Origin of the sequence: Nannocystis bainbridge (genome assembly GCF_028368995.1) — a bacterium.
In the GTDB taxonomy this organism is placed as follows: domain Bacteria; phylum Myxococcota_A; class Polyangia; order Nannocystales; family Nannocystaceae; genus Nannocystis; species Nannocystis bainbridge.
On sequence record NZ_JAQNDL010000005.1, the window covers coordinates 418530 to 476200 of the forward strand.

Consider the following 57671-nt stretch of genomic DNA (forward strand, 5'->3'; position numbering starts at 1 on the left):
CGTCACCCGCGGCCCGTTGCTCACCCCCGTCTCCGATCCCGCCTGGGCCCCGGTCTTCACCGCCGCCGGCATCCCCACCGTCGTCGAGCCCGACATGCAGAGCTGGCTGCGCACCCACGCCGCCTTCGTCGTGCCCGGGATGATCGCCAGCATCCGCGCTTACGACCGCCGCGCCGGCCTGTCCTGGACCGAGGCGAAGCAGCTCGCTCGCGCCTCCGACGAGGGCTTCCGCCTGGTGCGCCGGCTCGGCGACGCCATCGTGCCCGCCGCGATGGTCACCTACGGCCGCCTGCCCACCGTCGCCACCACGGCCATCCTGTGGGCGATGAGCCGGGTCCCGTCGATCCGCCGCACCGGCGCCGCCGGCCCCGGCGAGTCGCGCACGCTGATCGACATGATGACCGCCGCGGCCCCGGGCGACACGCAGACCCTGCTCGCCGTGCGCCCGTGATCGACGGCCGCCGCGAGCGCGCGACGGCTTCAGCTCCACCCCGGGCGAGCACGCCGCCGGCCTCGTCTACCGCGACCTGCATGCCGGCAACGTCCTGATCGACTTCGACCAGGCGGCTCTGCTCGTGGTGGCGATCACCATCGCCGCGGCGGTGATGATCCGGCTCACGGTTGCGTCGCGACGAACGTTCGTTCGCCCCGACGATCGAAAGCAAAGAATTAAAGCCCATGGCCTCCCCATTGGGCGAAGCGACGTCGCCCCACGGTGCATCCACGCCTGCGCTTGACGTTGCCCCGGTCGTGGAGCATCCAACCGCCGCGAAATCCGAACGTCCCGTCCGACTCGCCGCCCGCGCGGTGTATCCGCGACGCACTCGCCAGCCACCACATCCATACCGAGACCCCCAGCCGCCTCGTCTTCTTTGGTGCTACGTAAGAGCCGGCCATGCTGATGCGCCTCACGCTCGCCCTGAAGATGCTCGCGCCGCCCTCACAGGAGGCCGCCGACGCGGCCTTCAACACCGGAGATTTCCGCGAGGCGCTCGACCTTTTCCTCGAGCGGGCCGCCGACTCGAGCGTCCACCGCCCGGACGCACTTCACGGTGCGCACGACAGCCTGATCGCCCTGCACGGAGCGACCGGCGAGGGCGAGCACCTCTGCCACGCTCTCGAGCTGACCCGCGCGCTGTTGGCGAGCGGGCCGTTCGCGGACGCCGAGGAGCGCGCGGCATGGGCAGAGATCGAGGCCCGGGACCTCGACAGGGTCAAGCGGGCAGGTGTCACCTGTGCCGCCGCGACGTCGGATACGGCGCGCGTCGGAACCTCTGTCGCAACGGCAGATTCCCCTGCCAGCGAGTCCCTCGTCGGGTCACTCGCCGCAACGATCCAGCCGCCAGGGCCGCGGGCGGGTGAACCGGACCTCGATGCGCTGCTGCCGGTGACGGGGCGCCCCCCTGCAACCCGGTCGACCACGCCGCGGCGGGGCCGCGAGCTGATGATCGCCGGAGGCGTGACGCTCGGCGTCGGTCTCGGTCTCGCCACCGCCGCCGGCGTCCTGGGCGGCCGTATGCTCGACACCTGGCGTGAAGCCGACGCCCTGTATGAAGCGTATGGCCCCGTTGGTCCCGGCGCGGTGGCCGACCAGAGCGCCGCTCTCGCCCGTGACTATCATCGGCTGCAGGCGCCGATGCTCGCGACCGCTGTCATCGGCGGGAGCGCCCTCGTCGTCGGTGCCGTGCTGACGGGCGTCGGTGCAAAGCGCCTCTCGCGTGCCACGTCCTACGCCGCTCTCCTGCCCGCGCCCGGGGGCCTCGTCCTCCACACTCGCTTCTGACGTGCTCTGCCGAGGCCCCGATGTCCACGCTCTCCCGCTTCCTGACGCTGCTCGCCCCGTTCTGCCTCGCTGGTTGCCCGATCCCGGAGGTCGCGCACTGCGCCGACTACGACCTGTGCCCTACTTCGTCCGGCGCGGCCGCCGCGAGCACCGGCGGCGATCCGATGCTGCCCACCGGCGAGGTCCTGACCGTCACCAGCGCCGGCGAGGTGACGACCACGAGCACGACCACGGCAGCGCCCGGCACGACGGGCCAGCCCGCGGTGCCGGCCGTGGTGTCGGTGATGTTCACGCCCGATCCGCTCGAGCAGGTCGGGATCATCGAAGTCGAGGTCGTCGCCGAGGACGCGGACCACGTCCGCATGGACCGCCCCGGCTTCGAGTCGCTCGAGCTGTCCAAGGGGCCAGACGAGCGCTTCCACGGCGCGATCGAGATCCTCAGCGGCCTGTCCAATGGGACACATGAGGCGAGCTTCGTGCCGCGGCAGGAAGGAGTCGAGGGCGCGACCGAGATCGGCTACTACACCGTGGCGCTCCCGGAGGCCGGCTCCGAGGTGCTGTGGGACGTGATCCCGGACGACGGCCTCGGCCAGGTCGACGCGCTCGCCGTCCTCGGTGACGAGGCCATCGTCGGCCTCGGCACGCTGTACGACGGCGACACCCCGCGCTGCTACGTGCACCGCCGCGACCTCGACGGCAGCTACAGCGGCGCCGACGTGCAGGTGTTGTTCCCGGAGTATCCCTGCACCGCGGTCGACCTCGAGACCGACGGGGAGACGATCGACCTGCTCGTCACGGTGACGGGCGGCGACGGGCCGCGCTGGCGCGTGGCGACGATGGCGTGGGGGCAGGCGCCAACCGTCCTCCGCACGGGCGAGAAAGACGAGGTCGCCCACGCGCTCGCCCGCGACGGAAACGGTAAGCGGGCCGTCTGCGGCACGGCCCCGTCGCCGGGGCTGATGGACACGATCGACGGGCGGGTCTGGACGCTCAACGGGCCGACGAGTGAGCTCGACTACCAGCCGAAGGTAGTCGAGCACCAGTTCGACGAGAACGTGATGGACTGCAAGTTCAGCGGCGACCAACTTGTCCTCGTCGGCGAGGTGTATGGGAAGCACGAGAACAGCGGGCTCGATCCGAAGCGCAAGCGGCCGTTCTTGCTCGAGCTTGACGACCAAGGCGAGGCGCACTGGACCGTGCCGGGGCTCGGACCCGGCAACACGACACAGGGAGGTGCGAGCACGCTGGCGATCGACGATCAGGGCCGCGCCGTCGTCGGGCTCTACACCTGCGAGGACATGTGTGACCGGGAGCCGGAGCTGTGGATCTACGAGCCCGGTGGCGACCTCGCGTTTCCGCCAGTGACGCTCCCCGCGGAGGTCTCGGTTCCGTTCGGCCTGACGTGGAGCCCGGCGGGGTACGCCGTCATCGCCGGGGCCCTCGGCACCGGCAACACGACGCAGTTTCTCATGCAGGGCTACGTGCCCGGCGCCTACGCGCCCGCGTGGACCTTCGCGAAGGGCAAGCAAGCCGGCCTGCACATCGCGTTCGCGGTCGTGGCCGCCCCGGGCGTCGTGGTCGGCGCCGGAACTGGCGCGGGCGGGTATCCGGCGTTCGCGTTCGTCAACCCCTGAGCGCGGCGACGATCGCCCGCAGTCGGGCTCCTACTGCGGGATGAACTTCGAGCAGGCGGCCTCGACGAGGTCGGTCGCCTCGTCGAACCCCGGCCCATAGTCCGGCTCATCCGCCCGAATGAAGTGTGTGTAGGGGAACAGGCTCACGAACTGACAGACCCGGTCATACGCGAGGCACTTCTCGCCGTCCTGCACGCCGCCGATGCTGAACATGACCACGGACTCCTCGTCGTCCTTGGCGTCCACGATCGCCTGCGCCCAGTCGGCGGGTGTGCCCTCCGAGTCGTAGTCGGCGGTCCACGAGACGAGCGTGGCGACGAGCAGCGCGTCATCACGAAGAAAGTCCTCGTTGCAGCCGCCGGGGTCGTTCAGCTCCGGGCTCACCGCGTGGACCAGCGCCTCGCCGAGCAGGTCGCCGCCGTCCGTGCCGACCTTGGCGATGCAGGCGAAACTTTCGGACGGGCCAGGCGTGTCCCGCGTCAGGTAGCGGCGGCCGTCCGCGATCTCGCAGGGCTTGTTGGGGGTGAACGAGCCAGCGTTGAACACCGCGCCCGCGCCCCAGGTCGTGTCGCACTCGGCGAGCTTCCCGATCATCTCACACGGATAGGCATCGCCGGCTGGGCACTTCGCGGTGAAGGGGCCGGGACACTCCTCGTCACACTTCGGGAGGCCCCACAGCGGATCGCCCTTGACGACCATGATGTGGTAGTCGAAGTCGGCGAACTTGCTCTGGATCGTCTCGAGGAACTTCGGGACCGCGTCGGCGAGCTGGGCCTGGACGGCGTCCATGTACTCGTGGCGCGAGATCATGAATAGGAAGTCGATCTTCCCCTTGCAGCCCTCGGGCTGGAGCGGACCGAGGTCGTCGCTGCTGCCAACATCGAGGATGAGCGTCGTCTCGCCGGTGCTCGCGCTACCACTGCCCGAGCCGGTCGACAGCTCGCCGCCCGTCGTCGAAGTCGAGCCGCCACTCGAGGAGCTGGTGCTCGGATCGGAGGTGGCCAGGTTCGGCGGCGCCGTGGTGAACGGCGTCGTGTCGGTCTGCGACGGCTGGCAGGCGAGCGCGAGACCGAGGGCGAGGACAGGCCGGGACCGTGGCCGCATGCCCCAAAAGGTAGCCCATGGCGCGCGGAGCGTCCACGAACCGGCAACGCAGTTCCAACCACCAACATAATGGTCACTCCGGCTCAACTTGCGATACCAGCGCCCACCGATCCCTTGTCCCTCCGCGAGCAGGCCGTCCCAACGCTACCGGCCACCAGGTCCGCGCCAGTCCGAGCCCCTCAGCGACGCCCTCGCCCGCCCACGACAGACTCACCCATGCCTCGCGGGCGGCCTCACCTGGCGCTGGTGTTCGTCGGCGCCGTGTCGCAGGAGCGGCCGGACCTCTCGCGCGCTCTCGATGAGCGCCCGCACCACCGGCAGGCACGCGTCCTTCGCCCACCAGGTGACGACGTCGGACAGCTTGAGATCGAGGTCGACGACCGAGCTCTCCGGCTATGTTCCCAGTCCGCGATTCACCGCCCGCAGCACCGCCCGCGCGCAGGCGTTCCCGCCGCGGACCGCCCCCTCTTGCGAGCCGAAGAACTCCTGCTGGGTCCAGTCGCCGGCCAGGAACAGGTTCTCGATCGGCGTGACCTGCGAGGGCCGTCGCGTCATCGCCCCCGGCAGCGGGCGGATCAGGTGGTGCTCGTGCTTCAGCACCACCCGCTTGACCACCTTCGCCGCCGCGATCTTCGGGTTCGCGGCGCCGAGGTCGGCGAGCACGTGCGCGACGATCGCCGCGTCGTCCCAGCCCATGAGCGGGTCCGCCGGGCTGACGATCACCGACAGCCGGCTGCCCAGCGCGTAGGGGTACGTGTAGCGCGACTGGTCCTGATACACCGGGCAGTTGCTGCCGGCCACCAGCGTGAAGCCGTCGCGCCGGGTCACCACGCGGTCGAACCACAGCTGCACCGAGATCGCCGGCGCTGTCGGCAGATCGAGGATGTCGGCGAAGAACGGGCGGCTGCGCAGCGGCTGCGGGATCTTCGGCGCGAACACCCACGCCGGCAGGGCGACCACATAGATGTCGGCCGCGAGCTGCTCGCCGCCGACGAGCTTGAAGCCGGTGATCGTATCGGTCTTCGCGTCGTATTCGATCTCGTCGAGCTTCACCTTGGTGCGGATCTCGACGCCGCGCTGCTTCAGGTGCGCCGCGAGCGGGGCGAAGATCTCCGAATCACGCGCGCCGCGGTAGCCGCCGAGCCGCGCCCGCAGCGGCCGGATGAGCGTCTGATGGGCCCAGCCGAGCAGGTTGTAGGCCGAGAACTGCTCGGCGTCGGTGAACTGGATCGCGCGACAGAACGGCCGCAGGGCCCGCTCCAGCGCCTGCTGTGAGCCGCTCGCGCGCCGCCACCAGTCGACCACCGTGAGCCGATCGAAGCGACGCAGCAGCGCCTCCGGCAGCGCGGCCGGGGCCAGCAGCGGGAGCAGCGACAGCTTGGCCAGCGGTCCCAGGTAATCGTTGTTGCCCAGCGCGCCGAGCAGCGTGCGCAGCGGCGCGTAAAGCGGGTTGGTGCCGAACAGCGCCGACGGGCCCGAGGGCGTCTCGAACCGCAGATCGTCGGTCCAGTACAGCACCTCGCGCGGCGGTCGGCCGATGTCGCGGAGCAGCGCCCGGAACTGCGAATAGGCCCCGGGGAACAGGTGGAGCCCCTGCTCGATCCACTCGCCGTCCTGGTCGAGGAAGGTCCCCGCGCGCCCGCCGAGATACGGCTGGCTCTCGAGCACCGTGACCGGCAGCCCGGCCTCGGCGAGCCGCTTGGCGCAGGCGAGACCGGCGAGGCCGCCGCCGGCGATGACGACGCGGGGATTGGAGCGCGGGCGCATGCCCTGTGGGTGTGCCCGAAGACGACGACGCGACAAGCCGCGGGCCGGTGAGCGGCGCGGACGCGGCGAGGTCGTCACAGTCGGCGCGCGGTCCTGCGGCGAGTCCCCGTTCGCGCCTCGCGGCCGCGCATCGCCACGCCGTCCGCGCCGCGCCTCGAAGACCACGCGCGCGCGGTCCGACGAATCCGCGATCGGCGATCCGCCCGCCCGCCGAATCAGGCGAGCAGCGCGGACATGTCGAAGCGCTCGGGGAACTCGATGTCCATCGCCTGGGCGATCGCCGAGTAGATGTGGCCCTCGGAGCACTCGAGCTTCGGGTCGGCGTCGCCCGTGCTGCCGTCGAAGCCGTAGGTCTCACAGGTCGTGGGCTCGATGCCGCCGAACACCCGGTTGCCCTTGAGCAGCGGCGAGACGATGAGCGTGCCGTTGTTGAGCGAGTGGCCGGTGCCCCACGACTCCGCGCCGGCCGGGCGCGTCTTGTCGCGGCCGAAATCGGTGGCGACGTAGATCATCGACCGGTCCCACATCTTGCCGAGCGCCGGATCGCCGAGGTAATCGAGCTGCTGCAGCAGGTCGACCAGCGCGTCGATGGTCCGGAGCACGTGGCCCCACATCAGGTACTGCGCGATCCGGTGATCCGAGTGCGAGAAGTCGAACGCGATCGGCGTGGTGATCAGCTTCTCGTTGCCGAACGTCGGCTCCTGGCGCAGGCCGATGGTGCTGACGCAGGACAGGCCGTAGTACGCCAGCAGCACGGACAGCGCCGCCTGCGACTCCCACGGGTCGACCAGCATGTTGGAGAACTTGCTGGCCAGCGTCGGCAGCAGCGGGCTCGACATGACGCCGTACTTGGGGTCGAGCAGCTCGGGCGGCAGCAGGGTCAGCCGGTCCATCAGGTTGGCGGACTCGAGGCGCGGCTGGACCTCGCGGCGGTTGGCGAGGAAGCGCTGGCGCCTGGGGCTGTCGGCGAACGTGCGGCCGAACGTCGAGGCGTCGTCGAGCTGCTCGCGGACGCCGCGAGCGCGCTCCACCAGCCCGCGGCCGGGGGCCCCGACCACCCCCTTCACGCCGTCCATCGCCGCCGCGAAGCCGAGCGGCGAGGCGATGATCTCGGCCCGCGCGAACGCGGGCATCGAGGGGTCGACGCCGGGCTGGATGTACCCGTCGTTGGCCATGTTGCAGTTGGGGATGATCAGGTCCTCGCCGTGGCGGACCGCCATCGCCTCCATGATCGTGCGGCCGCGGTTGATCCCGGCGCCGGTCACCGATCGGTGCTGCCCGACGCTGTGATTGACGCTGGAGCACTCCTGCGTCAGCACCGTCGTCCACGGGTGGTGCTTCTTGAGGAAGCCGTCGAGCGAGTAGGTCGTCTCGTAGAGCCCCGCGAGCAGGCCGACCGACTCGAAGTAGCCGGGGCAGCGCAGGTTGCTCCCGGTCGGGGTGATCACCTTGTCGTCCTCGTAGGCGTTCAAGGTGTCGGCGCGCGCGTCGTCGCCGACCTCGCTGCGGGTCACCGGCAGGAAGCTGTCGACGATGCTCGCCCCGCCCGTCGCGCACAGCACGAACAGCAGCTTGCGATCCTTGTCGGCGTTGCTGCCCGCGCGCTCTCCGGCGGCTCGCCCGAGGGCCGAGCCGAGCGCGGTCGTGCCCATCGCCCCGGCCATCGCCAGGAGCATGTTTCGTCGCCCGATTTTGCTGGTCATCGTCGCAGGCTCCCGTGGCTCAGAAGAACAAGAACTCGGTCGAGGTGCCGATCGCAAAGCAGGCGAGCAGCGCGAAGTCATGGGCCGACACCGGCTTGCCGTCGTCGTCGACGGTGAGCTCGCCGAGCGTCGTCAGCTCGTGCGGCTCCGGGTCGCGCGACAACAGGCGGCGATACAGCGCCGTGACCGTCGCGGTGAACTCCTTGTCGTCGGGGGACGGCGCCGCCGCGGCGGCGAGGTCGAGGTCGACGAACACGGCCGGCGAGCCGCCGCGATCGAGCTCGGCCCGGTTGGCGCAGGCGCTCATGACCACGCGCTCGAGCACGATCGGCGTCGACACCAGAGTGTCGGGCAACGGCTCGTAGAGCCCGATGCGCAGCGGGTCGGCGCCGCCGAGCGAGATGTGGTGGATCTCGCGGGTGCACGAGCCGCGGCCCAGCTCGTTGCACACCCGGTCCTCGGGCAGCTCGAGCGCGCGCATGAGGTCCTGCTGGAGCGCCGCGTTGCGCTTCCATTGCAGCTCGCCGCGCTGGGCGCGTTGCATCTCTTCGGCGCCGGTGTCCTCGGAGCCGCCGCCGCCGCCGTCGCGGCAACCCGCCACGAGCAGCAGCGCCGGCACGAGCGAATGAACGAGTTTATGCATGATCATCGTCGTGCTCCTCTCACGGCATGCCGAAGGCGTCGGTGTCGACGAGGCGGTGAAGCAGGCGGTTGGCCGAGTAGCCGTCGGCCGGCATCGCGGTCCAGACCGCGTCGAACTCGTCGAGCTCGTCCGGGCGCGGCTCGTGCCCCACCGCGTAGATGAAGAACATGTGGGCCAGGTTGCGCTGGAACTCGCGCGACTGCGACATCACGGCCGCGAGGTCGACGAGGCTCTCGACCGGCCGGTCGAGCACGACGAACCCCGGGTCCGCCTCGTCCCATCCGGGGATCCGCTCGGTCGGGCGCGTGGCCCGGTACTGCCCGGTGCGGTTGAGGTTCTTGAGGTCGATGCCCTCGTAGTACGAGAACGCGTACGACAGCGGGTCGAGCGTCGAGTGGCACTGCGCGCACGCCTGGGCGGCGACGCCCTTGTCGTCGATGTCGAGGGGCTCGCCCTCGACCGGCCGGATGCCCTCGTTCTGCGACAAGTCGAGCCCGAGGTACTCGCGGTAGGCGTGCCCGGCCGCGACGCGCGGGACGGCGGCGAACATGATGTTGATGAACAGGTTCCACTGGGTCGTCAGCATGCCCGCGCGGTGCTCCGGCGCGAGCAGCTGGCCCCCGCCGAACGCGCCCGACGGGTTGGCGATCGTCCCGTCGACCTTGCGGAACGCGCCGGCGTCGTCGAGGCCGACGTGGTACTGCGCGGTCAGCAGCTCACGCGCGTCGCGGTCGCCGGACAGCACGTACTGCCACAGCCGGTAGTCCCACTCGTAGTCGGACAGCGTGATCTTGTAGCCGTTGATCGAGATGTCGGTGTCGACGCCGAAGGCCTGGACCGGGCGGATCTTCGGGTGCGCCAGCGAGGCCAGCGCCTCGTCGATCCAGAACCTGGTCTCGAGGCACTCGGCGAGCGCGTCGTGGATCGCCTCGATCTGGGCCTCGCCGCCGAGCTCGGCGAACTCCGTGACCTCGTCGTACGACGGCGAGGCGCCGCAGAACAGCAGGCGGACCCGCTTGAAGGCGTAGCGCGGATCGTACTCGCCGATCGCGTAGCTCGGGTTGTCCAGCCCTTCGGGGGTCGGCCGCGGCATCCACTGCGACAGCGGATCGCCCGGGTCGGTCCCGAGCTCGATCTCCTCGCGGTTGCTCAGGCCGTCGCCGTCGCTGTCGTCGTCCTCGATGGCCGCGAGCGCCGACGCGAGGTTGTCGTCGAACGCCGCGCCCTTCAGCGCGCCGAGCACCGCCCCGCCGTACGCGTTCCAGTTGACCGGCTGGGTCGACAGGTGACACTTGCTGCACGTGATGCTGCGGCCCATGCACTCCGGCGCGTCGGCGTAGACGTCGCAGAAGGCGCGCGGGCCGGTCGGCCTGGCCTGGCTCTCGGGCGCGAACGAGGCGACCGCGAGGCCGCAACCGACGAGCGCCAGGTACCGCAGGACGCCGTATCGAGGGATCATCGGTCCCCCTCCCCGAGCCGCGACGGCTCGGCGGGCGAACTCGGTCCAGGGCGGGGAGGCCGGGCCGTCTGCAGACGAACGGGCGCGACGGCGAGCGACATGGCGGTCATTGGCGGCTCCTGTATCCTCGAAGGTAGAATGTTCCGCTGCAGCATACGAGCCCCACCGGCGCACCTGACTGGTGCGTCCACGCAACAAGGACCTCGGCCATGGAATCACTGCTCGCCAACCTCCCCACCCTGATGGCGCTCGTACGGCACGGCTCCGTGACCGCGGCCGCGGCAGAGCTCGGTGTCCCCCGCAGCACGGTGAGCCGCCGACTCGCCCGTCTCGAGCAGGAACTGGGGGTCGTGCTGGCGGAAAGGACCACCCGGACGCTCAAGCTGACCGACGCCGCGCGCGAGCTGGGCGGGGAATCGGCCGCGCTGCTGACGAAGCTCCGGACCACCGCCGAGGCCATCGTCGCCGAGGCCGGCAAGGTGAAGGGGCGGCTGCGCATCGCCCTCGCGCCGGGGTTGGGCGGGCCGTTCATCACGCCGCTCATCGCCAGCTTTCAGCGGCGGCACCCGGACGTCGTGGTCGAGCTGCTCGTCACCGAGCGGCAGCCGCACCTGCTCGACGACCAGATCGACGCGCTGGCCGTGACGACGCTCGACCCCGCGTTGCCGTGGAGCCGCCGGTCCCTCGGCAAGACCCCGGCGATCGCGGTCGCCAGCCCTCGCTATCTCCGCGATCGCCCGGCGCCGACCGACGCCGCGGCCCTCGAGGATCACGTCGTGCTCTGGTACGGCCTCAACCGCGGCGGCACGTTCACCTGGCCGCGGCTGCGGGGCGCGCCGCTCCCGGTGCGCCCGGCGTTCGTGACCAACGACCTGCCCACGCTGCGAGAGATGGCGCTCGAGGGCGTGGGCGTCGCGGTGCTGCCCATGCACCTCATCGTCGACGAGCTGGCCCGGGGAGCGCTCGTCCACGTGCTGCCGAAGCAGATCGGCGCCACCATCGAGTTCTTCGCGCTGTTCGTCCCCGAGCGCGGCAAGAGCCCGGTTCTGCGCGCCCTCTTCGACGAGGTCTCGCGCTTCTCGGCCAAGCTCGCGGCCAGCCGCAGCAAGGCGTGACGCGGGAGCTGATCACGAAGGCGCGGCGCTCGCCGGCCGCGTCGATGACTACATGTCTCTTGGGACATGTACGAACGTCGACCCCGGTAGTCGGCCCTGCACGCCTTCCGGCAGTCGCGGAAGGATTTCCACCACATCCGCCATCACCCGGCCGCTCTTCTCCAGCAACTGGTTGCACCTGCCGAAGAGCGGCTGCCGGAACTCCACCGCCAGGGCCTCGCTCATCAGCGCGTCTGACCAGGTCTGAAAGAAGATTGCAGGCCGGCTGGTGGAGGCTACCTGCATGTCCGCCAGCAGCCGCCCCAGCGGTACGTGCCCCTGCACCAGCAGCTCCCGCCCCCGACTCTCGAAGCAGTTCAGGTGGATGCGGATGGCCGCCAGCTCCGCGGGGCGCAGGTCCACCGCGCCCACCAGCAGCACCTGGCGCCGCAGCTCGTCCTTGCCCAGGCTGGTGTGGAGCACCTTCAGCGTCAGCCGCTGGTCGAAGAAGTCTTCCAGCGTCGGCGTCATCGTGCCCTCATGCACCAGCAGCTGTCGGTACGGTTGCGGCATGTCCTCCGGCTCGATGAAGGACAGGCGCGGCAAAGGCAGCCCCCGAGCGGCGTAGAGCACCTCCAGCGGCTCGAACGCGCTGGGATGTGAATCGGTGAACTTTCTGCCAGACATGTGGATCTCCCTCGCGCTTGGGGTCACCGGCCGCATCGCTCAGTCTCCGTGGGCTCGAGCGCCGCTCGAGTCGCGCTTCGTTGCGCGAATCGCCACGAGACGAGTCGGCGCCCGATCTCGTGCAGAAGCTCGGAGCGAGCGCTGTCCAAGAAGAAGTGCCTCCCCGGAAACACCTGCAGGTCGAACGGTCCGGACGTGTACTGCCGCCATGCCTTGAGCCCCTCATCCGTCACCTCCGGATCCTCGATGCCGCTGAACACGGTGAGGGGCGCTGCCAGGCCGCCTCTCACCGGTCCACGCGCCCGCGTATCGACGAGCGCGAAGTCGGCACGCAAAATGGGAATGAACAGCTCGATAATCGCGTTGTTCGCGAGCACCTCCTCCGGCACGCCGTTCCATCGCCGGAGCTCCACCAGGAGCTCCTCTCGCGAGACGTGCTGGAGCGAGCGGCGCTCGATATGTGGCGCCTGCGCTCCAGAGACGAAGACATGGACCGGGGAACGCTCGGCGACGGTTGCGAGCCGCGACGCCAGCTCGATGGCGATGCTGGCGCCCATGCTGTGGCCGAAGATCGCAAATGGGCGGTCGATGGCGGCGGCGCACGCCCCCGCCATCACGTCCACGAGCGACGACATGCGCCGGCAAGGCTCCTCTGCCATGCGCTGCCCGTGGCCCGGCAGCTCGATTGCCACCACCTCGATGTTATCGGGGAGCGCGGCTCCCCATTCGCGGAAGGCACTCGCATCTCCCCCTGCGTAGGGCAGGCAGAGCAGCCGCAGGTCACAGTCGGGACTTGGACGACGTTTGGAAACCAGGAGGAGCTCATGGGACTCTCGCTCACGGGTGATGGCTATCGCTTCCGGTTCTTGACGTCCGCGAGCGCCCTGAGCGCCTGGTCCACCTCTGCGGTAGTGTTAGCGGCCGTGATCGAGAAGCGGAGGACCCCCTTGTTGTAGGGAACGAGCGGATAGACGGCGGGGGTAATCAGAACGTCGTGCTCCCACAGGATGCGGCACGCCTCGACCACGTCGGCGTTGGAGCCGACCTCGACCGCGACGAGGGGAAAGTAGTTGTTCTCATTGACTGCGAAGCCGAGAGCCCGCGCTCCGCTCACCAGCTTGCGCGTCAGCTCGAGCAGCTGCGCACGCCATCGACCGCCCTCATCCCGATTCAAACGAACGCCCGCGATGGCGCTCGCCAGGCTTGCCACGCAGGTCGGTCCCGAGTACCCAAAAGTAGTGGTCTCGTTGGAGAGCCGCGCCTTCGTCGCCCTGTCCGGAACGGTCATGAACGCGCCATAGGACGAGAACGCCTTCGACAGTCCAGCGACGTAGGTGATGTTGTCCTCGGCGTAGCGCAGCCCGTGGAACCTGACGAGCCCGTTTCCCTTTTGCCCGTATGGCATCCCGGGATTCGGATTCTCACCGATGACACCGAAACCGTGCGCGTCGTCGATGTAGATATGCGCGTTGTAGGTCTTGGCCAGCCGCACATACGCCGGGAGATCGGAGAACGTGCCTGACATCGAGTACACGCCGTCGATGACGATCAGCTTCGTCCGGGAGTGCGGGAACCGGACCAGCTGTCGCTCCAACGCTTGGAGGTCGTTGTGCGTGTAGTCCACGAGCTCGGCGCCGTCGACGGTGGCCCGGCAGCAGGCCTCGTACATGGTGTTGTGCGCAGCCACGTCCTTGAAGATGACCCCATCCCTGCCGACCAGCTTGGGGATGATGCCGAGGTGCAGGAGCGAGAGAGACGGGAAGACGAGCACCTCGGGCGAACCAACGAGCTGCGGCAGCTCGGACTCCAGCTCCTCGTAAATCCTCGGGGTCGCGACCTGCCGGCTCCAGCTCGGGTGCACGCCCCACTTAGCGACCGCCGGCGCGATCGCTTCCATGACCTTCGGGTGCAGATCCAGTCCCAGGTAGTTGCAGGACGCGAAGTCAGACCTCCACCGCCCCCCGGCGAGCACCTGCCGGCCGCGCTGTTCCTCGACGAGCACCAGTCGCTGAGGGACCAGGGGCGTGATGTCCTCGACCAGGTCGGGTCCCGGCACTCCGTCCGCGAGATGGCGCGCCAACTCAGCGGGGGTCGGGTGGGCCCAGGCAACGACCGGCGAAACCTCCCTCGCCAGGAGCCGCCGCAGGTCCTGGGCAAGGCCGACGGCGAGCAGCGAAGTCATCCCGTAGTCGGAGAAGCGCCGCTGAGCGTCCACCGGCTGGCCGTCGAGCTCGAGGTTTCGCGCGAGCCAACCGGCGATCCAGCCCTCGTGCTCTTCGACCGACTGCGGCTGCTTTGCGAATACCTCCTCATCCGAGGTGGCCGGGACCTTCGCACTCTGCCGGCGGTCGAGGGCTCGCTGATTCTGGATTGCTGCGATGGATTGCAGCTTCTTGTCGCGAAGCACGCGCTTGAGAAGCTTTCCGCTGCCGCTCTTGGGCAGCGCGTCGACGAACTCGACGTCGCTCGGAACCTTGAAGTCGGCCATGTTCTTGCGACAAAACGCGAGGATGTCGTTCACCGTGGCCCTGGAGTCGGGACGCAGCACGATCGCGGCGCATACCTTCTCCTCCGAGATCGAATCTGGGATGCCGTAGACCGCGACCTCCGCGATGTCTCGATTCTGATACAGGATGTTCTCGACTTCGGAAGGGAAGACCTTCATCCCCGCGACGTTGACCATGTCCTTGATGCGGTCGACGATGTACAAGCAGCCGTCGTCATCCATGCGGCCGATATCGCCCGAGAGGAACCAGCCATCGTGCAGCTTCTCGGCGGTCTCTGCGGGACGATTCCAGTAGCCCAGCATGACGCTCGGTCCGCGGATCGCAATCTCACCCAGGTCGCCCGGCTTGCCCGCTTCGCCGTCTGAGCCGACCACGCGCACTTCGACCCGGGCGATCGTGCGTCCCACCGACCCGGGCTTGCTCCGGGGGTCATGGTTGAAGCACGCCATGCAGGTTTCGGTGAGACCATAGCCTTCGTTGATGGCGAAACCGTACTTCTCGAGCCACTTGCTTCCGAGCTCGACCGGGAGCTTCGCGCCCGCGGAGACGGCGCGCCGAATCGAGATCAGTTGCTTGGGCGCGGACTGTTCGAAGAGCATCAAGTACAGCGTCGGCACGCCGAAGAAGAGCGTGATCGCGTGTTCTTCGATGGACCGAAGCACGGACTCGGGCTCGAACTGACGATGCAGCACCAGCGTAGCTCCGGCCTCGAAGCATGGGTTGAGCACCGCGGTCTGAGGGAAGCTGAAGAACAGGGGCAGACAAAGGAGGACGCGGTCCTCGTGCTGCACGGACAGCGTGCCGACCGCCGTTTGACTGCTGACGATGACATTGTGGTGCGAGAGGAGCGCGCCCTTGGGAAAGCCGGTCGTCCCGGATGTGTAGTGAATGACGGCCGGGTGGTCGGCTGTCACTTCGGCGGCGATCGCCTCAGGCGACTCGGCGAGCGACAGGGCGGCGAACGTGTCTGTGCTGGCTGGAGCACCGTCGACGAGAACAACGCGGTCCAGGTGGGGCAGGGCGGACCGCATGGCATCCGCGGCCGGAAGGACGCCTCGCAACGTGCCCGAGGTGATCAGAACCTTGCTGCCGCTATCCTTGAGGATAAACTGCGTCTCCTCCGACTTCAGCGCGGCGTTGATGGTCACCGCGATGGCGCCGAGCTTCAGTGTTCCGAGGAATGCAAACACGAACTCGGGCTGGTTGGGGAGCCACAGTGCCACGCGGTCGCCGCGGTGGATGCCGAGCCTGGCCAGAGCGTTCGCTGCGCGATTGCTCAGCTCGTTGAGCTGCCGGTAGGAAAACTTCGCACCTTCGAAGATCAGAGCGTCGTGGTCTGAGTAGAGCTTTGCGGCGCGTTCCACATGTTGTACGAGATTCATTTTCGATATTCCTTTCGATTCGAGCGTTGTTCAGCGCGCGTGAGGCGCGGGCGCTGAAGGATCAGAGCTGAGCAACGAATTCGAGCTCGGTCTGTTGCTTCGTGTTGATGACCTTCGTGTGGACCGAACCGTCGTGAACATTAGCGACGGGTGCCGCGTAGGTCAGCACGTATCCGGCAGCCTCGCCTGCCCAAATTGACAGGTCTGCATGAAGTCGAGCGACCTTGGCTGGGCTGTCCACGCGAAGCGCGAGGTGCCATATGCTGTCGCCGCGGAAGGCCTGCGCAGTCATCTCACCCCCAGGCACGAAAGCTCGGCTCCGGGCGGCGTCCATGGGGCAGTTTGAGGCGGAACGGTGAATGTCGAAGAACTCCAGCATCAGATCCCGTTCACCCCGGCGGATCCAGACGCGCATGATCTCCGCATACGCGGCCACCCGCTGCTGAAACGAGTCGGACGCCGGGAAACGGTGCAACTTGCTCAGTCGGAGCACATCGCCGCCCCTGCGGCGCTCCGCCGCGTTGAGCGCCGCGAGCCACAGCGGAATGCTCGTCATCAGCATATCCAGCGGCTGGGAGACCTCGAATCCGACGTGACCGACATCGGTCGCGCTCGTCGCCTCGAGGGCCGCGCGCGCCATCGCTACACTGCCGTCAAAAAATTCACCAATCACCCGGTCAGCACGCAGGTGCTGCGTCGCCGACAGCGCAGACGTGAATTTTGCCCAGTCTTTTTGGAGGAGAAGCAGAAGGTCTCGCGTGGTCGAGACGCTCTTGCAGGCCAAGATCGCCTCGTGGAGCGAGAGCATGTGCTCCCCATGCGCATGGCATTCATGAAGATGCATCGTTTACGTCCGTGGAGAATGTTATTGCCTTCGTCGCCGGCATCCCGCTCGGGGCTGCCCGGCACTTCGGCTGGCTCCCTCAGGGTCAGATGGCCTGACCCATGAGGCCGGAGATCCGTCGCATGTCCCGCATCATGGTCTCGAACATCGAGAACGTGAGTGCCTGAGGCCCATCCGAAAGCGCCTTCGCGGGCTCCGGGTGCACCTCCACCATCACACCGTCGACCCCCACAGCCGCAGCGGCTCGCGCCAGCGGCGTCACGCCGCTCGCGTAACCCGTCCCGTGAGACGGGTCGACGATGACTGGCAGGTGCGTTCGTTCGCGGAGAAGCGGGATGATCCCGAGATCCAGCGTGTTACGCGTCTCGGTCTCGAAAGTCCGGATGCCACGCTCGCACAGGATCACGTTGTTGTTGCCGCGGGCAACGATGTACTCGGCGGCCATGAGCCATTCCTTGAGCGTCGAAGACAAACCACGCTTGAGCATCACGGGCAGACGAAGGTCTCCGACCCGCTCGAGGAGCGAATAGTTCTGCATGTTGCGTGCGCCGATCTGCAGAACGTCGGCGTATCGGGCCACCAGAGGCAGCGTCTCGGTGTCCTTGACTTCGGTGACGATCGGGAGCCCGGTCTCGGCCCGCGCTTCCGCAAGCAACTCCAGCGCCTGTTCGCGAAGGCCCTGGAATTCGTACGGACTCGTGCGTGGCTTGAATGCGCCTCCGCGGAGTGCGTGCGCGCCGCACTTCTTCACGTGGCGCGCAGTAGCGAGCACCTGCTTCCGCGTCTCGACCGAGCACGGCCCTGCAATGACACACAAAGAGCCGTCGCCGACCCGAGCCGTCCCAAGATCGACAACCGTCGTCTGGGGCTTCACGTCCCTGCTCACGAGCTTATATGGCTGCGAGGTGGGCTGGGTGGAATCGACGCCATCGAGGCGAGTAATGTAGGACTCGTCGAGCTTCTTCGTATCGCCTACGACGGCAATGGCGGTCCTGTCAGTGCCGGCAATGACATGGGGCAGGAATCCCATGTTCCGGACCGTGTGGTTGAGCGATTCGATCTGCTCCGTTGTCGCTGCGGGATTTAAAATAATCAACATGGTTCCGACCAGGTGTTACGTGCGAGTTGAAAGTTCGGGAAGACTAGGAGAGACGCGATAGGAGACAAGGGGTAGAGACGGATGAGCAACGTCACTGTCGCGCCGGGAGGCTCCGCAGATTCACGGCGGGGAATGCCTCGCAGGCCCGCAGAACGACCTCTGCGTCGAAGCAAACTGCGGACGTGTACCCACGCCCGCGGAACTTCTGGCAAAGAGCCGCAATAGGATGTGAGTGAGTGAGTGGTGAGTGAGTAAGTGAGTAAGTGAGTAAGTGAGTAAGTGAGTAAGTGAGTAAGTGAGTAAGTGAGTAAGTGAGTAAGTAAGTAAGTAAGTAAGTAAGTAAGTAAGTAAGTAAGTAAGTAGCAGATGAAGCGTTTGGTCTCCGGGAGGCCGAGCAAGATGCAACCGGGAGGCCGAACGCGACTTTTACTGAAGTCATCTGGACGTTCTGGCACTGCCGCCGCCGAATCCGCGCAGCATGACAAAGGTTCAGAGACCCCTGTCTGTCACCACGACGGCGCTATCAGGAGTTTGTCCTCGTCGGCGTTGGGCGCTCGTCGGTACGGTGGGGGGCAGACGATTGGATGCGAATCAGCGCTGAGCACGACATGGTCATCTCCGCAGCGCGACCGATCCGTCATCGAAATCGGCGTCCCCGTTCGCCCGTCGACCAGGCACCCGCCCCTGGCAACCAGTCTTCGTAAGAAGAGGCCCCCTCCGAGCGGTTCGCGCAACGTCCCACGACCCGGGACCGACGCCGTCCCTGGATCTCCGGAAGATCCCCGTCTGTCCGCCGGTCGGATGGTCCGAGGGGAGGCCGGCGATCTGGAAGCCGCGATGTGCGTTGCCCGCGTTGTCCAGCCCGCCGACGGGGCGAAGATTGTCGGTAGGTGGCGCCGAGGGCGAGCGCCTCGTCAGTCGCAGGAGTCGCAGACGCCGTCGACGTGGCAGCCGCATTGCGTGGCGCCGGTCTCCGGGGCCATTCCGCCCTTCACCTGGCACAGCTCGTCCGCGCCGAGCGTGCGAAACTCGAACTTGGGCAGCTTCTCCTCGTCGTCTCTCTGCTTCGTTGTCTTAAGCATGGTCCAATCCATTGAGTTCAGTTCAGTTCAATTTAATGTAAGTCGGTGCGAGGGCTCGTTCGCCCGGTCCCGCGCACGATCGCCGCTACCCGGAGGCGCGGCGGCCGTGGCGGGGCCGCTTGCGACGGTGTGCCTCTGACTCGGCACCGTCGCCGCGGGTTTCGCGGACGCCACCGAAATGATTCACCAGCACATCACCGCCGAACCCGCGACCGTAGCGACGCACCATGACGCACACGTCATGGCGAACCGCCACGGAGCACCACCGCACCGCGGTGCACGAGGGCGACGGGATGTCGGCTGGAAGGCGCATCAATAAGCTCTCTCAGGCGAAAGCAAGTGAGTAAGGAAGTCAAGAATGCCCCGGAAGGACGCGCCGGCCCGAGCGTCTACAGTGACGACCAGGCCGGTCGAACTCTTGTAGCAGCGGCACCTGACCTTGCCAATAGTTTCGCCAGGATTTTTCGCGTGATCGCAGTGAACGGGTCCGCGCAGACCCGTGAATTGCGTTCATGCGACGGCGCTTTTGAAAAGACGCCAATCGACGTCCGCCAGCGGTCCTATGCATGGAGAAACTCCGGCCGCGCCCGAACTATGCCCAATCATTTTTGCCCGTCCTCCTTACATTCGCCGCGCGACACGGTGCGCGCGTTCATCGGAGCCGCTCAGGTGTGACCACCTCGACCGCCGACTTCGCCGCGCTGGCTCACTCGCCGAACCTCCCTGCCGCTGAAACCCGCCGGACGACCCCGGCGACGGGCGGCCTCGATCGCTCGTAGAAGCGCGCCAGGGTCGGTCTGCGGCCCGCCCGAGCGACCACGACGCTTGAACTCAGCTTCGCCGGCCTGGCTGCCGCGAGCGAGGCCGACGGCGAACGCGCGAGTGCGCAGCCGCGGGGCTCGTGCACCTGCGCGCGGCACGGCTGGAGGAGGCGCGGGCCGACATCTCGCGTGCACACGAGCTGTGGCCGACCCGGCCGGACGTCGCGCTGCTCGCGGCCGAAATGGCCGAGCGCGACGGCGACCTCCGCCGCGCCGAGCAGATCCTCGCGCGCGCGATCGTGAAGGAGGGCGCGTGGGCACGGGCGTGCCAGGACCGGTTGCTCGAGCTCATGCGCGCACGCGGCGGGAAAAAGGTCGATCTCGATCGCACGATCGCGCGCTCGACCGCGAGTGGAAGGACGAACGGATTACAGAGGTGCTCGCCGCGCGGGCCGCTGCGCCGAAGCCCCTCGCGCCGTTCGAGCTCGACCTGCGCGGCGGCGGCCGAATCACGAGCGACTCGCTGCGTCGTGCGGTCCGCCTACCGGCCGATTTTCCCCTGCGGTACCGGGGCAATGCAATCCGGCAGATTATACCGGAGCATTACCTTCCGGTGGGGCGATGCCCCAACTCCACACGAGCGCGCCCAGATCGGCGAGATACCGAACCTCACGGCGTCATTCGTCCGCGATGAGCACCGGGACGAACAGCGCCCGCACGCGCGTCACAAGTCGGTCATGGTCCGCGTCGCGCGAAGGCCGGTCCCCCGAAGTGCTCGACCGCCGCGAACCGCTGCGACGAAGATAACGAGAACGACGGCGGGGTCCCGTCGCGCGAGAGGAAGCCGTGGACCGCGCGCGAGGCGTCGTTCCGGTGGTCCCCGCCCTCGCACACGAGCACGCTGCGGACGCTGCGTCCGAGTACGAGCGCCGCGCTGAGCCCCGCAGGCCCGCCGCCGATCACGATTACGTCGTACATGCCATTCGAGGATGGTCGCAGACCGTTGCATCGGCAAGGACCGCCGGGCCTCTGGCGCCCGACCTGACAATCGACATTCAGCCGCGTTCGGTGCCAATCACGCGTCCAAGGTATTTCCCCGTCCGAGATCCGACAGCGTGACGCATGTCCTTTCATCATGAATCCTCCCGAGGAAATCCGGGGCGAGTCCGCCGGGCTCGCGGCGGTTCGAGCCGACGACCCTCGATCGGCCCCTGGATGCGCGCATCACGGCCGCGCATCACGGCCGCCCGCGCGCTCTCCCCCACGCGCGGACGGCCGTGAGCCAGGCGCCTCGGGCTTGCGGGGGGCCTGCCCGCTGGGCTAGGGTGCGCGCCGCCTCGGCGGAGCATGACGGAGACGACGACAACGCCAGAACCGCCGGCAGCCGCGCTGCAGGAGACCTTCGCCGCGCTCCCGCTGGCGCCGCCGCTGGCCCAGGCGCTCGCGGTGCTCGGCCTGACGCACATGACGCCGGTCCAGGCGCACGCGCTGCCGAGCCTGCTCGAAGCCAGGGACGTCATCGCCCAGGCGCGCACCGGCAGCGGCAAGACCGTCGCGTTCGGCCTGGCCGCGCTGGCCCGCGTCGAAGTCGACCTGGCCCACGTGCAGGTGCTCGTGCTCTGTCCGACCCGGGAGCTCGCCGATCAGGTAAGCACCGTCCTCCGGCGCCTCGCGCGGTTCATCGCCAACCTGCGGGTCGTGACCCTGTGCGGCGGCGTGCCGGTGCGCACACAGAAGCCGGCGCTGCAGACCGCTCCCCACGTCGTCGTCGGCACCCCGGGGCGGATCCTCGATCACCTGGCGCGGGGCAACCTCGAGCTGTCCGACCTGCGCGTCCTGGTGCTCGACGAGGCCGACCGCATGCTCGACATGGGCTTCCTCGAGCCCATCACCGCGGTCGTCGAAAAGACCCCGAGCTCGCGGCAGACCCTGCTGTTCTCGGCGACCTACCCCGAGGACATCCGGGCGCTGAGCCGCCGGCTGCAGCGCAGCCCCGTGGCCGTCACCGTCGACAACGTCGTCAGCCGCGCCGACATCGAGCAGACTTTCTTCGCGGTCGAGCCGGCCCGCAAGCTCGACGCCCTCGCCGCCTTGCTGTCGCAGCACCGCCCCGAATCGGCGCTGGTGTTCTGCCACACCCGCAACGATGTCCGCGAGGTCAGCGCCCAGCTCGCCGGGCGCGGCTTCTCGGTGCTGGCGCTGCACGGCGAGCTGGAGCAGCGCGAGCGCGACGAGGTGCTGCTGCGCTTCGCCAACAAGAGCTGCGCCGTGCTGGTGGCGACCGACGTCGCGGCCCGCGGCCTCGACATCCGGGAGCTCGCGGCCGTCGTCTCGTGGGAGCTGCCCACCGATCCCGACGTGCACCTGCACCGGATCGGCCGCACCGGCCGCGCCGGGCACAAGGGGCGGGCGCTGGCGCTGTGCTCGCCGTACGAGCGCGAGCGGGTCGCGGCGATCGAGCGCGCGCAGGCGGCCCCGGTCCGCTGGGAATCATTGCCCAGGTCCGACGGCGACCGACCGACGCGGCCGCCGATGACGACCCTCGTCATCGAGGGCGGCCGACAGGACAAGCTGCGCGCCGGCGACCTGCTCGGGGCGCTCACCGGCGACATCGGCCTCCCGGGCGAGGTCGTCGGCAAGATCGACATCCTGGCGCGCCACACCTACGTGGCGATCCGCAGCGACCGGGCCGAGCTGGCCTTGAAGGGGCTGCGCGCCGGCAAGATCAAGGGCCGGTCGTTCCGCGCCCGGGTGCTGAAGTGACGACGACCCCCAAGCCCAAAGATCCGCTGCACGGCATCACCCTCGAGGCCATGGTCAACGACCTGGTGGCCTTCTTCGGCTGGGAAGAGCTCGGCCAGCAAATCTCGATCCGCTGCTTCACCAGCGAGCCGAGCGTGCCGTCGAGCCTCAAGTTCCTGCGCAAGACCCCCTGGGCCCGCGAGAAGGTCGAGAGCCTTTACCTCTTCGTCCAGCGCGAGCGCCGGCGGCAGGGGCTGTAGGCGCGCCTGGCCGCGGCCTTCGCCGGCGTCTCGACCGCCGCTGCACGGCGCAAGCCGGTGGGCAGGTGGACGCCGCAGGGCTCGCGGGTGGGCTCAGGAGGTGGGCGGCCCCTCGGGGGGGGTCAGCAGGTTCCCGGGCAGGAAGCCCGGGCACCGGTTCTGCACGCGCTGGCACGCCTCACCGAGCTCGGGCTCCGGGCTCGGCATCTTGCCCTGGTAGTTCTTGATGTTGCCGCAATCGAGCTCTTTGTAGAGCGCCTCGAGCTCGGTGACGACCTCCTCCATGCACGCATCGAGCTCGCCGATCGTCGTCGCGCAGGTGTCCCAGGCCAGCTCACAGCCTTTTCCGCCCGCCTCGACCGCGCCGGGCTCCTCGGGCGAGCCGAGGCACTCGTCGCGCGCGGTGACGCAGGCGTCGACGCTGCCGTCGCCCAGCGTGCCCGCGATCAGGATGCCCTGCAGCGAACACAGCGCGCGTCGCACGTCGTCTGGCGTGATCTCTCGCGCGACGAAGGCAGCGGCGCCCTCGCAGAGCTGCTGTTGCTCGGCCGCGGTCAGGTCGGAGACCTTCTTGTTCACGGGCAGCTCGGAGATGGCGGAGTTGGCGGTCGCGCCGTCCTCCTTGCAACCTGACAGACTGAGCAGACCGACGAGCAGCAGCGGAGAAATCCTGGCGATCATGGTCCGCGACTATGCGCAGCTTCGCCGAGGGTGCAACCACGCGAAGCATGCGTCCGGGCGAGCCGCTGGACGCTGCGATGCACAGGCGTCGGGAGCGCCGCGAAGCGCGGGACCTCTGCTCGTTGTCCCGTCGAGGGTGTCGAGCACGAGACGCGTCGAATGCATCGAGTGCATCGAGACGGCTCGTTGAGCTCGGCGCCGGGGCCGATGCCCGAGCACGGGACGCGCGAGGGATCGGGCGCCCAGCAGCACGGCTTCCGCGAGGCCAGCGCAGAGCGCAGCAACTTCGTGGCGGGCTCGAGGTCCCGCGCACTCGGCCCCTGGTGCGCGGTCGTACAGGGCCCAGCGCAGGCGGACCCGTCGCGTCGCTCGGTCCAGCCCCTCGGCCGCGGCAGAGCGCGAGCGCGAGCGGACGGGCGGTGGACGTGCTCGCCAGTCACCGCGATCCACAGGACCAGCGATTTGCGGCGCGGCCGGGGCCCGTGCGTCGAGCTCGTGCGGGCGAACGACGGTCGTCCCTCGTTCGCTCTCCGACGACTGCTCCCATCGCGCGAATACACCGTTTTTATCGACAATGAGCATTAACGCGATATCCCGGGGCGCTGGATCGTGGACACGCCATTGTCAGGTCGCCGGGTCCTGGTGTACCGTCCCCGGCGAAAAGAGGTGATGATGCCCGCGCCCGGTGAATTCAGCCCTCCTGCGCCTCCCTGCGACTGTGACAACGATCCGATCGGCGGCCTCGAGCGAATGTTCGTGCGATTCGCCCAAAATCGGGCCCTCGCCACCGGCCGCGATCCCGCGACGCGCCCGGTCTTCCTGCGGCTGCACGGCGTCGCGTTCGGGCGCTTCGAGATCAGCCCGGACTTGCCGGAGGAGCTACGGGTCGGCCTATTCGTGCCGGGCGCGTCCCACCGCGCGTGGGTCCGCTTCTCGAGCGACCTCCAGCCGGGGCGGCCGGATCTCGGCGGCACTCTGGGCATCGGTATCAAGCTGTTCGATGTCGAAGGTCCGAAGCTGCTCGAGCCCGACACCGAGGCGCGGACGCACGACTTCATCCTGCAGAATCACCCGGTCTTCTTCGTCGATGACGCCGCCAAGATGTGCGCGTTCACCTGCGCCTCGCTGAACGGTCAGCTCGACGCGTGGCTGGCCGACAACCCGGTGACCGCCCAGATCCTGAAGGACATGGAGAAGAAGGTCGATTCGGCGCTGGACTCGCCGTATTGGAGCGTCCTGCCGTACAGCTTCGGCCAGCGGCACGTCAAGTACAAGCTGGTGCCCGAGGCTGCCGGCGAGGGTCCGCCGGTCGACGTCGCGGATCCGACCTACCTGCGCGCCGACCTCCACCGGCGTATGGCCGCCGGCGAGGCCCGCTTCGGGTTCTACGTGCAATTGAAGCAGGCGGACATGCCGCTCGATCGCGCGACCGTGGAATGGTCGGAGCGCGAGAGCCCGCCGGTGCGCGTCGGCACCCTGGTGCTCCCGCAGCAGGACCTCGACGCCCGCGGACAATCGGCGTACGGCGAGAACCTGGCCTACAACCCATGGCACGCCCTGCCCGCCCACGCGCCGGCCGGCAGCATCTCCGACGCGCGCCGGGTCGTCTACCGCGCCTCTGCCGACAATCGCCGCGACGTCAATGGCCAGCCGCGCGGCGAGCCGACCGCGCCGCGGCCCGACACCTGGGACGGCGGTCGTCCGTACCCCACCGCCGTCGATCGCCGGATCGTGCGCGCGGCCATCCACCCTGCGATCGGCATCGCCCGCGTCGGCAACAGCGAGCATGAATTCCTCTACGGCCCCGAGGTCGTCGACGCACCGCCCGCGCCCGTGGGGGCCTGGCGCGACTCGACCGGGGCGTTCAAGCGGCAGGCCGCGCGCTTCCGGATCTACGGCTACAACGCCGCCGGCGACGTCGTCGGCGAGATCACCGCCAACACCGCCGACATCACGTGGCGGGTCCACGTCGCCAATCACAAGGCCGCCTGGTACCAGTGGCAGATGGCGCTCGACATCCCCGAGGCGGAGGCCCTGGCGCTGCCGCTGCGGAACGCCGGCGTGAAGCCGGCCGATCGCGCGGAGCTCGTGATCGACGGCGGTCCGGTCGAGGTCCGCGGCGTGTCCACCGTCGGCTCGACGATCGACGGCGAATTCCAGGGCACCCCGGTTCGCCTCGGCCAGCTCCGCACCGACGAGGTCGGCCGCCTGGTGTTCCTCGGGGGCCATGGCACTTCCGCCTCGCCGACCAACCAACCGATCTACAATGACAAGATCCCGACGACCTTCATCAACGCCGACGGTTGGTATGACGACACCTCCGACGGCCCCGTCACCGCGACCGTCCGCATCGAGGGCGCCGAGATCCCCGTCGAGGGCGCCTGGGTCGTCACCGCGCCGCCGGACTACGGTCCCGGGGTCCTCGGCGTCCGCACGCTGCACGATCTGCTCGTCGATATGTACGTGCAAGCGGGCTGGCAGGCGGCGCCGCGCGACATCACCTTCAAGCACGACGTGTGGCCGCTGCTGCGCCGCCTGACCGGCTTACAGTGGAACAATCGCGGCTTCGCGGTCGCGTACGGGGCCGGCTCGCGGCTCGACTTCGACGATCGGGCCTTCGCCGCCGAGCTCGCGTGGAGGCCGGCGCCAGACGGCTACGATCGCAACCAGGAGCTCCGGCGGCAGATCGCCAATTGCTTCCGCCCGTCGAGCCCGACGGACGGCAATCAGCTGCCCTGGCCGTGGCTCTACGGCGACGCGATGGAGTCGGTGGCGATCGACAACCCGCGGCAGAACGCCACGATCACGCGGACGCAGGAGCAGGTCCTGGCGAAATGGGTCGCGGGGGAGTTCGTCGATGATTTCGCGGCCGCGCTGCCGACGTACGCCGCGATCGAGCAGGTGCCGCTGGCCGAACAGCCGGCGATGCTCGACCGTGCGTCGCTCGAGCACGCGCTCGCCGACGCCTTCCACCCCGGCTGCGAGGTGACCTGGCCGGTCCGCCACCTGACGATGTTCGCCCGGCCGTTCCGGATCCGTCAGCGCCCGGCGGGCACCCCGGCGCCGGATTACGGCCCGAAGCTGACGCAGCCGGTGGCGCTCGGCCCGGACGGCCCGCTGTACGAGCAAGGTCCGGGCGACCTCACGCGCTGGATGGGGCTGCCATGGCAAGCCGACACTGCGTTCTGCCGCGCCGGCTACGACGAGCACTACGACCCCTTCATCCCCAGCTTCTGGCCGGCGCGGGTGCCCAACCAGGTGCTCACGCTCGAGCAATACCGCGTGCTCATGGACAGCTCGCAACCACTCGAGACCCGGCGCGACGCCTTCGCCGCGCGCACCGACTGGAACGCGCGCCTCAGCGGCGACGCGCCGGCGCAGATGAAACAGATGGTCCATGAATTCCAGGAGATGGGGCTGCTCGAGGTGCAGCCGGGTCCGAGCGACATCCCGGGCGTGCCGGCTCAGCTCCGCGTCGCCACGGGCGGCCGCCCCGCCCCGCTGAAGGGCGTGGCCGAGAAGCTCCAGCCGCACGAATGGCCGGTGCCCGTCCACAAGCCGGCGCGGTGATGAGCGAAGTCGCCGTCATCGGCGCGGGGCCGGCCGGCGCGCTCGCGGCAGGGCTGCTCGCGCGCGCCGGGCTCGCCGTGACGCTGATCGATCCGCGGCCCGAGGGCTTCCGGATCGGTGAAGGGCTCCCCCCGGCCGCCCGGCCCCTGCTGCAGGCGCTCGGGCTCCTGCCGCTGGGCGGCACCCTGCCCGGCCACGGGACCCTCTCCGCGTGGGGTAGCGATGACCTCGGCGTGTACGATCATATCGGCGGGCCGTACGGGCCCGGGTGGATCCTCGACCGCGCACGATTCGACGACGGCCTGCGCCGCTGGGCCTGCGAGGGCGGCGCGGTGCTGCGAATCGCCCGCCTCGTCGGCGCCGCCCCGCGCGGCGACGAGGCCCTCGAATTGCGCCTCGACGACGGCACCCTCCTGGTGCCCGCATTCGCGATCGACGCCTCGGGTCGGCCGGCCGTGCTCGCCCATCGGCTCGGCGCGACGCGGACCTGCATCGATGCGCTCGTGGCGACCTACATCCGCTGCCGCCCCGGCGTCCCCGGCGACCGCGACACCCGCGTGCTCGTCGAGGCCGCGGCGTACGGCTGGTGGTACACGGTGCGGGTGCCCTCGGGCGAGCGGGTCGTCGCCCTGCTCCGCGATCACGCGCCGGGCAGCAGCTCGGCGCGCGCCGAGTTCGAGTCGCAACTGAGGAGCACGCGCTTCGTCGCCGCCACTCTGGCGGCGCACGCCTACCAGCCGCTCGAGGCCCCTCGCGGCGCGGACGCGCGGACCGGCCGGCTATCTCATGTCTTTGGGGACAGGTGGCTCGCGGTCGGTGACGCGGCCTTCTCGGTCGATCCGCTGTCGTCGCAGGGCCTCGTCGATGCCCTGCTCACCGCCGATGCCGCCGCGAAGGCCGTCGTCGCGGCCCTCGACGGCGACCGCGGCAGGCTGCCGGCGTATGGCGAGCACGCCTGCCGGCTCTACGAGCGCTACCTCGAGCACCGCTCGGCCACTTACGCCCGCGAGCGTCGGTGGCCCGACGCACCCTTCTGGCAGCGCCGTCACGGACCGCCTTGACGGCAGCGGCCCCGACGGCGCCCTGTCACAGCGTCTTGAGGTACTCGAGGATCGCCAGCCGCTCCTCGTCGGTGAGCACCGCCGTGAACTCGTGGCCTTCGTTGCCCTGGCCGTGCATGTGCGTGTTGTAGATCTTGCGCTCCTCCATCTGCTTCTCGGTGAGGATCGGCGGATAGAGGATGTTCCACACCCCGATGAAGTTCGAATACAGCGTGCCGAGGAGCAGCTGCACCAGCGGGTCGTTGTCGCTGCCGGGCACACAATCGATGTACGGCGACACGTCGGGCTGGTTCAGGCCCTTCATCTCGCACGCGATCTCCTGGTAGTACCAGCCGACCCGTTCGGCGTCGAAGGCGGTGAGGCTGGTGTCGTAGCCCATCACCACATCGCCCGCCTGATCGGGCCGGGGCGGCGTCGAAAGTCGCAGCCAGATGTTCTTGCGCGCCGCGGGCTGCAAGATCTCCCAGATGTTGGGCACCGACCCGTTGTGGAGGTACGGCGCCGTCGCCCACACCCCGTGGAGCGGCGGCGCGAGGTAGCCGAGCTCGCGATCGCCGCGCAGGTCCTCGCGGTTCTGCGGGCCGCAGTCCTGGTCGGTGCCCGCGGTCTCGGGGTAGCCGAAGAAGTTCTTCGCGCCGGCCACCTGCACCGCCTCGTTGTTGGTCTCCATGCGCACCGGGTCGGTGCCGATGACGTCGAGCGGGGTGATGTAGCTGGCCACGCCCTCGAGCTCCGGCCGGGCCAGCCACGCCAGGTCGTTGAAGAAGCGCGGCGCGTAGGCCCCGTGGCAGCTCGAGCACGAGCCGTTGCCGGCCTTGGGGTTTTTGATCGGGTTCTTGCGCTCCGGCGCCCACAGGTCGAGCGTGTGGAAGTGGACGGCGCCGCTGCTCGCCAGCCCCTCGTCGATGGCGAACGGATAGCGGGGCGCCTTGAGCGTCACGATCCAGTCATTCGCGTCGGGGGCGTGCTGGCGCATCCAGTCCTGCCCGGACTCGCTGAGCTGACCGAGGATGCCGCCGAAGAGGCCGAAGAACGGGGTGTAGAACACCATGTCGACGCGCGGCGCGTCCATCGGGAACGTCCCGTCGACGAACTTCAACGCGCGGTGGCCCATGTTCCACCACGACGGCGTGTTCATGCCCGCGGTCGATCCGGAGGTGAGCACGCCCCATAGTGTCTGTAGATCGAACCCCTCCTCGTCGGGGAACAAAAAGGCGAGGTTCACGTCGCTGGCGTTGTTGACCCCGCGGGTGCGGTTGAGGTTGGCGATCGTCGCCGCCGAGGCGAGGTAGCCGAGCGGGAGCATGTCGCGCAGGAAGAGGTTGTGATCGGCGAGCGGGCTGCCGCTGCCGAGCATCAGCCCGAGGCCGGGGCCGTCCTCCGCGGCGCCGATGCTGCCGGAGTGGCAGCCCTGGCAGGTGATGCCGATCTTGCCGGTCCACGTGCCGTCGGGCCCGCGCAAGTGCGTGAAGAACTGCGGCAGCCGACCCGAGCCGCCGTTGGTGAGGTTCGGATCCTCGCCCGGCAGCGGATACGGGTTCGGCGTCGATCCGAACGGCGCGCCGTAGCGCTGCGACACCAGCTCGTCGAAGTTGTCGGGCCGCGATTGGAAGCCCCAGATCTGCCAGAGCTTGTTGAACTGGGTCGCCGGAAACGTGGCGATGCCGAAGCCCGCCGTGATGTCCTGCGGCTCGGTCCCCGAGAACAGCGCGCCCGAGCCGATCGAGCTCGGCGTCAGCAGGGCGCTGCCCCGCTTGGCGCGCTCGCGCAGCTCGCCGCAGGTCCTGGCCGCGCCGACCTCCTGCACGAGCTCCGGGTCGACGTGGCAGTCCTTCCAGAACGCGTTGAAGGCGACCGCCCGGCCATCGCTGACGCCCGGCTGCACCATCGCCCGCGGGTCCTCGGGCAGCACGGTGTCGTCCGGCTGGCACTGGCAGAAGTCCCACAGCGCCCAGCCGCCGTGGCTGCTCCACAGCAATTCGTCGGCGGCCGGCGGCGTGGCGTCGAAGTAGGGCTCGACGTAATAGGGGCTCGAAGCGTCGCAGCCCGCCGGCTCGCCGCCGCTGCTGCTGCTGCTGTCGCTGCTGCCCTCGCTGCTGCTGCCGTCGCCGCTGTTGGGCTCGCCCGTGGTCGGCACCACCCCGTCCGTGGTGGTGCTCCCGCCCCCGGCGGTGTCCCCCGTGGTGGGCCCCTCGCCGGTGCCGGTGGTCTCGGCAGGCGGCGTGTCAACGCACCCGAACGCGGGCAGCAACGAGGTGGCGAGAGCGATGGAACAGCGTGATGCGGTGCGTTTCGAGCGAAACATCGAGGGCCTCCCCGGGCGTGCAGGTCATGCGTCCGAGCCCGCTCGACCCCATCGATCGACGCGCCACCGGAATATCCCGCAAGGTAGAGGGTCGATTATTTTTTTACAACACATTAAAAAATTCGACGAGATGTGGCCTTCATGACCCAATGAACCAAAGACGCCTCGAAATTTTGAACAGGTTTTAAAAATTTTTCCCCGAGCCTGTGCGAGCCGACCAGGCACGGCGGAGCCCGCTCGACAGCGTCGACCGCCGAGCTGCGAGGCCATGACGACCGCTTCGGGCTCGGGACCCGGGCGTCTCGTGCACCCCGAGCCGTCGGCGCGTCCTCGCCGGCGCGACGGGCCATGAGTCAGCGTTCGATGGCACGACGGGCGCGGCCCCCGAAGCTCGCAGGCCGGTGCCAGCGGGCGCCGCGGCGGCCTCACGAGCCGCGCTCTGCCCCGCGGCCTCGGGGTCGGGCGTGGCGCCGACGCTGCTCGGCGTCACCGACATCCGAGCGCGGCCGGATACTTCCACGCGCGCGGACGACGGCGTGTGGCCGCGCCCACGTTCGTGCGGGGCGCCAGGTTGCCGGTCTGGAAGGACCGTACACCCTCCCAGGATTCGGGAGGTGTGTTCATGCGAGTGGCGAGGCGAGCGCTGATCATCGCGGCAATCATGGGAGCGTGCGGCGACGACCGCTCCGCGCGTGAATCCATGGAGCTGCGCAGCTGGGACGCGGAGATCGAGGTTCACCGCAGCGATTTGTTCGTGCGCGGCCAGGCGATCTTCCGCGACGACACGATGGGCAGCGAGAGCTTCTGGGGCGGCAAGCTGCGGCTCCACCACGCGATCGCGGGCGAGCTCCACGGCGGCGTCGGCCCGGGGCTGACGGCGGCGCTGGCGGTCAAGAGCGGCCTGAAGGTCGACCGCGACCGACTCTGGCCGATGATCGTCCAGGGCATCCAGGACGATGCGCTCGACCTCGAAAGCGTCGACACCACCCTCGATCTACTGCGGCGAGACGCGATCGTCGGCCTGCGCGCGACCTTCGCCGGCGAACAGCTGACATCGCTCGGCATCACCTGCGCGCTGTGCCATTCGACGGTCGACGACTCGCTGGCCGAGGGCATCGGCCGCCGCCTCGACGGCTGGCCCAACCGCGACCTCGACGTCGGCGCGATCGTGGCGATGGCCCCCGACCTGGGGCCCCTGGTCGACATCCTCGGGCTCGACGCCGCGGCGATCCGCAGCGTGCTGCGCAGCTGGGGCCCCGGCAAGTACGACGCCGAGCTCCTACTCGACGGCAAGGCCTTCCGCCCCGACAAGCGCTCGGCCGCGACGCTGATCCCTGCCGCCTACGGGCTCGCGGGGCAGAACCTCCACACGTACACGGGCTGGGGCTCGGTGCCGTACTGGAACGCGTACGTCGCCAACACCCAGATGCACGGCCAGGGCACGTTCCGCGACCCTCGCCTGGCCGACCCCGCCAAGTTCCCCCTGGTGGCCAAGACCGGCTGGGACGACAAGCGCGACGCGGTCGACAAGATCACGCCGACGCTCGAGGCGCTGCATTATTATCAACTGTCGATCCCGCCGCCGACCCCGCCCGAAGGCTCGTACTCGGCCGAGGCGGCGGAGCGCGGCGCTGCGCTGTTCGCAGGCAAGGCGAATTGCGCAAGGTGCCACGTGCCGCCGCTGTTCTCGGAGCCGGGCTGGGCGATGCACACCGGCGCGGAGATCGGGATCGACGAGTTCCAGGCGCTGCGCTCGCCGGACGAGCGCTACCGGACGACCCCGCTGCGCGGCCTGTGGGCGCGCATGAAGGGCGGCTTCTACCACGATGGCCGATTCGCGGACCTCGGCGCGGTCATCGATCATTACGAACCAGTGCTCGGGTTCGTCTTGACGCTCGACGAGCGGGCCGATCTGATCGAGTACCTGAAGTCGATCTAGCGCGAGCGCCGGCGGCAAGGGATAAAGACGCGCCGACGACGGCGCGAATGTCGACGGCCTACCGTTTGAGAAGCGGCATACCGTGACGCTTCTTCACATTCCATCATTCGCCATTGCCGTCGTCGCTGTTGAACATATCGAAGAAACCGACCCCGCCGTCCTCCCGCTCTCTCTGCGCGTTCTCTCTCGCGCGCCGCTCTCTCGCTCGAATCCTCTCCCTGACGGCTTCCTCGTTCTCCTCGATCCGCTGGTAGTACTGCTTGACGAATTTGCTCTGCTTGAAGAAGATCGGAAACTTCGCGGGAGAATCCTTGAAGAGGTGTTCGTAGTACGGCTGGATCTCGCCGATGAACCAGAGCATCATCGTGAACAGCGCCGCTTCCGAATCGCTCAGCCCGCTGACGATTGCGAACTTGTTCTGCTCGAGCTCCATCCAGTGCAGAAAGTTCTTGATCTTGAGGTGCCCGGTGAAGTCGTTGAACTCCTCGCGGCTGATCTTCGCGCGCGCGAGCAGGACGTTGCTCCTCTTCTCCTCCCGGGAGTTCGGGAACATCGCGTACTTAAGGGCGCCGGTGTCCGTGTTCTCGATGTGGAAGAAGAGGGGGTACCCGCCCGACAGCGGCTCCTTGTCGCTGACCCTCTTGATAACGTCCACGCAGTAGTCGAGGAGCTGCGGCGTAGACCTCTTCTTGAAGCTGCAGAGGTCGAGGATCCGCGAGTCGCCCACCGGGTTCATCAACCCCTCGACGATCTCCGTCCGGTCGAAATAGATCGTGGGCACCCCGAGGTACATGAGCCGCTCCATCGAGCCACTCCGCATGCCCACCTGGATGACCTTGTAATTCAAGGCGAACTGCAGCAGGAAGTTGATCTGCGCGCCCATCGGCTTGTCCTTGAAGGTCGTGCGACGGAAGAAATTGATCAGGTTGTTCTCCTTCGACCCCTTCACGTAGCCATACTCTGTGGAGTCGATCGCTAGATCTTTGAGCTCATCGCCGATCGGCACGAAGAGGTAGGGCCGTCCCGTCGCCTCGGCGGTCCGGCGCACGAGCTCGCGCACGTACTTGTAAAGACCCACGTTGGTGTGGTGCTGCGGTTTACCGACGTTGGTACCTTCGACCTTGAAGATCGCGTCACGTTCGCTGTCCTTGGCGCCACGGATCCAAAAGAGCACGACGATGAAGTCCTCCTTCGGGGCCTCGATCTTTGGCACCGAGCCTTGCTGGAGTCTCTGCTTCTTCACGAGGTACTTGCCGAAGACCTCCCCCATGAAATCCCCGAGGAACACCTCGTTCTCCCTGGTGTACTCGCGGGTCGCCCCCAGGATCGCCCCTCGCAGGTGGCCCGCGACCTTGACGGCCCCGACCTCATTGACGCACCGCAGGACGTAGCTCGTCGAATAGCTGATGTAGCCGAATCTCACGATCGGCCTCAGAAGCCTCCGCTCCCCGATGAGCGCGGGGCGCAGGCACTCGATGAACGCGGACCGCGCCTGCTGCTGTGCCTCCTTCGCGTCCTCCGCGATGAGCCCGAGGATCTTGTCGCTGTCCCGTTGCCCCTTCTTTCCCGGGTCGTTTTCGACACCTGTGAGGAAGATCGACACCTTGCGCGTGTTCTTGCCGAAGATCTGGCTGTTCGCAAAGATGACGACGCCGTCCCTGTCGGGCTCGAACTTCATGACCTTGACTTTGTCGGTAAAGACGCACTTGGCGAGCTTGATCAGACCTCGTTCGCGCAGGCGGAACGAATCGAAATACCCCATTCTTCGGTCGATCTTGCCCTGGTAGCCGTCCCTGTTCGCGCTGTAATCGTCGTCGTCGACGAAGAAGAGCCCGCACAGATTGATGTCGCTCACATGGAAGGCCTCGTTCACGAGAAGGGAATAGATGAGGCCGTAGGTGTCGCCCTCCTGGATCAGGTGGTGGGTGATGCATACGAACTCCTCGATCTCCTCGGGCCTCGGCTTCAGTTTCAGCTTCAGCTTGGGTTCCTCGAGGATGAGGGGGAATTCGTGGATCTCGGGGAAATCCGTCCGCAGGACCAGCCTGCCCCCGCCGCACAGGCACTGCATGCCTGAGACGATGTCTACCTCGGTGTATCTGGAGCCGCACCCCTGCCCCACACATTCGTACTTGAACCTGCGCCCTGGCTTACAGCCGCACAGACCTCCACCTCGAGGAATCCCTGAATTGTAAGAGCACTTCCCCCTGCACACGTATCTTGCCATGGCGCTTATGATTAAAAGAGCATGGGCCGATCGGCCCTGTCAAGGATATGGACCGGCTGCTCCAAACCACGGAACTGCTGTATCCGCGTCAGGCCCTCCCAGGCGATGCAGACGAATAGCCGGTGCCCACGTCGCTCGCTCCGGCGTCGGGCATCGATGTTCACGCCCCGCGCGGGAGGTAGGATCACCATGGGCAGCAAGCTGCGTCAGCAATTACGCCGTCAGGCTCCGCAATATGGCGATGGTGCTGGTACGTGGTGTTCGAAACCTCCACCCGCGTGTTCCTGGGCCACGTCGCTCTAATTTCTCGCTTTCGAAATATCGCGCACCCGCACATCGGACCGCTCGAAGGCCGACTCGCCGGTGATGACCGCAATCGCCGCCGGCCGCTCGGCGAGCAGCTTCCACGACTCGCCCTTGCTGCTGCTGAACAGCCCGTACACCGCGATCGCCTCCGGAGCTTTGGCGAACGTCAGCGGGATCACCGATTCCTGGCCGGGCAGCACCACCAGCGTCTGGACCACCGTCTCGTCGGGCTGGACCACCAGGCGGGCCACCGTCGAGTAATCATCCTCGACGAAGCTCTTGCGCGTCGCCGTGCGCACGACCACCTGCAGGGGTCGGCCGTTGTTGCTGTTCTTCGCGGCGCGAACCGTCAGCGTCACCGTCGGTTCCTTCGGCGTCTTCGGCGGCGCCTCGGCCTTGCAGCCCGGGAGCGCCGACGCGAGCGCCACCAGCATCGCGGCCAGCAGCGATCGGCGGGTCATGGTCGTTCGCGCCATCATCCGCCGCAGTCCCTGACGGCGAAGGGGAGCCAGGGGTCGCTCTCGAGGACCACGCTGACATCGCGGGTCGTCGGCGCCACCTCGCCGACGGTCACGCGCCAGCGCACGGGCAGCCGCTTGCCGGCGCTGGCCTGGGTCTGGCTGCATCGCGTCGCGCGGCCGATGGCCGCCGCCGTCAGCGTGAGGCGCCGCTCGGAGGTCCGCTCGTTCTCGCCGCGATCGAGCAGCCGATAGAAGCTGAACGGACCGTCCTCCTCGATCGTGTAGGTACGCGGGCCCGCGCCCGGGACCGCGGAGCGCATCTCCAGCGAGACCACCGAGCTGCCCTGATTCCACCACTGGAGCGCCAGGGTCTGCGGCTCCGGCCGCTGATTGAAGCCATACACCGCCGCGCCGCCGCTGCGCACGTAAGACATCGCGGCGAATCGCTCCTCGTGCGGCTCCTTGGGCAGCAGCTTCGGCTTCAGCACCACCTTGAGCGGCACGGGATTGCCGTCGGCGTCCCACAGCTTCCGGCTCGTCCGCTCGAGGTCGCTCGTCATCGCCAGCATGCCGGTCGGTCCCTGCAGATCGGCGAGCATCGTGCGCTGGCCCGAATCGAGCTTCGTCGCCGGCGCGAGCAGCCGGTCGAAGGCCGCCCAGAACGAGCCGCGCTCCTTCCCCTGGGCCCGCACCACCGCCTCGAGCTCGGCGACGTCGACGTCGACCTCGGCCGAGGGGCTGAAGGGATAGGCCTGGAGGAGCGGGCGCACCAGCGGCCGGACCTCGTCCTTCCAGGCCCGCCGCACCTCGGATTCGATGTCGTCGATCCCGAGCGCGCGCACCTCCTGCACCGGCGCGAGGAAGGGCGCGTGCCAATCGTCGCTCAGCCCGGCGCCGTTCAACCATTCGGCGACCTGCTCCGCGGGGTCGTCCCCGGGGCTCTGCAGCGCGTGCAGGGTGAAGAGCCCCAGCGGCGTGAGACGCTCGTGGAGCTGGAGCCCGTCGCGCGCCGCGGGAGCGCCGCCCAGGGCGGGCTCCAGCCCGGCCAGGAGCTTTTGATAGGGACCGAGCCCGGGGTTCGTGCCGTCCTTGGTGGCGAGCAGCGCGACGAGCGGCTCGAACACCTCGAGGGCCGTGGCGAGCGGCTGGACATACGGGTCGTCCTCACTCAGCTCGAGCGACGCGTTTGCGGTGACCACCGAGAGGTACTCGACGAACCATCCCGACGGCCGCGAGAACCCCTGCAGGACGAAGGGCAGCGTCATCTCGGTCGCCGGGTCCAGCTCCATGCTCCAATAGTAATCGAGCAGCTCGCGCTTGTAGGTGACCGCATACCGCTGCGTGCACTCCCGGATCGCGCGATCGAGGCGCTGCGCCTCGGCGATCGTCATGCCGAGGGCCGCCAGCGCGGCGCCCTCGGGCTCGCGGATCGCCGGGCCGAGACGCTCGGCCGCGAACTCCAGCACGGGCTCGATCCGCTGCTGATACGCGGCCTTGGTGTAGGTCCCGCGGATGAATCGGCTCGGCCCGCCGCCGTAGCCGCTGACGATGCCGACACGGGGCCGCTCCTCGGTCTCGTCGAAGAACGCGGTCCCATCGTTCATCCGCGACTCCGGGATGTCCGCCAGGACCTGCTGAATGAGCACTTTGGACATGCTGCGCTTGAACAGGGCCGCCAGCGCCGAACCCTTCAATTCCACCGTCTTGCCGTCGAACGCGATCGTGAAATCACGGGGGATCGCAGGCGGCCTTCGCTCGAGCGCGGAGACCAGCGTCCCGAGCCCCCAGCCCTCCGTCCGGCTCGCGTCCGTGGCACCTCCCTCGCGCGGCAGGTGCGTCCGCAGGGCCTCCGCGAGCGCCGTCAGGGTCGCGTACTGCTCCTCGGTCCACAGGTCGATCGGCTCGTCCACCAACAACCGGCGGAACCGACCCTCGAGCAGATCGGGGCGGTCGAAGGCCTTCCGGATCGCCGCCAGCACCTTGTAATCGGACGGGCTGAGCAGGGCGGGGATCTTCGCCAGCGCCTCGGCCTCCTCCAGATCGATCGTCGGTTGGCCGACCTTCTCCTGCAGCGCCACGAGGTACCGCGACCACTCGCGCCCGACGTTGTCATACTTCTCGCGCGCCGCGGGATCCGCGGGCTCCGGCGGCTCCGGCGGCTTGACGCTCCCCATCTCCGGAGAGCTCGCCTCGACGTAGTGCTTGATGACCTCGCCCGAGAGACCGAGCGCGTGCTCCCACAGCGAGCGATGCTCGCGGATGATCGCCCCGAGCTCGTTGGCGTGACTCGAGTAGATCAGCGCCATGAGGTAGTGCAGCTGCAGTCGATCGCTGCAGGGGATCTTCGGGTAGAGGTAGCCCTTGCGGAACGTCTCCTCGAACCGCTCCTCGATGTCGCGCTTGCGGGCGACGAAGGTGCGCGCGAACCACAGCCGCTCCGATTGCTTGACGGCTTGGAGCGCCGCGGCCTCTGCTTTGGGCGGTTCCATCTTCGCCCCCGCGCCCTGGTGTTTGCAAACCTCCGGATCCTTCACAGGGCCGACGTCGCGCTCGAACTTGTCGATCCGCGCCTCGGCCTCCACGATCGACGCCCGGTGCCAGCCCATGAGCGACGCGATCAACGCGGCGCCACCCACCCCGACGGCCAGCGCGCCTCGCAGCCCGCGCTGGTGATGGCGGCCGAGGCTCGTCGAGATCAGATCGCGGGAGATCTGGAATGGCAGGCCCACGTGGGTGCGGGGCGCCAGCGAGCCGAGGTAGAGGCCGCCGACGCTCAGCGGCATCGCGTGGGGCTCGTGCCGCCCCTGCAGCGTCTCCAGGAGCGGCCGCAGGCCGTCCAGCAGCGCCCGCAACGACTTGTAGAAGCGGACCAGGCGGTCGAACTCCTCGCCGCTGCGGCTCGTCAGCGCGTACGCCAGGTGCCCGTCGAAGGTGGCGACCAGGCGCGCGGCCTGGTTCGGCTCGGTGAGGGACTCGAGCTCGAGAGGTTCGTGATCGGGCCCGACCACCGCGGCGAACGCCTCGAAGCCGTCGACCTGATCGAGGTGGCTGAGCAGCACGCGGACCTCGAGCGACGCCCGGCATCGCCGCGGGAACAGGCCGATCTTGCCGCGGACGAGCTGCGCCAGCTCGTGCAGCGCCGCCGGCGGCGTGGTCAGCAGCGAGCGCGCGTCGAGCACGAGGACCACCGTCGCGCTCGGGCCCATGTGCCACCACATGCGCCATAGGGCCTGGCGGGCGCCGCGGCTGACGTCGCGCAACAGCGGCGCCGACAGCTCGTGGACGACGACGTCGGGGCCGAGGTAGAGCTGCAACGCGGCGTCGTGGGCGACGCTACCGCGGAACTGATTGGCCTGACCGCGCCAGTCGACGTGGCTCGAGATCGCGTGCGTCTTGCCGACCCCCGCGGCGCCCATCACGACGACCGTCGGAAAGTGGAGCGCGCGGGTCGGGATCCGGCGGTAGAACGGGCGCCACAGCCCGGCCAGGCGCGACGCGAGCAGCGGCCCGGCCGGCCTCGGCGGCGCCGCGGCCGCTCGCTTGCGCCGCCACACGACGACCGCCCACACCACGGCCGCCAGGACTACTACCAGTAACAGGCCGAGGAGCGCCCACTGCCACCAGGAGAACATCTCCGGCGCCATGGCGCTCGCTCCTTCGGCTTCGTCCGTCGTCATCGTCAACATCGTCGCGCCTCGTCATCTGCCGACAGCGGGCCAACCTCGGGTCCGCAGGCGGGCCTCGAGCAGATCCTCGAGCAGGTCGAGCCGCGGCCCGACATCGACCGGAGCGTCGCCCGTCGCCGCGAGCATTCGCCGCAGCTCGTCCAGCGGTCCGGCCAGCGCAGAGAACGCCTCTCCATCGGCCGGGAACAACCGCTCGACCTCTCGCACGAGCGCCTCCAGGGCCGCGAGCAGGGTCACAACATCCCTCCCACCGGATGATTCGAGAGCGCGGTCAGCAGCCACGCGCTCGCCACGACCACCAGCAGCCCCAGCGCATAATATCGCCAGGTGGGCCACGGCTGCGGCAACTCCCCGGGCTCCGGATCGAGCGGCTCCGATACGGCCGAAGGATGGGGGATGCGCTCGGCGAGCCGCTGCTTGTAGAAGTGAATCTGCCCCGAGTCGGTGGCGAACATGCCCACGAAGCCGTGGCTCAGACAATAATAGTAGACCTCGAGCACCAGCGCCGGCGTCCGCGGGTCGTGGAGCGCGTCGTCGATCGCGGTGAAGAACTCGCTGCCGCCGGTGGTCGTGCGCGTGAACTCCGTCTGCATCAGCGGCCAGCTGAGCCGCAGGTAGTCGGGGAGCAGACGCATGATCCGCTCGTCGAAATGGACCAACAGGGCCCGGCGGATCCGCTCGAATCCTGGCTCGCCGGCGAACGCGGCCCACAGCGTCTCCAGGCGCCTGCGAACCGCCTCGCGGAGGCCCCCGAGGCGCTCGTGGTCGCGCTCGTCGAGCCCGTCGGTCCGCATGGGAGCCGGCACCTCGATGGCGCCCGTCCCGGCGCGAACGTCTCGCCACGCGGTCTCGCGCAGCGGCGTCGCCACGCGCGGCGGCGCCGTCGTGAGCGGACGGCGGCCAGGGAGGTCCGCGGCCTCGGCCGCCACGAGGGCGTCGATCTCCGCGGAGAGATCGAGGAGCACCGTCCACAGCGCCTGTCGCGTCATCGGCTCGGCCTCGCCTTCTCGCCGCGTCGGCGCGCGCCGGCCTCATGCGTGCGGATCTCGGCCGGGTTGTTGCTCCACGCGTTGATGAGCGCCCCCAGACAATGCAAGTAGTCCGCGACCAGCCCACGGCGCTCCGCCGCGACGTCGCCGAGGGTCACGTCGTACACGTGCTGCACCCCGCCGCGATTGCCCGCCGGTTCATCGCGGACATCGACGTGCCGGATCTCGTCCGCGACATCGCCGTGGGGGCCGTGTGCATCGGCGCCGAGCGTCGTCATCAGCATGACGATGTCGCTGCGGCTCAGGACCCGCTTGGCGCGGCGCGACATCACGTGCAGCATCGCCGTCGAATCGCGCCACAGCGGGCTGCGGCGGTGCGGCGTCATCCGGCCCAGCACGCGGAACCCGACGCCCTCGAAGTGGCGGTGCTGCAGCGAGGCATCGAGCGCGCCGACGGCCACGGCGTCGAAGCTCGGCTGGAACCAGCGGGCCCGCACCAGCACGCTGCGCGGGTGCATCAGGGCGTCGGGCAGCCGCAGCAGCAGGTGCGCCGCGTCCGGTTCGCCGGTGTGGTCGAGCTCCCAGCTCTCCGCCCCGCCGGCCAGGTGGCCGGGCAGCAGCGGATCGAGGCCGTCGCGGGTCTCCTGCTGGACCTCGACGATCGAGTGGAACGCGACCTCGTGGTCGACGCGCCACGGGCGGATCGCGTGGCGGGAGCGCGTCCCGTCGGCCTTGATCGGCTCGGCCAGCTCGGTGAACAGGTTCTCGATCGGCACCACGAACAGGCGGAACATCTCCGAATTGACGACCTGTCCTTCGGGCCATGCGTCGAAATCGAGGCACAGCCACGCCTGCCGCCACGGCCGCGACGGCCGCGCGAGATCGACGGCGAGCGTCAGATCCTTGGCCGGGAAGTGGAAGAACTCGCGGATCCGCGCGACCGCGCTGCGCGTCTCGCCAGGCGGCGCGGCCTCGTCGGACTCGCCTGGCGCGCCGAGCCAGAACCGGCACTCGGCCCCGGGCTCGGTCGGCGACGGCGGCTCGCCGTACACGACCGCGACCCGGCTCAGGTGGAGGCGCAACCACTCGAAGAATTCGCGCGACACCGGGTAGTCGCCGAGGTGATCGATCTGGAGGGACAGCGGCTCGGGCACGCCGGCGACCGGGACCCGCGAGCGCAGCCGGAGCAGCACCCGGTGGCCTGAGCCGCCGAGCAATTGCAGCTCGGCGCGGTCGAGGTCGAGCGGGCGGATCGTCACGTCGCGCATGGTCGAGAAGAACCCCACCTCGCCGTCGGCGGTCTCGAGGCGGACCCGGCTCCCGCGGGGAATGTGGGCAGGCTCGGCCAGGCGCGGGCTCGGCAGCCCGCGGAGCAGCACGCGGGCCGGCTGCGGCAGCGCGAACTCGTCGAGCAGCCCGTGCGTGAGCCGGGCGATCGCCCCGCGCAGCTCCGCCGCCGCCGCCTCGTGCGTGCGCGCGGCGAAGAACGCCAGCGACTCCATCAAGCGGCGGACATCGGGGTCCTCGGGCTGGATGAAGCCCTCCCCGCCGCGGCGGCGGAGCAGGAACTCGTCGAGGGCCTCCAGCTCGCCGAGAAAGTCGCGATAAAAGCCCTGGTTCACGCCTCAGCCCGCCTTGATCAGCGACCCGCCGATCGTCGTCATGCTGCCCTTGAGCGCCGCCATGCCCGAGGACTCCAGCGACAGCTGCGCGTCGGCCTTGACCGCCACCTGCATGCCCGCGAGCTCCGCCTGCGTGTTGCCCTTGAGCTTGATCGACTGCGTGCCCGACGCCTCCACCGTGGCGCCCTCGATCTTGGCCGCGCTCTGGGCCTTGATCGCGACGTTGGCCCCGGAGACCTTGAAGTCGTTCTGGGCCTGCTGCACCACGTCGGCGCCCGACTTCACGGTCGTATTGCCCTCCTTGGACTCATAGGTGGCCGTCTTCGTGGCCGTGCAGGTGATCGACTCGCGCGCGACCACCTCGAATTGCTTGCACGAGATCGTCACCTTCTCGGTCGTCTGCGTCAGGGACGTCTCCTCTTGCTCGCCTTTGACCTTCGCCACCAGCGTCGTCCCGTTCATGGTGATCGTCTGCACGATCTTCCCCTCGGCGTCTTCGACGGTGATCGTCACGCCGCGCTCCTTGCTCATCTCCAGGGTGCAGATCAGCTTCGTCATCGCGCGTTATCCCTTCATCTCCTCCACGCGCAGCACCAGGGTGCCCTCGCTGATGCGGATGAGCCCCGTGTCCTTGTCGCTCGTGCGCGCGACGTTGAGGACCGGCTTGTCGTCCTCGTAGACGTGGTTGATCGACGTGCTGCTCTTCGGCGACTTGCCGAGCAGGATGTGCTCGCCCTGAACGTCCATCGACAGCGCCGCGCCCTCCCGCCATTCGAGCAATCGGGCCACCCGGGCGTGATGCAGGTCGAGCGCCAGCAGCACGCGCTCGCCCCGGTACGCCGGCACGTAGACGTTGCCCGACCCGAGGTACGGGATGAACGGCGCCGTCACCTTCTGCTGGCTCCACGCCGGCACCTCGACCGTGTACTCGTCGAGCGAGCTGTCGTCGTTGCGGTACACCTGGTAGGTCTTGTCGCTGTCCTCGCCCTTCTCGGACACGACCTTGCCCTCGACATAGCCGGGGTAACGCGGTCGCCGATACTCGGGGTGACAGGCCCGCGTGTCCTCGCCGTCGACGAGGCGCGCGCGCAGCGAGACCTCGTATTCGGTGCTGGCGAGCTGGAGGTCGTGATCGAGGGACCCGTCGGAAGCGAGCGCGCGCAGCGAGACCTGCCGCACCCGCCAGATCTTGCCGACCAGCGCGCTGGTCTTGTTCCACCGGTTCGCCGCCGCCATCTGCACGCGATCGCCGGGCAGCAGCCGGATCACCGGCATGCGGCCGAACGTCAGCTCCACCTCCAGCTTCGGCAGCCGCAGGCGCTGCTTCTCGAGCGCGACCCGATCGTCGACTTCCTGCGAGATCGAGGTGTGCATCAGATGGTCGTGCCGGATCGCGCTCTCCGCGTAGGTCTGTGCGATCGCCTCCGTCCGCGGCCCGTTCGCGTAGGTGTTGCAGACCTCGACCGCGTGGGCCGGCGTCGGCGGCACGACCATCTCCACCCCGGCGATGTCGTCGCCGAACAGCCCGCGAGGCTCCCCGGCGGCCGGCCATTCGCTCAGCAAATCGAGCTCGCCGGTGACGTAGTCGTAGGTGAAGAGGCCGCCCCGGTGATCGGCGTACCAGATCAGAAAATCATAGAAGCTGGCCCCGTGTTCGACCGGCAGGTGGAGGAAGATCAATGGCCGCTCCTGCGCGAGCTCGGCCCAGCCGAATTTCACCTTGATCTTGTCCCCGATCTGGGCCCGGATCACGTCCTCGAGCTTTTGGTGAGTGTGCAGCCGGCACGGGAAATGCTGCGTCCACAACGCCCGCGCCGGGTCGGTGAACGCGATGCGATAGCGACGAACCAGCAGCGGCCTGTCGGGCAGGCGCCAGCCCGGCAGCTCGACCACCGAGCGGCGGGTCACCAGCCCCGAGAGCACCAGCGCCTCCGGGCTCTCGGCCGATTCCGCCTGGTCGTACACCACCGCCAGCGCGACGCGGACATCGAGGGGCTCCTGCGAGAGGAAGCCCTCCCGCAGCTCGTCGGTGAACCCCCCGCCGTGCGCGGCGTCGTCCTGCAGCACGAACTCGAGCTCCCCCGAGAAGCCGAACGGCTCGAGCTCGAGCTCGACCCGCTTGACCGCGCCGCCGGCGATCTCGTGCTCCTTCCCCGCGATCTTCAGGGTGACGCCGATCGCCAGTCGCTCGGTGAACGAACCCTCGCGCATCACGACTCCCCCACGGTGACGTGGACCTGCCGCGTCGTCGTGTCGATATCGATCCAGAGCACCAGCGCCTCGCCGCGGACCTGTCCGCGGACCTCGTAGCGGATCCCGCGATAGCCGTACCCGCCGAGCAGCCGCACCACCGGCGAGCCGAGCCGCGGCTCGTAGCGCTCGATCGCCGCCTCGAGCTCGTTCCGCAGCAGGATGACGGCCTCGTGGGTCGTCGGCGCGGCCTCGTAATCTCCCAGCCCGAACTCCGCGATCACGCTGCCGCAGCCCTTGCGGGTGTTGAGCAGGTGCTCGAGGTTCCGAACGATCACCGCCGGGGTCGCCTCCGCGGGCCCCTGCGCGAGCCGGTGGATGAATGAGCCGAACCGACCAGCCATCGCTCACCCCCACACCAGGACGGCCTGGATCCCTTCGAGCGCGTGCCAGGCCGGGAAGCAGAGATCGCGGTCGCGGACGGCCTGGGCCCACTCCGGGTCGCCCTCGATCTGCAGCTTGTAGAAGGTCGCGTCGTGACCGTAGACGTACGCGAACGAGCTCGACTGGAAGACCGCCAGCGAGACCCCCGCCAGCGCCCGGGTATGGACCTCCTCGATCCGCCGCGGGCTCGCCAGCTTGACCCCGGCGAAGTCGACCGGCTTGCCAGAGCTCGACTTCAGGACCAGGTAGACCTCGCGGGACCGGCAGAGATCGTCGGGGAACGGACCCGCGACGAACCAGCTGGCCCGCCGCTCGAAGCCGAGTCGCTTCGCGCTCAGCGAGCTCGAGCTCAGGCAAGACTCGGTCCGCAGCCGCAGCTCCTCGAAGCAGCCCGCGAGGTCGCCGTGGCGATACCGCAATTGCAGGACGTCGTGCTGGTCGTCCTCGAGGATCGCCGCCTCCATGTAGAACTCGCGCAATGCGCTGAATAGCAGATACGGGTGCAGCGAGACCTTCTGCTGCGATTCGCCCGCGCCGAGCCCGTGGTCCGCGAGCACGGCGAGCGCCCGGTGGGCCGCCGAGCGTACGCGACGGAGCTCGGCGCCCTGCTCCGAGCCGAGGAACGAGTCGCGGATCCTGCGGCTGAGCTGGGCCTCGACCGCGTGCACCGCCCGGACGATCGCCTCGAGCGTGTCGCGCAGCAGCGGCGCCACCTCGACGCCGACTCGCAGCAGCGGCGGCGCGTAGCGCTCCAGCGACCAGCAGGCGTCGCGGCGCACCAGCCCGAGCAGCTTGACCGACTCGCGCGCGTCGTCCTGGCGAGCCGCGAGCGACAGCTCGGCGCGATAGATCACCCGGGTGACGCGCCGCGGGTCGTCGCGGTAGCCCTTGAGGTCCGTCGCGTCGGTGACTTCATGACCGATATGGAGATAGATCGCGGCCACGTTCTCGGCGACGTCGTCGAGGCTGATATTGCCGATCACGGCGTTGCCGGGCACGTCGATCAGCAGACCCGAGGCGAACACGTAGGTCAGCCGCTCGACGCGCACTGCGCCGGCGGCGAGCAGCGCCTCGTCCACGGCCAGGCGAGCGAGCCCGTGCGCCGGCAGACCCGAGAGGCCGGCGCCGACCCGGTCGTGAGCGAGCAGCGCCTCCTGCAGCGCGACGAACTGCTCCGGGAGCAGGACCTGCCCCATGCGCCACTCCGGGAGAGCTAATCGGACGCCGCTCATCGCGTCACTTCTCGACCTTGAGACCCCACGCCTTGACGATCTTGACCGAGAACGAGGTGGCGACCGTGATCGTCTGAGCCAACGGCTGCGGCTTGACGCCGATCTGGAACGCGTAGTTCTCGGGGGACTGCACCTCGGTCGAGGCGTCGTCGGAGGTGTCGATGTTCAGGTCGCCGCCTCGCTTCTCCAGCAGCCCGTCGAGCGCCTTGTCGGTCGGCAGCAGGCACTTGAAGTACTTCTTCTCGAGCGGGTCGTACTCGTAGATGCTGAAGTTGTAGGAGACATCGACCTTGGACAGGTCCTTGTAGGCGAGCTGCTTGATCTGCTGCTTGTTGAACACCGAGATCTGGCCGGAGAAGTAGAGCCCGTCGGTGACCCCGAGCTCCCACAACACCCCGCTGAGGACGGTGACGACCGCGAGATCGGTCTCGGGCGCCATGGGGTCCTTGCAGGTCTGGTCGGCCTTGAGCGTGACGTCGCCGATCTTGAGCTCGGTCAGGAATCCGACCGGGGTCTGGACGTCCTTCTTGAAGTTGTAACCCTGGTAAATGTCGCAGTGCTTCTGGAATGTGGCAGGCATCGCTTGTCTCCTCGCTGTTTGCTATCAGGCCCCGCCGAGCGCCGCTTCCAGCCGCAGCTCGACGTCCATGCCCTGGAACTGGATGTGCGGCAGCACCGCGACCTTGCAGCTGTACCAGCCGAACGGCCCCGGCTTCGGCTCGACGCTGACCGACATGGCCTTGAACGGGTAGTAGAGCAGCGTCAAATCGTCCGGGTTGACCGCCGTCGTCACGTACTCGACCAGCCAGGCCTCGAGCATCGACTGGATGTATGGCGCGTCGGCCGTCGAGCCGATGTAATCCCGCACCATCCGCTTGACGTAGTGGGCGATGCGCGTGATCGACAGCGTATACGCCAGGTTGCAGATCAGGTCGGCGTTCTTGGTGTCGAGGTCGTCCTCGAACTCGATCGCCCGCTTGACCGCGCGCGCGCTGAAGAACGTCACGTCCGCCGTGCCCTTGCAATGGACCAGAGGGATGAAGCCGGCGTTGGCCAGCTGCAGCTCGCGATAGTCCGGGATCGCCACCTCGACCGGCGGCTGCAGCTCCTCCTGCCCGTGGTGGAGCACCATGTGCACCGGCAGGCCCTTGATCAGCCCGCCGCCGAGCGGCCCCGCGATGTGCTGACACCAACCCGACGCCTGGAACGAGCGCACCATGTTGCGGGCGAACAGCACCGCCGCGTTGCCCCACAAGTAGTCGCCCGGCCCGCCGATCTTCTCCTCGAAATCGACCGCCTGCTGCTTGCCGGCCTGGCGCACGTAGGGCGCGCGCAGCATGTAGCGCGGCATGGTCAGGCCGATGTAGGCCGCCCCGTGCGTCTCGCGGAAGGCCGCCCACCGCCCGTACTGCGGCAGCGCCATCAGCTCCTCGATGTCCGGCTTGCGATCGAGCTCCTCCCAGGTCTCGCTGGAGAAGAAGCGCGGGCTGACCGCCGCGACGAACGGGCAGTGCGCCGCGGCGCTGATCTTCGACACTGTCTGCAGCCAGTCGATGTCCTCGTCGCTGTTGTCGAACTCGTAGAGCCCGATCATCACGCCGATCGGCCGCCCGCCGTAGCGATCGTACTCGTCGATGTAGACCTTGCGGAACAGCGCGCTGTTGAGGATGTAGCTCGAGTGGTCCTCGAAGTCCGCGCGCAGCACCTCCTTGTCCGCGTCGAGGAAATCGATGATGACCTCGTTCGAGTTCACCTCGCGGCACAGATCGTCGAGCGACCGCCAGCTCGTCTCGAGCGCGCGCAGGCTCGGGCTCTGGACCACCCCGGCCAGCCGCTTCTGCACCAGCCCGTCGAGCTCGTGCAGCAGCGTGTCGATGGCGATCATCATGGTGCGGATCGAGTCGACCCGGCGCCCCTCGAGGAACGGGTCGATGTTGACCAGCAGCACCGCCAGGATGTTGGCGAAGCGGTCCGCGAGGGTGAAGCTCGTGTCGCGGTCGTGGAACGCCAGGTTGGCGCTGCCCGGTCGTTCGACCAGCGCGCGCTGCTTGTTCTCGGACGGGTTCATGCCCGCGCTGCTGATCAGCCGCTCGAGCAGCGCCTTGGCGTCGGGCTCGGGCTCGTCCGGCGCCGCATCCACGGGGGCCGCAGCGGCGTCCGGGCGGGCCTCTGCCACCAGCAGCGGATACCTCCGGCGGAAGTACCCGCGCAGCTGCCCGAACGCCGACTTCTCGCCCTCGGCGACCGGCACCTCGCGCAGCTGCACGAGCTCGGCCTTGAGCGCCTCCCGCAGCTCCGGGAAGCTCGAGATGTGATTGCGCGCCTCGAGCACCAGCCGATGCAGCAGCACGATCCGCCGGATCTCCGGCACGCTCATCGCCACGTGCAACGGCTTGAAGTCGTTGATCGAGCGCAGCGGGATCGTCAGATCGACCGGCACCTTCTCGGCGCTGACCTGGCTCTTGAGCCCGCCCGTCAGCTCCGTCGCGGCGCTGTCGTTGGGGCCGACCGTGACCTCGAATTCCCCGTGGACATCGCCCGTGAGCCCGATCTCGGCGCCCGGCGGCGGCTCGACCTTGCCGTGAACCGAGAGCTTCACCGGGGTGCCACCATCGGGGATCGCCAGCTCTCCGTTCGCGAACGGCAGCATCGCCTCTCCGCTGATCTCGACCTCGCCGGCGAAGCTCCCGAGCCGGTTGGCCCGGAAGTCGCCCTTCACCGTGGCCGTGCCGCGGATCTTGACCTTGGCCTCCGTCGCCCCGGCGGCGGGCTCACCGACCAATGTTCCGGTGACCGACCCGGCGAGCGCCCCGGCCAGCACCTCGCGCAGCTCGGCGTCTTCGATCGGCGCCGTCACCTTCATCTCGTCCATGAAGCTGGCCAGCTTCATGCCCGGCAAGATCGAGTGGATCGGACGCTCCCCAAGCAGGCGCCGGTTGGCCCCCGTGAAGTCTCCGAGCACCAAGAAACGCATCGGCAACTTGGCCTTCTTCGGTTTGCCGTCGATCTTGGTCCGATAGCTGATGTTGAGACGCGAACGAGGGACTGGCTTACTCATGTGATCTTCCCGTACACAGCGACTAATCATGGGAACAGCGGTGGCACCAAAAAAGGTGCGAGCTGTGTTTTTCGGCGCTGAAAAGCCGGCACATGTTTCCGATCGGAAACGACGAAGCGCAAGGCCGCGCATCGGCCAGATCGGCGCATGGCGACGGCGTCTGGCAGATATCGTATGCGCTTTACTGGATCGCGCGTCCGTGTATCATGCCCTCCTATGTTGGAGTTATTGCCGCCGACCTCCCCCTGTCCCCCCCACGCCGACCCCCGGCTCGAGCGGACCACGACGAGGATCCGGGACCTGGTGGCCGGGACGCACCTCCAGATGGCGCTCTCCATCGGTCGAATCGTGGTCGAGGAGATTTATGACGGAGACCTCAAGAGCTGGCGCCGCCGCGGCCCGAAGGACCCTTCTCTGCGCCGGCTAGCCGCCGATCCCCGGCTCACGATCAGCGCCTCTGCGTTATATCGCGCGCTCGGAATCTTCGAGCTCAAGGTGCGGTTCGCGGATCATCCGATGTGGGATATGCTCACGGCCTGCCACCTTCGGGCGGTGCTGGGGCTGCCGGAGTCGGAGCAATGCCGCCTGCTCGATCTGGCGACCACCAGCGCCTGGACCTCCCAGACCCTCGAGCACGCGGCGGCCATCAGCCGCGACAACCACAAGACCTCGCGCGGCGGCCGTTCGCGCAAGTCCCCGGTCGTGCGTGCGATCGAGACCGCCGAGCGAGCGCTGGCCGGCGACCAGGACGTGGACGTGGCGTCCCCCGCCGTGCTCGTCGAATTGCCGGCGGAGCAGCGCGACGACCTCCTGCGCCGCCTCAGCCTGATCCGCGAGCGCTGCGCCTCGCTCGCCACGGCGCTGGAGGGCCAGCTCCCCGAGTCGCACGCGCGATCGGAGTCGAAGCCCGGCGTCTCCTCGTACGCCCCCCATTGAGCGCGATCGCCCGGCCCCATTTCGCGAATGGTTATTCGCGAGCAACGTAAAATTTGGACCCCCTCTCGCCAGGCCCCAAGATGGCAGACGAGCTCGGGACAGTGTTCGCGGATCACATCATCGCCGCATGCTCGCTCATCGCCCCTTCCTCGGGCCGGACCGGCGATCTGGACTGGCTGCGCGCCACCCACCGAATGCCGGGGGCGTTCTGGGAATCGCTGTTCCGCGTGCTCGACGACGGCAGGGGCCCGCCGCTCAAGAGCCGGCCCAGCGAGGGCTTCGACCCCTATCACGATATGGTGGTCCGGCATCTCGGTGCCGATCGAACTGCGCTCCAGATCCACGATCCACGGCTCCCTGAGGGACACCGCTGGCAGTCGTTCTCATTCGACGACCTCCACGCTCGGTGCACGCTTCGCGCCGCCTCATGGGCCGCCCAGGGCGTCGAACCCGGAGCGATTGTCTGCGTCGTGCTGCCATTCGGTGTCGAATGTGCGATATCGCTGCTGACCGCGTTGCGCATCGGCGCCCTCGTATCACTGCTCGAGCCCGGGGGCCCCGACCTCCTCGGACGGCGCCTCGAAGCGCTCGCACCCCGGCACATCGCCACCGACGCCTTCTATCGACCGTTGCTCGGCCTATTCGCCGATCTGACCCTCGAGCCAGCCGCGAGTCCCCCGCTGTTCGGCGCGCCATCGCGCTGGTATCGCCCCGGTGAGCCCTGCGCCGCGCTGTTCTCCCCGCTGCGCCGGCCGCCCCACCTGCCGGTCCCGCTCCGCTGCGACGAGCTGTACCTCGGCGCGCTCCGGGACGGCGCCATGACCTTCGCGTTGCGCCCCGGCGACCGCCTCGCCGCGCCCGGCTTCGATGCGCTGCAGCACCAACCCGCCCTGCTGTTCGCGGCGCTGCTGGCGGGTGCCACCTATGTGCATATCGAGGCCGAGGAGGCGCTCCGCGACCCCCGGCTTTTGGACGCCTTTCCGCTGCGCAGCCTCGGGCTCGGCGCGCGCATATGCGAGCACCTGTTGGGCACGCGCGCCATCGCTCGTCCGCAGTGGTCGCACGTGTTTCGCAACCCCGAGGAGCCGACCGACTGGGAGTCCTGGCGCGAGCTGATCGACGCGCTGGGCCTGCACGAGACCGCCATGTCCAATGTCGTGCTCGAAGCGGCCGCCGGCGGCTCTCTGCTCGGTTCGCCGCGCCGGCCGGGCAAGGCCCACCTGGGCGCCCTCATGAACCTCGTCCCCGCCGCCGGTCGGCCGTGGAAGCTGCTGGACTTCACCGGCAGCGGCCAGCCGGCCGTCGGCGACGTCGGCGTCTTCGCCCCGCTCGCCACGATCGACGCCGACGCCGACACCGACCCGCTCGACCCCCACGTCGTGCTCGGCCTGAGACACGGCGGCGAGTTCCTGTACGGCGGCGCCACCGAGCCCCGCCGCAGCGGCCGCGTCTACCCTGTCGACGAGGTGCTCGCAGCCCTCGACGATTGCCCGTTCCTTCACGGCGCCAGCCTCGTCGCCGTCCCTGCTGGCGGCCCGACCCTCGCGCATCGCTTCGTCCTGCTCGGCTTCACCGGCGACGAGCCGATCGCCAGCTTCGAGGCCCTCCGCACCGCCCGCATCGACGAGCTGAAGCGGGTGCTGAGCACGCGCCTCACCCCCGACTTCTTGCCCGACGCGATCGAGCTGTTCCCCTGCTTCGCCCGCCTCGCCGACGGCGCGGTCGATCACCGGTGGTGCCAATTTCAATTCCATAGCGGGGCCCTGCACGCCAGAGTGCGGACCCCCGTATTTCAGCGGCTGACGGCCCTTCGCGGCGCACTCGGCCGCGCGTGAGCGCGAGGAGGAGGAGGAGACCATGGCCATCGCAGTGTGCATGGGAGCCACCATGATGTGCAGCTTCGGCGTCGCGCCGGCGAGCCTCGTCGTCCTGCCGACCGGCTCGATGGTGACGCCCGCCGTCCCCTCCGCCAACATCTCCGCCTTCGCCCCGGTCGCCAACGTCCCCCCGTTCGGCGCCTGCACCTCGATGGCCAACCCCACCGTCGCCGCCGCGACCGCGGCCGCCCTCGGCGTGCTCACGCCGATGCCCTGCGTGCCCATGACCACCTCGCCGTGGATCCCCGGCACGCCGACCACAATCAACGGGGCCATGCCTGCCGTCGACGCCAGCTGCAAGCTCATGTGCAACTGGGGCGGCTGCATCTCCGTCCTCAACCCCGGTCAGACGACCCTGATGGTCCAATGATCGAGCCGCTGCCCTCCCCCGGCGAATTGCTGCGCGGCCGGCACTCCGGCGCCGCGACCGTCCGCAGCGACGCGAACGGCGTCGTCCACAAGCTGCTCGACCTGGCCGACCGCGGCAATTACCTCGAGGCCGCCGCGCAAGCCGCCGAGCTGCTGCAGGGCGCCTCCGACGACGTGCGCCTCGTCGCCGTCTACTTGGCCGGCCTGTTCGTCGAGCGCGGCGTCCCGGCGCTGCCCGAGCTCCTCGAGGTGGTGGAGAAACTGGGCGACGAGCCCTCGCGTCCCCTCGCCTCCGCCCTCGAGTGGCTGTTCCGCGCCGTCGTCGAGCGCGTCGCCTTTCACACCACGCAACGCGACGCCACCTGGGAGTCCTGGCTCCGTGAACTCGACCCCGCCCAGGTCGACGCGCTCGCTACCCGCTGCGATGCCCTCGCCGCCCGCTTCGCCACGGGAGCCGCCGCGCTGCAGAAGCTCGCGCGCTGGGCCCGCGAGAAGCTGATGCCGGCGGTCGCCCGCGCCAGGAAGAGAGCGCCCCCCGAGCCCGCTCCGGCCGCCCTGCAACCCGCCCTCGATCCCGAGCCCGAGCGAGGCCCTGCCTGGGACGCCGCCGAGCCCGAGCCCGCAGACGACGAATCCGAGGACGACGAGCACGACGACGCGCTCGAGCACGACGAGCACGACGACGAGCACGAGCACGACGACGACGATCCGAGACGCGAGCACGACGAGCGAACCGTGGATCTCGACGAACCTCGCTTCGAGCGAAGGCGCGGCGAGCGGCCCGTGGCGTCGGACGAAGCTCGCTTCGCGCGGCGACGCGGCGAGCGAGCCATGGAGCTCGACGAGCACAGCCGCGAGCATCGACGCGGCGAGCGAATCACGGAGTTCGACGAGGCCCGGCGTCCCGAGCGAGCCGTCGTGCTCGACTCACCCGCCCTGCTCGAGCTGCGCGACAAGCTGCACGCGTTCGAGGTCGTCCTGGCCCGCGGCGAGCTCGACAAGGCCGCCGTGATCGCCCACGACGTCCAGTCGATCCTCGGCAACTTCGATCCCGTCTTCTACTTGCCCGCGCTGTTCGGCCGCTACTCCGAGCTCCTCCACCACGCCTTCCCCGAGCTCGAAGCGCGCTGGAGCGACACCGCCGACCCGCGGTGGCGGATCCTCGTCCAGTTCTACCGCACCAACCTCGCCGGCTTCGTCGGCGAGTGACGCCGGTTCGCATGCCGCCCGCCGCTCCGACCGCGACCGACCGACTCGCCGCCATCGAGCAGCGCGTGGTCGCCAGGATCCACGACTTCGAGGTCGGGGCGCTGCTCGATCTGCTGGCGTCGATCGGCTACGGCCCCGGCGAGCTCGAGTTCCGCGCCCACCCCTCGAACGGCCCCCAGCCCGCGCTGCTGCACGCGATCGCCTTCCCCGACCCGCACGCGCGCGCTCTCGGCCGCGCGCGCGTCGTCATCACCGTCAACCTCGGCCTGCTCAGCTGTCGCTCGCCGCTGCCGACCTACTTCCGCCGCCTCTTGCAGGACATGGAAACGCGGGATCCCGTACTCGAGCTGATCGGCGTGCTCGATCGCTCGCTCCTGCACACCCGCCTCACCAGCGATCGACCGGAGCGCATGCTCGCCGGCTGGGACCGGGTCCGCCGCGACCTCGTGCAGGTCTTCGGCCTCGACTCCCCGATCGGCCTGACCTGGCTGTTTCGCCAGATCTTCCCGGAGCTCGCGCTGCACGTGCGACGGATCTTCGACGAGCACCCGATCCCCTACGACGGCGCCGTGCTCGGCACCTCCGAGCTCGGCGAGTGCTCCTTCGGCGAGTACGCCCGCGTCGGCGTGCACGACATGGAGGTCACCCTGTTCTGCGAGGACGCGCTCTACCGCGAGCGCATCCCGTGGATCCACGAAGGCGACCGACGATTGCGCAGCTCGGTGTTTCCGCTGCTCGACGAGGTCTGCCTGACCCTGACCGTCGTGTTCGTCCTGCTGCGCCACGGTGAGGGCGCCCGCCTCGGTCCCCCCGGCCGCGCCGGCCACAATCCCATGTGGCGCCCCGGCACCGCCCCCGCGCTGCCGCCCAGCCGCGTCGAGGTCTATCGCGGCACCCTCCCTCGCAACGAACCCGACACCGACCACCTCGAGCGCATCCTCGCCGACGAACTCCCCGCTTCGCTCACCGTCCTCCCCGCGCCGTCCCCCGCGCATGAAACTCTCGGTCATGCCATCGCCCTTTCGCTGGTCCACCGCGCCCCCGGCGAGCGCCCGCACACCTATCACGTGACTGTGCGCTGGGGCTCGCGCGCGTGGGACCTCGACGAACCGCACGCGATCGACCTGCGCTGCGACGACGTGCCCAAGACGCCCCTGTCCCGCATCGCTCACCCGCGCCTGTGGGCCAAGCTCCGCGACGCGGCCCGCGCCTCGATCCCCCGAGACATCTAGCATGCGCAACTTTGCGACCTGGCTGCTGGCCAACGGCCTCTACCATCGGCGACTTCACGCCGCGGACAGGGTCCGCGAGGCGTGGAATCTTTATGTCCATTGGGCCACGGGCGGCGACAAAGCAGCGATCCAGGCGCTCTCGAAGCTCGCCGAGAGCTTGCTACGCGACTGCACCGACGACAATACAATTTCCACCGTCCACCAGCTCGACCTCGTGTCCTTGAGCTTCGCCAGCGGCCATCGCGACGTCAAGCCGAAGCACCCCATCGACCAGCTCACCCGAAACAAGGCACGAAAACCCACTCCCGGTACGTTCCAGCTGCAATCGTTCAACCCATACGCCTTCAACCGGTGGAGTCCCAAGCGAACTTTCAACCTCGTGTTCGACGTCCGCCATGCGATCGCCGATCCCGATGACATGAAGAAGGTCATCGAGCTCACCGGAAAGGCCCAGTACGCCTCTCCGACATTGATCCTGCCTCAGAAGGTCGGAGACTGTTTTTCTCTGTGCAACATGATCCTCTCGCATCGTATGCGGAGCATCGTGTCCCGTGCACCGGTCTTCGGCCAGCTCGCCCTCGCACCATCCAAGCAGGCCCCGATTTACGTGGTCTCGTCCAACCGCTCGAAGTGGCTCACTGTCAACTTCAAGCCCAAGACCTTTTATGGCAAACTGATCGGCTCACGCCCGATCATCTTCGTCGTCGACGCCGACGAGGGCGAGAGCTACCTGGACATCCTGAAGGTCTCGGGCCAAGGTGTCGCCCAGAACGTCCACGTCCTGACCTGCGGCGGTGGTTTCGGCATGGGCTGGAACAGGCACTGTGCGCTGCTCCATGCCAAGCAACTTCGCTTCGAGAAGATCTGGATGTTGGACGACAACGTCGAGCAGATCAAGCAAGGCGGGAAGCCGATCGTCGATCTCGATGATCGCTGGATCGGCGACGAGCTCGTCATGCCCCTGTATCCGGGCATCATGCAGCAGGCGCTCGGGTTCAACATCCCGCGCCTCGGGTCGCTCAACTTCTGCCCGCTCTTCGCCTACTCCAAAGAGGATCTCAGCATGTCTTTCCTGCTCGAGCAACTGCTCGACTGGGCCGCGTACATGAACCCGCCGACGAGCGTGATCAAGCTGGACAAGACGCAGATCAAGCCCGACGTCCCGGGAACGCTCCCAAAGAGAATCACCCCGATGGGCATTGTCGCGGCGTTGGGAATGTGGCGAGACAAGGACCAGCGGCCCCTCGACCTGAGCGCCAAGAACCTCGGCAGCTACCATATCATGAAGTTCCAGGAGCAAGTGCTCTACGACTGTCTCATATGCCTGCGCGAGGAGCCCCATGCACTACACGCCATCCTGAACACGTGGTTCGTCGATCTCACGGAGTGGCAGGATTTCCGGTGATCTCCGGGTCAGGGGGCCAGCACGTCCTTGCTGCGGCCCACCGACCTCGCGCTGCTGGTGGATCCGGGGCTGCCCTTTGCCCGCGCCGGCGAGGCAGCTCAGGCAGATCCGGACCCGAGCAGCCCGACGGATATGCGCGAAGCCGGGCGGCGGTACCCGGAATTTTTTTCTTCACCGATTCGTGTGATCGAGGCGGGCCAGCGCGACTCGACCTGCTATTAAAAGACGCGAACCATGCATTCCAAGAATCTTCTTACCCTATTGACCTCCATCCTCGTGCTCGGCGTCCCTGCCGTCGTGTTGGCCGCCGTGAGCTGGACCGCGTACGTCTCCGAGGAGAACGGTGGGCCCTGGGCCTACTGCGGGCCCTCCAGCCAGGCCGCGAGCGGTTTTCAGTGCAGCGGCAGCTACTGCGACAACGTCCGGCTCCGCTGCGAGACGCTGCCCTTCGGCATCACCGTGACGGGGTACAACGTTTCGAACGCGTTCTCCGAGGAGGACGACGGTCTCGGCACCGTGACCTCGGAGGGCTGGTACCGTTACGACGGCGACAATTACCACGTGTGTAATTTCTCGGGCGCGGCCGGCATCCTCACCGGCATCCGCTGCCAGGGGAGTTACTGCAACAACATCACGCTCGAGTGCGCGACCCCGACCACGTCGCTCGGCCAGCCCGCCACGCTCACCAGCTGTGAATGGACCGACTACTACTCCGAGGAGGACGGCGCGCTGTCGTATCCGGAGGGCGCCAACCGCTTCGTCACCGGGGTCCGCTGCCACGGGAGCTATTGCGACGACAAGAGCTTCTACGTGTGCAGCCTCGGCACATGAGCAGGACCGCCGGGGTCCGCGCCCGCATCGAGGACGCGGACCTCGTTCGGCGAGCGCGACGGCGCGGCGGTGGCCTGCCTCAATGCGTCTCTTCCTCCGGAACTCCGGCTCTTGCGAGCCACTGGCAGCCGCGCGCTCCGGAGCGCCGCGCGAGGAACGTCGTCGCACAATCGATCTGCGCCCCGAACCGGGCGATCTCCCGCTCCGAAATGCTCCCGAAGCTGCGAGACACAGCCGGCTCGGGCGGGCGCTGCCCGACGACGTGGCAGCTCACGCGCTGAGCCGACAGCGCGGCCTCGGGGGGACTCGAAGGCACCTCTGGATCGGTCATACGCAGCCACGGATCCTCGCACGCTCCGGCCGCCGGAGAAAGCGCCCGGTCACGGGCCGATCAGATACTTCGTCGCCACCCAGCCCGTGTGCCCGGGCACCTCGACCTCCGACCAGTCGAGCCCGTCGGCCGCCTGCGTGCGGCCCGTGACTCGCACCGTCGTTCCCGGGGCCAGGCGCTGCCGCTCGCTCGCGCGGGACGGCGCCGCCCGGAGGAACACCCCTCCGCCGCGCGTATTGCCGATCGTCGCCGAGGCCTCGCCTCTGACCACCGCCGGCACCTGCACCGGCGCCGCGGCCACCGGGCTCGCCGCGGGCGCCGCGGTGGCCAGCCACGCCGACGCCCCCGCGATCGCCAGCACCGGCACCGCACCGAGAGCCACGCGCCTCCCCAGCCCGGCCCAGCGCGCCCCGGCGGCCGTCTCGGCGACGACCTGGCCCACGCGCGCGCGCCCGAAGCCCAGCGCCGCCCCCGTCTTCTCGAGCCACGCCCGCTCGGCCGGCGTCACCGCTCCTGCCACCAATCGCCCGCGCACGTGCCGGCGCAGCCATCGCAGCCGCAGCGCCTCCGGGCTGCTCTCTCCGGCGACCCCGGCGATCCCTCGCTGCCAGCCTTGACCGGCGACGAACAGATCGATCCCCGTCCGCGCCCGCCGCTCGCACCACGGGCAGCGCGCGAGCCCGGCGGCGAATGTGTGCACATGTCTCTCGGGACACCTCACCATCGCCCTGCACGCCCGCTCCAGCGCCCGCGCCCACTCGGCCGCGCTCGGCCGCTCGGACGGCCGCGCGTGCCCCGGCCCGAAGCAGCGGACCAGCAGCGCCCGCAATTCCTCCGGCAGCAATTCGAATGGCAGCGCCCCGCCGGCCGGCCGGATGCCTGCGACCCCCGGCACCCGCGGGCACATGCCGCGGCGGATCCGGCCCGGGATCCGCTCCACGCTGGCCCCGCCACGGCTCGATACCAGCTCGCCCTCGAACGGATGGGCGCCGCCGAGGAGCAGCTGGTGAATCAATACCGCCAGCGCGAACCCATCCGAGGCCTGGGTGCGATCGACATGCGCGGGATCGCGGCCGAGCAGCTCCGGCGCCGTGTACTCCGGCGTGACGACCTGCGAGCGATGCGTCATGCCAACGCGCGGATCGTGGATCTGAAACGA

General features: G+C 68.8%; 45 protein-coding genes (2 of these 45 cut by a window edge). 18 read left to right on the top strand and 27 right to left on the bottom strand.

Annotated elements, in window-relative coordinates; genetic code table 11:
• The 3 genes from POL25_RS42000 to POL25_RS42010 form a co-directional block, all read left to right on the top strand.
• Positions 1-451 carry the 3' portion of a ketopantoate reductase family protein gene (locus tag POL25_RS42000; protein WP_272092075.1) on the top strand. The gene continues 404 nt to the left of window position 1, outside the view, so the window shows 451 of its 855 coding nt (coding positions 405-855); its start codon lies off the left edge, out of view; it ends in the stop codon at positions 449-451.
• 444 nt (positions 452-895) lie between these two features.
• A complete protein-coding gene (locus POL25_RS42005) occupies positions 896-1783 on the top strand; it encodes a hypothetical protein (protein WP_272092076.1) in 888 nt (295 codons plus the stop codon).
• A gap of 20 nt (positions 1784-1803) precedes the next feature.
• The gene (locus POL25_RS42010) at positions 1804-3417 is read left to right on the top strand and encodes a hypothetical protein (protein ID WP_272092077.1); all 1614 of its coding nucleotides are present in this window, start codon (positions 1804-1806) and stop codon (positions 3415-3417) included.
• 30 nt (positions 3418-3447) lie between these two features.
• Here POL25_RS42010 and POL25_RS42015 read toward each other — a convergent pair whose 3' ends face one another.
• The 5 genes from POL25_RS42015 to POL25_RS42035 all read right to left on the bottom strand — a co-directional run bounded on the left by POL25_RS42015 (position 3448) and on the right by POL25_RS42035 (position 10093).
• Positions 3448-4521 carry a hypothetical protein gene (locus POL25_RS42015; protein ID WP_272092078.1) on the bottom strand — a complete coding sequence of 358 codons (1074 nt, stop codon included), beginning with the start codon at positions 4519-4521 and terminating at the stop codon, positions 3448-3450.
• 393 nt (positions 4522-4914) lie between these two features.
• Positions 4915-6288: a hydroxysqualene dehydroxylase gene (locus POL25_RS42020; RefSeq protein ID WP_272092079.1), complete on the bottom strand. Its 1374-nt coding sequence runs from the start codon at positions 6286-6288 to the stop codon at positions 4915-4917.
• Positions 6289-6503: 215 nt separating this feature from the next.
• Positions 6504-7991: a DUF1501 domain-containing protein gene (locus POL25_RS42025; protein ID WP_272092080.1), complete on the bottom strand. Its 1488-nt coding sequence runs from the start codon at positions 7989-7991 to the stop codon at positions 6504-6506.
• Between the two features lie 19 nt (positions 7992-8010).
• Positions 8011-8640: a hypothetical protein gene (locus tag POL25_RS42030; RefSeq protein WP_272092081.1), complete on the bottom strand. Its 630-nt coding sequence runs from the start codon at positions 8638-8640 to the stop codon at positions 8011-8013.
• Between the two features lie 13 nt (positions 8641-8653).
• Positions 8654-10093, bottom strand: a complete 1440-nt coding sequence (locus POL25_RS42035) for a DUF1585 domain-containing protein (RefSeq protein ID WP_272092082.1) — start codon at positions 10091-10093, stop codon at positions 8654-8656.
• Between the two features lie 209 nt (positions 10094-10302).
• Between POL25_RS42035 and POL25_RS42040 the strand changes: the two genes are divergently transcribed.
• On the top strand, positions 10303-11208 hold the full coding sequence (locus tag POL25_RS42040; protein ID WP_272092083.1) for a LysR family transcriptional regulator: 906 nt from the start codon (positions 10303-10305) through the stop codon (positions 11206-11208).
• A 48-nt stretch (positions 11209-11256) separates the two neighbouring features.
• Here the strand turns inward: POL25_RS42040 and POL25_RS42045 are convergent, their stop codons facing one another.
• The 6 genes from POL25_RS42045 to POL25_RS42070 all read right to left on the bottom strand — a co-directional run bounded on the left by POL25_RS42045 (position 11257) and on the right by POL25_RS42070 (position 18788).
• A complete protein-coding gene (locus POL25_RS42045; RefSeq protein ID WP_272092085.1) occupies positions 11257-11874 on the bottom strand; it encodes a hypothetical protein in 618 nt (205 codons plus the stop codon).
• A gap of 23 nt (positions 11875-11897) precedes the next feature.
• On the bottom strand, positions 11898-12728 hold the full coding sequence (locus POL25_RS42050) for a thioesterase II family protein (protein WP_308477921.1): 831 nt from the start codon (positions 12726-12728) through the stop codon (positions 11898-11900).
• The gene (locus tag POL25_RS42055; protein WP_272092086.1) at positions 12725-15763 is read right to left on the bottom strand and encodes an aminotransferase class I/II-fold pyridoxal phosphate-dependent enzyme; all 3039 of its coding nucleotides are present in this window, start codon (positions 15761-15763) and stop codon (positions 12725-12727) included. The genes POL25_RS42050 and POL25_RS42055 overlap by 4 nt, the downstream gene beginning before the upstream one ends.
• Positions 15764-15824: 61 nt before the next feature.
• Positions 15825-16571, bottom strand: coding sequence for a hypothetical protein (locus POL25_RS42060; protein ID WP_272092087.1), 747 nt, complete (start codon positions 16569-16571; stop codon positions 15825-15827).
• A 121-nt stretch (positions 16572-16692) separates the two neighbouring features.
• Positions 16693-17706, bottom strand: coding sequence for a 3-deoxy-7-phosphoheptulonate synthase (gene aroF / locus POL25_RS42065; protein ID WP_272092088.1), 1014 nt, complete (start codon positions 17704-17706; stop codon positions 16693-16695).
• Between the two features lie 914 nt (positions 17707-18620).
• Complete coding sequence (locus POL25_RS42070; RefSeq protein ID WP_272092089.1) at positions 18621-18788, bottom strand: hypothetical protein; 168 nt, start codon at positions 18786-18788, stop codon at positions 18621-18623.
• A gap of 339 nt (positions 18789-19127) precedes the next feature.
• Here POL25_RS42070 and POL25_RS42075 point away from each other — a divergent pair, with 339 nt between their 5' ends.
• Entirely contained in the window at positions 19128-19463 is a 336-nt protein-coding gene (locus POL25_RS42075; RefSeq protein WP_272092090.1) for a hypothetical protein, read from the top strand.
• 821 nt (positions 19464-20284) lie between these two features.
• Here the strand turns inward: POL25_RS42075 and POL25_RS42080 are convergent.
• Positions 20285-20527 (bottom strand): FAD-dependent oxidoreductase, encoded by a 243-nt coding sequence (locus POL25_RS42080; RefSeq protein ID WP_272092091.1) that lies wholly within the window; start codon positions 20525-20527, stop codon positions 20285-20287.
• Positions 20528-20896: 369 nt separating this feature from the next.
• On the opposite strand from POL25_RS42080, the gene dbpA reads away from it, so the two are divergent.
• Complete coding sequence (gene dbpA / locus POL25_RS42085) at positions 20897-22312, top strand: ATP-dependent RNA helicase DbpA (RefSeq protein ID WP_272092092.1); 1416 nt, start codon at positions 20897-20899, stop codon at positions 22310-22312.
• Positions 22309-22551: a VF530 family protein gene (locus POL25_RS42090; protein WP_272092093.1), complete on the top strand. Its 243-nt coding sequence runs from the start codon at positions 22309-22311 to the stop codon at positions 22549-22551. Before dbpA ends, POL25_RS42090 begins: the two co-directional genes overlap by 4 nt.
• A 93-nt stretch (positions 22552-22644) precedes the next feature.
• Here POL25_RS42090 and POL25_RS42095 read toward each other — a convergent pair whose 3' ends face one another.
• Positions 22645-23232: a hypothetical protein gene (locus POL25_RS42095; protein ID WP_272092094.1), complete on the bottom strand. Its 588-nt coding sequence runs from the start codon at positions 23230-23232 to the stop codon at positions 22645-22647.
• A gap of 756 nt (positions 23233-23988) precedes the next feature.
• Here POL25_RS42095 and POL25_RS42100 point away from each other — a divergent pair.
• On the top strand, positions 23989-26802 hold the full coding sequence (locus POL25_RS42100) for a LodA/GoxA family CTQ-dependent oxidase (protein ID WP_272092095.1): 2814 nt from the start codon (positions 23989-23991) through the stop codon (positions 26800-26802).
• Complete coding sequence (locus tag POL25_RS42105) at positions 26802-27863, top strand: tryptophan 7-halogenase (protein ID WP_272092096.1); 1062 nt, start codon at positions 26802-26804, stop codon at positions 27861-27863. The genes POL25_RS42100 and POL25_RS42105 overlap by 1 nt, the downstream gene beginning before the upstream one ends.
• A 25-nt stretch (positions 27864-27888) precedes the next feature.
• Here the strand turns inward: POL25_RS42105 and roxB are convergent, their stop codons facing one another.
• Positions 27889-30114, bottom strand: a complete 2226-nt coding sequence (roxB, locus tag POL25_RS42110; protein WP_272092097.1) for a rubber dioxygenase RoxB — start codon at positions 30112-30114, stop codon at positions 27889-27891.
• A gap of 715 nt (positions 30115-30829) precedes the next feature.
• On the opposite strand from roxB, the gene POL25_RS42115 reads away from it, so the two are divergent.
• A complete protein-coding gene (locus POL25_RS42115; protein ID WP_272092098.1) occupies positions 30830-32107 on the top strand; it encodes a hypothetical protein in 1278 nt (425 codons plus the stop codon).
• A gap of 103 nt (positions 32108-32210) precedes the next feature.
• On the opposite strand, the gene POL25_RS42120 is transcribed toward POL25_RS42115, so the two are convergent.
• From POL25_RS42120 to tssC, 12 genes are all read right to left on the bottom strand, one after another.
• Positions 32211-34178, bottom strand: coding sequence for a hypothetical protein (locus POL25_RS42120; RefSeq protein WP_272092099.1), 1968 nt, complete (start codon positions 34176-34178; stop codon positions 32211-32213).
• A gap of 455 nt (positions 34179-34633) precedes the next feature.
• Positions 34634-35101 (bottom strand): type VI secretion system lipoprotein TssJ, encoded by a 468-nt coding sequence (tssJ, locus tag POL25_RS42125; protein WP_272092100.1) that lies wholly within the window; start codon positions 35099-35101, stop codon positions 34634-34636.
• Between the two features lie 14 nt (positions 35102-35115).
• Positions 35116-38778, bottom strand: coding sequence for a type VI secretion protein IcmF/TssM N-terminal domain-containing protein (locus POL25_RS42130; protein WP_272092101.1), 3663 nt, complete (start codon positions 38776-38778; stop codon positions 35116-35118).
• Between the two features lie 21 nt (positions 38779-38799).
• Positions 38800-39024, bottom strand: coding sequence for a hypothetical protein (locus POL25_RS42135; protein WP_272092102.1), 225 nt, complete (start codon positions 39022-39024; stop codon positions 38800-38802).
• Positions 39021-39776 carry a DotU family type IV/VI secretion system protein gene (locus POL25_RS42140; protein WP_272092103.1) on the bottom strand — a complete coding sequence of 252 codons (756 nt, stop codon included), beginning with the start codon at positions 39774-39776 and terminating at the stop codon, positions 39021-39023. The genes POL25_RS42135 and POL25_RS42140 overlap by 4 nt, the downstream gene beginning before the upstream one ends.
• A complete protein-coding gene (locus POL25_RS42145; protein ID WP_272092104.1) occupies positions 39773-41398 on the bottom strand; it encodes a type VI secretion system baseplate subunit TssF in 1626 nt (541 codons plus the stop codon). Before POL25_RS42145 ends, POL25_RS42140 begins: the two co-directional genes overlap by 4 nt.
• Positions 41399-41401: 3 nt before the next feature.
• Complete coding sequence (locus tag POL25_RS42150; RefSeq protein ID WP_272092105.1) at positions 41402-41956, bottom strand: hypothetical protein; 555 nt, start codon at positions 41954-41956, stop codon at positions 41402-41404.
• 6 nt (positions 41957-41962) lie between these two features.
• Positions 41963-43609 (bottom strand): hypothetical protein, encoded by a 1647-nt coding sequence (locus POL25_RS42155; RefSeq protein ID WP_272092106.1) that lies wholly within the window; start codon positions 43607-43609, stop codon positions 41963-41965.
• Positions 43609-43992 carry a type VI secretion system baseplate subunit TssE gene (tssE, locus tag POL25_RS42160; protein WP_272092107.1) on the bottom strand — a complete coding sequence of 128 codons (384 nt, stop codon included), beginning with the start codon at positions 43990-43992 and terminating at the stop codon, positions 43609-43611. The genes POL25_RS42155 and tssE overlap by 1 nt, the downstream gene beginning before the upstream one ends.
• Before the next feature lie 3 nt (positions 43993-43995).
• On the bottom strand, positions 43996-45228 hold the full coding sequence (gene tssK, locus POL25_RS42165; protein WP_272092108.1) for a type VI secretion system baseplate subunit TssK: 1233 nt from the start codon (positions 45226-45228) through the stop codon (positions 43996-43998).
• 40 nt (positions 45229-45268) lie between these two features.
• Positions 45269-45844 carry a hypothetical protein gene (locus tag POL25_RS42170; RefSeq protein WP_272092109.1) on the bottom strand — a complete coding sequence of 192 codons (576 nt, stop codon included), beginning with the start codon at positions 45842-45844 and terminating at the stop codon, positions 45269-45271.
• Positions 45845-45868: 24 nt separating this feature from the next.
• On the bottom strand, positions 45869-48322 hold the full coding sequence (gene tssC, locus POL25_RS42175; RefSeq protein WP_272092110.1) for a type VI secretion system contractile sheath large subunit: 2454 nt from the start codon (positions 48320-48322) through the stop codon (positions 45869-45871).
• 216 nt (positions 48323-48538) lie between these two features.
• On the opposite strand from tssC, the gene POL25_RS42180 reads away from it, so the two are divergent.
• From POL25_RS42180 to POL25_RS42215, 8 genes are all read left to right on the top strand, one after another.
• On the top strand, positions 48539-49258 hold the full coding sequence (locus POL25_RS42180; protein WP_272092111.1) for a hypothetical protein: 720 nt from the start codon (positions 48539-48541) through the stop codon (positions 49256-49258).
• Positions 49259-49773: 515 nt separating this feature from the next.
• Positions 49774-51093, top strand: a complete 1320-nt coding sequence (locus POL25_RS42185; protein ID WP_272092112.1) for a long-chain fatty acid--CoA ligase — start codon at positions 49774-49776, stop codon at positions 51091-51093.
• Positions 51094-51115: 22 nt separating this feature from the next.
• A complete protein-coding gene (locus POL25_RS42190) occupies positions 51116-51505 on the top strand; it encodes a DUF4280 domain-containing protein (RefSeq protein WP_272092113.1) in 390 nt (129 codons plus the stop codon).
• Positions 51502-52713, top strand: coding sequence for a type VI secretion system protein IglI family protein (locus POL25_RS42195; protein WP_272092114.1), 1212 nt, complete (start codon positions 51502-51504; stop codon positions 52711-52713). Before POL25_RS42190 ends, POL25_RS42195 begins: the two co-directional genes overlap by 4 nt.
• 11 nt (positions 52714-52724) lie before the next feature.
• Complete coding sequence (locus tag POL25_RS42200; RefSeq protein ID WP_272092115.1) at positions 52725-53945, top strand: hypothetical protein; 1221 nt, start codon at positions 52725-52727, stop codon at positions 53943-53945.
• A gap of 1 nt (position 53946) precedes the next feature.
• Positions 53947-55350, top strand: a complete 1404-nt coding sequence (locus POL25_RS42205; protein ID WP_272092116.1) for a hypothetical protein — start codon at positions 53947-53949, stop codon at positions 55348-55350.
• A gap of 27 nt (positions 55351-55377) precedes the next feature.
• A complete protein-coding gene (locus tag POL25_RS42210; RefSeq protein ID WP_272092117.1) occupies positions 55378-55572 on the top strand; it encodes a hypothetical protein in 195 nt (64 codons plus the stop codon).
• A gap of 12 nt (positions 55573-55584) precedes the next feature.
• On the top strand, positions 55585-56181 hold the full coding sequence (locus tag POL25_RS42215; RefSeq protein ID WP_272092118.1) for a hypothetical protein: 597 nt from the start codon (positions 55585-55587) through the stop codon (positions 56179-56181).
• A 380-nt stretch (positions 56182-56561) separates the two neighbouring features.
• Here the strand turns inward: POL25_RS42215 and POL25_RS42220 are convergent, their stop codons facing one another.
• A protein-coding gene (locus POL25_RS42220; RefSeq protein WP_272092119.1) for a protein kinase domain-containing protein crosses the window boundary here: on the bottom strand, positions 56562-57671 show its 3' portion. Its footprint extends 489 nt past the window's final position; the window shows 1110 of its 1599 coding nt (coding positions 490-1599); its start codon lies off the right edge, out of view; it ends in the stop codon at positions 56562-56564.

Excerpts from the sequence above, each read along its gene's own strand:
- POL25_RS42005 (WP_272092076.1), top strand. The coding sequence starts at position 896 with ATGCTGATGCGCCTCACGCTCGCCCTGAAGATGCTCGCGCCGCCCTCA.
- POL25_RS42045 (WP_272092085.1), bottom strand. The coding sequence starts at position 11,874 with ATGTCTGGCAGAAAGTTCACCGATTCACATCCCAGCGCGTTCGAGCCG.
- POL25_RS42200 (WP_272092115.1), top strand. The coding sequence starts at position 52,725 with ATGCCGCCCGCCGCTCCGACCGCGACCGACCGACTCGCCGCCATCGAG.
- POL25_RS42070 (WP_272092089.1), bottom strand. The coding sequence starts at position 18,788 with ATGCTTAAGACAACGAAGCAGAGAGACGACGAGGAGAAGCTGCCCAAG.
- POL25_RS42120 (WP_272092099.1), bottom strand. The coding sequence starts at position 34,178 with ATGCAGTGCCTGTGCGGCGGGGGCAGGCTGGTCCTGCGGACGGATTTC.
- tssK (WP_272092108.1), bottom strand. The coding sequence starts at position 45,228 with ATGGGGCAGGTCCTGCTCCCGGAGCAGTTCGTCGCGCTGCAGGAGGCG.
- POL25_RS42170 (WP_272092109.1), bottom strand. The coding sequence starts at position 45,844 with ATGCCTGCCACATTCCAGAAGCACTGCGACATTTACCAGGGTTACAAC.
- POL25_RS42190 (WP_272092113.1), top strand. The coding sequence starts at position 51,116 with ATGGCCATCGCAGTGTGCATGGGAGCCACCATGATGTGCAGCTTCGGC.
- POL25_RS42215 (WP_272092118.1), top strand. The coding sequence starts at position 55,585 with ATGCATTCCAAGAATCTTCTTACCCTATTGACCTCCATCCTCGTGCTC.
- POL25_RS42105 (WP_272092096.1), top strand. The coding sequence starts at position 26,802 with ATGAGCGAAGTCGCCGTCATCGGCGCGGGGCCGGCCGGCGCGCTCGCG.
- POL25_RS42130 (WP_272092101.1), bottom strand. The coding sequence starts at position 38,778 with ATGACGACGGACGAAGCCGAAGGAGCGAGCGCCATGGCGCCGGAGATG.
- dbpA (WP_272092092.1), top strand. The coding sequence starts at position 20,897 with ATGACGGAGACGACGACAACGCCAGAACCGCCGGCAGCCGCGCTGCAG.
- POL25_RS42195 (WP_272092114.1), top strand. The coding sequence starts at position 51,502 with ATGATCGAGCCGCTGCCCTCCCCCGGCGAATTGCTGCGCGGCCGGCAC.
- POL25_RS42140 (WP_272092103.1), bottom strand. The coding sequence starts at position 39,776 with ATGACGCGACAGGCGCTGTGGACGGTGCTCCTCGATCTCTCCGCGGAG.
- POL25_RS42150 (WP_272092105.1), bottom strand. The coding sequence starts at position 41,956 with ATGACGAAGCTGATCTGCACCCTGGAGATGAGCAAGGAGCGCGGCGTG.
- POL25_RS42080 (WP_272092091.1), bottom strand. The coding sequence starts at position 20,527 with ATGTACGACGTAATCGTGATCGGCGGCGGGCCTGCGGGGCTCAGCGCG.
- POL25_RS42025 (WP_272092080.1), bottom strand. The coding sequence starts at position 7,991 with ATGACCAGCAAAATCGGGCGACGAAACATGCTCCTGGCGATGGCCGGG.
- POL25_RS42015 (WP_272092078.1), bottom strand. The coding sequence starts at position 4,521 with ATGCGGCCACGGTCCCGGCCTGTCCTCGCCCTCGGTCTCGCGCTCGCC.
- POL25_RS42095 (WP_272092094.1), bottom strand. The coding sequence starts at position 23,232 with ATGATCGCCAGGATTTCTCCGCTGCTGCTCGTCGGTCTGCTCAGTCTG.
- POL25_RS42060 (WP_272092087.1), bottom strand. The coding sequence starts at position 16,571 with ATGCTCTCGCTCCACGAGGCGATCTTGGCCTGCAAGAGCGTCTCGACC.
- POL25_RS42115 (WP_272092098.1), top strand. The coding sequence starts at position 30,830 with ATGGGAGCGTGCGGCGACGACCGCTCCGCGCGTGAATCCATGGAGCTG.
- tssE (WP_272092107.1), bottom strand. The coding sequence starts at position 43,992 with ATGGCTGGTCGGTTCGGCTCATTCATCCACCGGCTCGCGCAGGGGCCC.
- POL25_RS42055 (WP_272092086.1), bottom strand. The coding sequence starts at position 15,763 with ATGAATCTCGTACAACATGTGGAACGCGCCGCAAAGCTCTACTCAGAC.
- POL25_RS42030 (WP_272092081.1), bottom strand. The coding sequence starts at position 8,640 with ATGATCATGCATAAACTCGTTCATTCGCTCGTGCCGGCGCTGCTGCTC.
- POL25_RS42180 (WP_272092111.1), top strand. The coding sequence starts at position 48,539 with ATGTTGGAGTTATTGCCGCCGACCTCCCCCTGTCCCCCCCACGCCGAC.
- POL25_RS42155 (WP_272092106.1), bottom strand. The coding sequence starts at position 43,609 with ATGCGCGAGGGTTCGTTCACCGAGCGACTGGCGATCGGCGTCACCCTG.
- tssC (WP_272092110.1), bottom strand. The coding sequence starts at position 48,322 with ATGAGTAAGCCAGTCCCTCGTTCGCGTCTCAACATCAGCTATCGGACC.
- POL25_RS42010 (WP_272092077.1), top strand. The coding sequence starts at position 1,804 with ATGTCCACGCTCTCCCGCTTCCTGACGCTGCTCGCCCCGTTCTGCCTC.
- POL25_RS42020 (WP_272092079.1), bottom strand. The coding sequence starts at position 6,288 with ATGCGCCCGCGCTCCAATCCCCGCGTCGTCATCGCCGGCGGCGGCCTC.
- POL25_RS42040 (WP_272092083.1), top strand. The coding sequence starts at position 10,303 with ATGGAATCACTGCTCGCCAACCTCCCCACCCTGATGGCGCTCGTACGG.
- tssJ (WP_272092100.1), bottom strand. The coding sequence starts at position 35,101 with ATGACCCGCCGATCGCTGCTGGCCGCGATGCTGGTGGCGCTCGCGTCG.
- aroF (WP_272092088.1), bottom strand. The coding sequence starts at position 17,706 with ATGTTGATTATTTTAAATCCCGCAGCGACAACGGAGCAGATCGAATCG.
- POL25_RS42035 (WP_272092082.1), bottom strand. The coding sequence starts at position 10,093 with ATGATCCCTCGATACGGCGTCCTGCGGTACCTGGCGCTCGTCGGTTGC.
- POL25_RS42205 (WP_272092116.1), top strand. The coding sequence starts at position 53,947 with ATGCGCAACTTTGCGACCTGGCTGCTGGCCAACGGCCTCTACCATCGG.